Consider the following 50,920-nt stretch of genomic DNA (forward strand, 5'->3'; position numbering starts at 1 on the left):
CAGATTGTCTGATTCAATTGTTAAAGAGCAGTGCGTACTGGCCTTAGCCACTAACGCGAGGTGGCGTATATTACGCTTTCCTCTTTCAGAGTCAAGTGATTATTCCCCGACTCCCCACTCACCTCACAACCGCGCAAGCCGCTGTCGCCGGGTCAGTGGTGGCGCATTACAGGCACTTATCCGCCGCTGACAAGCGCTAAATGCAAAAAAATGATCGAGTGCGTTTTTTTTCGGCAACCCGCTGGTAAAGACGGCGTTATGAGGACTTTTTCGCCGTCAATTGCCCGAACGCCTGCGCGAATCGCGCTACCTGCTGCCAATCTGTATATTCAATTTCTTTACTGCTATCCGTTTCTCCTCCGGTCATCCGCATAATGAGTTGAATCATTACACGATCAAACCAGCGATAACGCGGATAACGCAGCGCTCCCGCAAAAACACCGCACAAGTCCGGCTGCCAGGGAGAGTTCAACAGGAATTTACGCGTATAAGCGTTCGTTTGAATTGAACGTTTCTCTGGTTTGCGGGCAGTAAGATTGACTGAGAAAAAAGCGCTGGGTATGTATTGTAAATATGCAAGGTTATGGAGAATGAACTGATCAACCGCAGGATGAAACCGACCATATCGCACAGAAGCGCCGATCAGAATACGATCGTATTTCGTCAAATCAAGATCATGCGCACTAAGTAAGCTAATGACATCACACTCCAGCCCTTCTTTTAAGATGTTGGCAATATAAGAGGCGATCGCTCTTGTTTGTCCATCTTTACTCGAAAACAAAATCAACGCTTTCATTTCGCTATTCCTTTGCCACTTCATTCACGCCAGAATGTCGGCGTGAATAAAACTAAAAGAGTAAACACTTCCAAACGGCCGAACAGCATGGTCAGGATTAAAATCCACTTCGCGGCATCATTCATGGAAGTGAAGTTGTCCGCGACGACACCCAGACCAGGCCCCAAATTATTTAACGTTGCCGCGACAGCGGTAAACGCGGAAAAATCATCAACACCTGTCGCAATAACAGCCAACATACTGACGATAAAAACCAGCGCATAGGCGGAAAAAAATCCCCATACGGCTTCAAGTATCCGTTCGGGCAAGGCTCGATGGCCCAATTTTATCGTGTAAACCGCATTGGGGTGCACCAGTCGTTTCAATTCACGTGAACCTTGCAGAAAAAGCAGCAGAATACGAATAACCTTCAATCCCCCGCCGGTCGAGCCAGCACAACCACCAATAAAAGCTGAACATAGGAGCAGTACCGGCAAAAATAAAGGCCATGAAGCAACACTGTCGGTCATAAAACCTGCCGTCGTCGCCATAGAGACAACCTGGAAAAACGCCTGATTCAGCGTTTGCATAGTGCTGGCATAGACATTGTGAAACCACAGTACGACAGTACATACCGTCACCAGGGACATCTGGACAAAAATGAACATCCTAAATTCGGGATCGCGCCAATAAACCCGCAGGCTGCGCCCGCTTAATGCGGCAAAGTGCAAACCAAAGTTACAACCAGATATCAATAAGAAGATGACAATAATGGTATTAATCGTCGGACTGTTAAAATAGCCGATGCTCGCGTCATGAGTAGAAAAACCACCTACCGATACCGTTGAGAAGCTGTGACCGATTGCGTCAAAAACCGGCATTCCAGCCAGCCACAGCGCGAGGGCACAGGCAACAGTAAGCAACAAATAGATTAACCATAGCGTTTTCGCCGTATCAGCAATTCTCGGTCGCATCTTGTTGTCTTTCAGCGGCCCCGGCATTTCTGCGCGATAAAGCTGCATACCACCCACGCCCAGAATAGGCAGAATGGCGACCGCCAGGACGATGATCCCCATACCGCCGAACCATTGCAGCATCTGCCGATAGAAGAGTATTGCCTTGGGCAGTGAATCCAACCCCACCAGCGTGGTCGCCCCTGTCGTGGTCAGACCGGAAAAAGACTCGAAAAAAGCATCCGTAAAACCAAGATTCGGATGTTCGGCAAATAGGAAAGGCAATGCCCCGACACTACCGAGCACGGTCCAGAACAGGACCACTATCAGGAATCCTTCCCGCGATTTCAACTCATGGCGTTGCTTGCGGTTAGGCAGCCAAAGCATTATCCCGATAGCCAGTGCGACAAAAAATGTCTGGATGAAAGCCCGACCAGCGCCATCACGGTAGATTAAGGCCACCAGTCCGGGGATAAACATTGTCCCGGAAAAAAGGATAACCAGCAGGCCTACAATTCGGGTTATGGCACGCAAATGCATTGCAAAAATTCCTTAGTGATTCATAAAACTGCGCTGGGATTATTGTGAAATTGGCAATAAATGCAACGAACCACGACTCAGATCGCGCAATCTCACCGCCGCGTCCTCTTCCCCGTGAACAGGAATAGACAAACGCAGTGCCACCTCCGCACCGTATTCACTATGCAGGATTTGTCCGCCGAGTTGATATATCAGCACCTCGACCTGAGCCAGTAGCGCATAGTCACATCGTAAATCATATTCTTTCTGTAACACTTTCTCTTGCTGCGGCATCAACCTCAAAGCCTGTTGAACACCACCGCCATAGGCTTTCACCAGCCCGCCAGTACCCAGTTGTATTCCACCATAGTAACGAACGACGACCGCAGTAATTTCGCCGACACCGCTTCCCATCAGTTGCGCCAGCATCGGCTTGCCCGCGGTTCCTGAAGGTTCGCCATCATCAGAAAAGCCTAGTTGCTGAGAATCATCCGGGGCGCCTGCCACAAATGCCCAGCAATGATGACCCGCTGCGGGATGCCATTCCTTTACCTGCTGAATAAAGGCTTTTGCGGCATCTGTCCCTTGCGTAGGCGCCAGCATGGTAATAAAACGGCTTTTTTTGATTTCCTCCGTGAAACTTACTGTCTCAAGGGGGATCGAATAACACTGCATCAGGCCAGATTCTGATCGCGAGTCATGTTCTCAACACGCTTTTCATGAATGACAATATTATCTTCAATGCGGATGCCGCCAAACGGTTTCAACGCATCGATCCTCTGCCAGTCGAAATGCTGGCTGAATGCGCCGGAACGCCAGGGTTCAAGTAACGACTCGATGAAGTAAATGCCGGGTTCGATAGTCAATACCATGCCCGGTTCAAGAATCCGGGTACAACGCAAATAAGGATGTTGAGAAGGCGCCGCCAGACAAGTGCCGCGATCATCCTGCATAAAACCTGCGACATCATGGACCTGTAGCCCTAATGCATGGCCTAATCCATGTGGAAAGAAAGGCGCGGTCAGTCCGTTTTCCACAATCGCTTCGGCGCTGATCCCCTGAATCAACTGATGTGATTTCAACAAATTCGCAATACGTTGATGCATTTGCAGGTGGTAATCGGTATAGCGAACGCCACCCTGAATGGTATCGATCAGACTGATCTGTTCCTGATTCAGATCTTTGACCAGCGCGGCAAACGCATTATCGCTCAGGGAAGAATACGTGCGCGTCAAATCAGCCGCATAGCCATTATATTCCGCGCCCGCATCAATCAGAAAACTGCGCACTTCCGATGGAACCTGATGCTCCAGTTGGGTGTAATGCAATACTGCGGCATGCTCATTCAACGCGATAATGTTGCTATAAGGCACATCGGTATCGCGATGACCGGTCGCCGTCAGGTAGGCCAAATTGATATCAAATTCGCTCATACCGGACAGAAAGGCTTCATGTGCGGCACGATGCCCGACCACCGCGGTTTTCTGCGCTTCCCGCATGCAGACCAGTTCATAGTCGGTTTTATAAGCGCGGTGATAGTGCAGATAATCCAGCACACCCTGCGGATTGATGTTTTCCGCCTGTATACCTAAATCCAGCGCACGCTGTGGGGTACAGCCAAGATAAGCCACACGCTGGCGCGGCATCGGGAGCAATGTGCCGATATCGTCGGCATGACGTAAAACCGAGATCTCGATGTCGTTGGTCCAGAAACTGTCTGGTATGGGAGCGACGTTATGCCAGTAATCGATCGGCGAATAGAACCACAATTTGGGCGGATTGACCCCATCCACCCATAGCCAGCAATGGGGGACCTGTGTCACCGGAACCCAGGCTTTAAACTGCGGATTGACCTTAAAGGGGTAGTCGTGATCGTCCAGAAATACGGTCAAGCACTCACCAGAATGAATTAACAACGCATCAAGCCGATGCCGTTCCAGAACGGCCTGTGTGCGCTGCTGCAACGTCGCCAGATGATGGTGATATAAAGAAGCCAGTTTTTCCATGTAGATCCCTGTTCGTCACAACACGATCTTTCTATTTTAACACAGCCGCGTCTCAACGACAGTTTCTGCTGCTTTGTGATCTAACCGGCAAAAAATCAATCTCTCGTTTGCAAAAAATTAACATTATAATCACAATTCAATCATCTGGTCGTACCAGAGTTTACCCCTGTCTCTGGAGATGAACATGCTTTATCAAGGTGAAACCCTCTACCTTAATTGGCTTGAAGATGGCATCGCCGAGTTGGTCTTTGCCGCCCCAGGCTCCGTTAATAAGTTAGATACCCGCACCGTTGCCAGCCTGGGCAGAGCGCTTGATGTTCTGGCACAGCAAACATCACTACAAGGATTGTTATTACGTTCAGACATGCCCGCATTTATTGTCGGTGCGGACATTACAGAATTCCTCTCTCTGTTCGCCGCCCCCGCCGATAAACTTCATGAGTGGTTAACCTTCGCGAACCGTATTTTTAATCGTCTGGAAGATTTACCGATACCCACGCTGTCCGCCATTAATGGTTATGCTCTGGGCGGTGGTTGTGAATGTGTACTGGCGACCGATTTTCGCCTTGCCGCCGTCGATTTACGCATCGGTTTGCCCGAAACTCGGTTGGGCATTATGCCGGGTTTCGGCGGCACGGTACGTCTGCCACGCCTGCTGGGAGCGGACAGTGCGCTGGAAATAATCGTCGCAGGCAAAGATATCGGTGCAGATGAGGCGTTAAAGATAGGTTTGGTGCAGGCGGTTGTCGCAGAGGAAAAACTTCACTCGGCCGCAATAAAAATATTGAAGCAGGCAATTAAGGGGGATCTCGACTGGCAAGCCTGTCGACGCCCCAAACTGGAAGCATTGAAGCTGAGTAGGATTGAAGCGAGCATGAGTTTCGCTACTGCGAAGGCCACGGTATTGCAAACCGCTGGCAAACATTACCCCGCCCCCATGACAGCCGTGAAGACCATCGAAGCCGCGGCATCCATGACGCGCGATGCGGCGCTGCGGCTTGAAACGCAAAACTTTGTGCCGTTGGCCCGCTCAGACGCCGCTCGTGCGCTGGTTGGTATTTTCCTTAACGATCAATATGTAAAAGCGAAAGCAAAAAAACTTGTCGGCCATCCGTCGCCGCCGGAGCGGGCCGCTGTACTGGGCGCTGGGATTATGGGCGGTGGAATTGCCTATCAGTCGGCGTACAAAGGCATCCCGATCCGCATGAAAGACATCAATGACAAACCGCTCGCCCTTGGCATGAACGAAGCGGCGAAGCTGCTGAATAAACAATTGGAACGCGGCAAGCTGGATGGGATAAAAATGGCGCAGATACTCGCCAATATTCATCCGACGCTGGATTACGCCGGTTTTGAGCGCATGGATCTAGTGGTTGAAGCCGTTGTCGAAAATCCAACAGTAAAGGCCGGCGTACTGGCCGAAACCGAATCTCACGTCACGCCACATACCGTGCTGGCTTCCAACACATCAACCATTCCCATTGCACTGTTGGCGGCGTCTTTAAAACGGCCGCAAAACTTTTGCGGTATGCACTTCTTTAACCCGGTTCACCGTATGCCGTTGGTGGAGATTATTCGTGGCCCGCAAACCGATGAAAAAACCACTGCCCGTGTGGTGGCTTACGCCAGCAAAATGGGAAAAATCCCCATTGTCGTCAACGATTGTCCCGGCTTCTTTGTTAATCGCGTGCTGTTCCCCTACTTCGCCGCATTCAGTTTGCTGATGCGCGACGGCGCGGATTTTTATGCAATTGATAACGTTATGGAGCAGCAGTTCGGTTGGCCGATGGGTCCGGCCTACCTGTTGGATGTGGTCGGCATTGACACAGCCCATCATGCGCAGGCCGTGATGTCTCAAGGGTTCCCGCAACGCATGGCAAAAGATTATCGGGATGCCATTGACGTGTTGTTCGATAATCAGCGTTTTGGTCAGAAAAACGGTCGGGGTTTCTACCGCTATCAAACCGACCATAAAGGAAAACCACGTAAAGAGCGGGACGATACCACCGAGCATTTACTGTCTTCAGTCAGCCTGCCAGGAAAGAATTTCAGCGCGGAAGCGATTATCGCCCGGATGATGATCCCCATGATTAACGAAGTGGCGCGTTGCCTGGAGGAAGGCATTGTTGCGAGTCCGGCAGAAGCTGATATGGCGCTGGTGTATGGCCTCGGCTTCCCGCGATTCCACGGCGGTGCCTGCCGCTATCTGGATACGCTAGGCAGCGCCCGGTATCTGGAAATGGCACAGCAATTATCATCGCTTGGACCACTCTATCAGGTTCCTGACGGCCTGAGGCAAAAAGCCCACGGTAATGAAAGTTTTTACCCACCCGTCGCACCGCACGCGAACGTTTCTCACGGGCAACCGGCATGAGGGAAAACAATATGGAAAATGTAGTGGTTGTTGATGCCATACGCACCCCGATGGGACGCGCTAAAGGCGGTGCGTTCCGTCAGATACGGGCCGAAGACTTGTCTGCCCATCTGATGCGTAGCCTGCTGAGCCGTAACCCAGCGCTTGAAGCCGCCAGCATTGATGATATTTATTGGGGATGCGTGCAACAAACCCTTGAGCAGGGTTTCAACATTGCCCGTAATGCGGCATTACTGGCGGAAATTCCGACGAGCGTCCCTGCCACTACCGTGAATCGGCTATGTGGCTCATCCATGCAGGCGCTGCATGATGCGGCTCGCGCCATCATGGTCGGCGATGCTCATGCCTGTCTGATTGGCGGTGTTGAACATATGGGACATGTTCCCATGAATCATGGTGTGGATTTCCACCCTGGGCTGGGCCGAACCACCGCCAAAGCCGCCGGCATGATGGGGTTGACCGCCGAAATGCTGGCGCGCATGCACAATATCAGCCGGCAAATGCAAGATCAATTTGCCGCACGCTCCCATCAGAAAGCCGATCACGCGACCAAATCGGGCGCTTTTCACCATGAAATCATACCAACCTCCGGCCATGACGCCGACGGTGTGTTACAGCGTTTCGACTACGACGAAGTCATTCGCCCGGAAACCAGCGTAGCCAGCCTGACCGCCTTAAAACCAGCCTTTGATCACGTCAACGGCACCGTGACCGCCGGTAGTTCGTCCGCCCTTGCCGATGGCGCCTCCGCCATGTTGATCATGAGCGAATCACGCGCCGCTTCCCTGGGGTTAAAGGCGCGAGCACGGATCCGATCAATGGCCGTGGTCGGTTGCGATCCGTCGATTATGGGATATGGTCCCGTCCCCGCCACTCATCTGGCATTGAAGCGCGCAGGACTGAGCCTGTCGGATATTGGGCTTTTTGAGCTTAATGAAGCTTTCGCCGCCCAAACCCTGGCGTGTATCAAAGATCTCGGCCTGCTGGAACGACTGGATGAGAAAGTCAACCTCAACGGCGGCGCCATTGCACTCGGTCACCCGTTGGGTTGTTCAGGCACCCGCATATCGACCACGCTTATCAACCTTATGGAACGCCGGGATGTCCAGTTTGGCGTGGCAACTATGTGCATTGGATTGGGACAAGGCATCGCGACGGTTTTTGAACGCCCCTGAGTTCGTCGACATAAAAACCCCGTTGATGACAAGCAGGGTTTTTATATTCACAGATTATGGTAATAGGTTTAGATAAACGAAAAGGCATCGCTGAACATGTGGGCGGCAAGCGCACCGCGTTCATTGCAGAAACGCTCCCGTGCGATTTTCGCCATTTCAAAACGACCAGCAATATAAATATCCTGATCGGCTAATGAGCCGTAATCCTGCAACACCGCGCTTAACACCGTACCGGTTCGTCCACGCCAACCCTCTTCAGGCTGCTCGACCACCGGAATAACCTGCAAATTAGGATATTGCTGCGTCAGTTTTTCCAGTTCGCCAAGGTCATAGAGATGCTTGCTTTCCCTTCCCCCCCAGTAAATCGAAACAGGGCGTTCAGGCTGCTGCGCCAGTGCCGTCAGCAGAATAGAGCGGGCATATGAAAAACCGGTTCCGCCGGCAATCAACACCAACGGACGCTGGCTGTCTTCCCGTAGCCAGGCTTCACCATGCGGGATATCCACCGTCAGAACTTTCTCTTTAAGAATGCGTTCCATCACCGCCATCGCATACAGATTCAGTTCGGACGCGCCAATGTGTAACTCGATGAAATTCTGATCCATTGGCGTTGACGCCAATGAGAAAGGACGCTTATCGCGATCGTCCATCACCACCACCAGATACTGACCTGCACGAAAAGAAAAAGGCGCCTCAGGTAATAAGCGAACGCGATAAACCGTGTCGGTTATGGCCTCTACCAAGGTAACTTTACAGCTCAATGTTGTCATGCATTCCCTCTGTAGGGTCATAAAAGCAAAACTGAGAACAGAGCAATAACCACTTAACGCCGGGGTTCTCTGTCATTAAAAATAGCAAGCTCGTCCCATATGGCATCAATACGGGCGCATACCTGTGGATCTTTTTTGATCGGATGTCCCCACTCGCGCTGTGTTTCGCCCGGCCATTTATTGGTGGCGTCCAGTCCCATTTTGGAACCTAAACCGGAAACCGGCGAGGCGAAATCCAGATAGTCGATTGGTGTATTTTCCACGATTACGGTGTCGCGTGCCGGATCCATACGTGTGGTGATCGCCCAGATCACATCTTTCCAGTCACGGGCGTTAATGTCATCGTCACAGACAATAACAAACTTCGTGTACATAAACTGCCGTAAAAAAGACCAGACGCCCATCATGACGCGTTTCGCATGACCGGCGTACTGCTTCTTCATGGTAACTACCGCCAGACGATAAGAGCAACCCTCCGGGGGCAAATAAAAATCGACAATTTCAGGAAACTGCTTTTGCAGAATGGGAACAAAGACTTCGTTCAGCGCCACGCCCAATACCGCCGGTTCATCGGGCGGTCGCCCCGTATAAGTGGAATGATAAATCGCGTCACTCCGCTGGGTAATGTGGGTGACCGTAAACACCGGGAAATTATCGACCTCATTGTAGTAACCGGTATGATCGCCATACGGCCCTTCCGGTGCCATTTCACCCGCTTCAATATAGCCTTCCAGAACGATTTCCGTACTGGCGGGCACTTCCAGATCATTAGACAAGCATTGCACGACTTCTGTTTTATGGCCGCGCAATAAACCGGCAAAAGCATACTCGGATAACGTATCCGGGACAGGGGTTACCGCCGCCAAAATTGTCGCTGGATCAGCACCCAACGCGACAGAAACCGGAAAACGCTGTCCGGGATTTTCCTGACACCATTCCTGAAAGTCCAGCGCCCCGCCGCGATGCGATAACCACCGCATAATCAGCTTGTTTTTCCCCAGCAGTTGCTGGCGGTAAATCCCCAGATTCTGGCGCTCTTTATTCGGCCCGCGCGTGACAGTCAGCCCCCAGGTAATGAGCGGCGCCGCATCCTCCGGCCAGCACTGCATTACAGGTATTCGATGCAAATCAACATCATCGCCTTGCCACACTTGTTCCTGACATGGCGCGGACGATAATCGCTTGGTCGGCATGTTCAACACCTGCCGGAACTTCGGCATTTTATCCACCAGATCACGAAATCCTTTTGGTGGCTCGGGCTCTTTCAAAAATGCCAGCAATTTTCCGACTTCGCGCAAGGCATTGACATCTTCCTGCCCCATACCGAGCGCGACACGCTTCGGCGTGCCAAATAAATTGCACAGCACCGGCATGTCATAACCCTTCGGGTTTTCAAACAACAATGCTGGCCCCTCCGCACGCAAGGTACGGTCGGCAATTTCCGTCATTTCAAGATAGGGATCAATGGGCTGGCTAATTCGTTTCAATTCACCCCTCTCTTCCAGCAACGAGAGGAATTCGCGTAAGTCACGGTATTTCATGCTGATCATCGGGGCAGTCTGTCGAGGCGACCATTATAAAGTTTCTTGTTAAGCCTGTCGCTTCTTCGTGCGGCTATTTATAGCGAGTCCCCAGGACATCCCCATCAGGAAGGCAAAACCATGTTAAAAATTTTTTATCCGGCTCCGCTTTTGTTATGCTTGCCTGTCATAATCATGGGTCTGTGAAATTATGGAAGTCTGGTACTTACTATATTGTAAACGTGGTCAACTGCTTCGGGCGAAAAAGCATCTTGAACGCCAGGATGTGGCCTGCATGAGCCCCATGATCACACTGGATAAAATTGTGCGTGGTAAACGTACCGAGGTTTGCGAACCGCTCTTTCCGAACTATCTGTTTGTCGAATTCGATCCTGAGCGAATCCACACCACCACAATCAGCGCCACCCGTGGCGTCAGTAATTTCGTGCGCTTCGGCAATGTGCCAGCCATCATCCCTCAGCAGGTGATAGACGATCTGTTATTACATCCAACGCAAGGAATTACCGATCCTCAGACCCCGCAACCGGGTGATGAAGTGTTGATTACCGACGGCATTTTCAGCGGCCTGCAAGCAATCTATACCGAACCCGATGGTGAAGCCCGTTCGATGCTGTTGTTGAATTTTCTGAACAAACAGGTTCGGCAAAGTATTGATAATCGGCAGTTTCAGAAAATGTAATCTCGTCAGAGCGACAGCAAGCCGCTCTGACATGGCGCCGCCCGATCAGCGCTGTAAATGCTGATCGTGCAGCCACTGTGCGACACGCTTGGCAAAGTAGGTCAAGACCCCATCCGCTCCCGCCCGTTTAAAACACAGCAACGATTCCATAACGACAGGCTGTTCCTGTAGCCAGCCATTCTGGATGGCCGCCATATGCATCGCATACTCGCCGGAAACCTGATAGGCGAACGTCGGCACGCCAAACGACGCCTTCACCCGCGTCACCACATCCAGATAAGGCATACCGGGTTTGACCATCACCATATCCGCCCCTTCCTGAAGATCCAAGGCAATCTCCTGCAAGGCCTCATCACTGTTAGCAGGGTCCATTTGATAGGTTTTTTTATTGCCGCCTTTCAGATGTCCCGCCGAACCAATGGCATCCCGAAACGGACCGTAGTAACAGGAAGCATATTTGGCCGAATACGCCATAATCTGGGTATTGATCAGGTTCTGCGCTTCCAGCGCCTCACGGACTGCGCCGATCCGTCCGTCCATCATATCGCTGGGCGCAACAATTTCAGCCCCGGCCTCTGCATGGGATAACGCTTGTCTGACCAGAATCTCTTTGGTGATATCGTTCGTCACATAACCGGTGTCATCAATGATGCCATCCTGCCCGTGGGTGGTATACGGATCGAGCGCCACATCCGTCAGCAAGCCCAACTCCGGCACTGCGTCCTTAAGTGCGCGAACCGCCCGTTGTACCAGACCATCCGGGTTATAGGCTTCTTCGGCATGTAACGATTTTTTATCCGCCTCAATAACCGGAAACAGCGACAAAACAGGGATCCCCAGTTTAGCAATCGCCTCCGCCTCTTTTTGCAGCACATCCATCGACATTCTGAAAACCCCCGGCATGGAGGATACTTCCTGCCGCTGATTCGTACCCTCCATGACAAACATCGGGTAAATCAGGTCATTGACCGTCAGTTGATGTTCAGCAACAAGGCGACGACTGAAATCATAGCGACGGATACGGCGCATACGCCGACCAGGAAAGGTGCCGGGAAAAACATTGCTCATATAATTATTCTCCTGAATCAAGCCAGCCGGAAAACCCGGCGAGCATTTTCATCTGTTTTCTGGCCCAGCCATATGGCATCTTCTCCGCGCCAACTGGCGACCTGGCGGATAATATGCGGCAGAAAACAGGGCTCGTTACGGCGGGGTGCAGGTTTAGGACTTAAATCCCGGGGTAACAAATAAGGCGCATCGGTTTCCAATAACAACCAATCTTCTGGAATATGTTTTAGCAGCGCACGCAATTCAAGGCCCCGACGCTCATCGCAGACCCAACCGGTAATACCCACCATTAATCCCGCAGCGAGGCATTCATCCAACTCAGCGCGATTGCCGGTAAAACAATGCACGATCGCAGCGGGGAGTTTTTTCAGCCAGGGGGTCAGCAAGGCGATAAAACGGGTATGCGCATCGCGACAATGCAGGAAAACGGGTAAAGCGAGCTCGGCCGCTAACGCTAACTGGTCGCGGAAAGCCTGCTCCTGTTGGGCGGGCGTCGAGAAATTGCGATTGAAATCGAGACCACATTCACCGATGGCGACCACGGCATCCGATTGCGCCAGACGATAAATCTGCTCGGCGGCGGCGCCATCCCAATGGCTGGCATCATGAGGATGGACGCCCGCCGTCGACCAGCAGCAAGCCGGATATTGCTCCGCCAGTATCAATGCCTGATGGCTTTCCGCAATATTTGTTCCGGTAATCAGCATGCCGCCGACGCCAGCCTGCTTTGCGCGAGCGACGACCTGTTCCCGATCTTTCGCAAACTGAGAACTGGTTAAATTGACGCCGATATCAAACATGAACTGGTTATCCGTCTATTGCCGCTACCCTGACAAACAAAGCCTCTCAAAGAGAGGCCATTTTCGTTACCACATCCGCATACAGGAACAATCACGTTACGGCGAAGGTTCTTCGGTTTCCGTCTGACGACCTTTCCCCACATAAAACCGGGCGAAAAATACGCCGATTTCAAACAACAGATACATCGGGATCGCCAATAGCGTCTGAGAAAACACATCCGGCGGCGTCAATAACATGCCGACGACAAACGCTCCGACCAGAATATAAGGGCGTTTCTTTTTCAGATCCTCCGGAGTAATCACTCCGCTCCAGCATAGCAAGACAATGGCGATGGGCACTTCAAACGATACGCCAAAGGCCATAAACAACGCCATGACGAAGTCGAGATAGTTGTTGATGTCTGTCGCAATCAGCACTCCTTCCGGGGCGGTTTTCGCAAAGAAGCCAAACGCCAGCGGGAAAATCACAAAGTAGGCGAACGCCATACCCGCGTAGAACAGCAGACTACTGGAAACCAGCAACGGCATCATCAGACGGCGTTCATGTTTGTATAACGCCGGGGCAACGAATGCCCAGACCTGATACAACACCAGCGGCGCGGAGACAAATACCGATACGATCATCGTCAGTTTGATGGGCGTGAAAAAAGGCGATGCGACATCGGTGGCAATCATGCTAGCCCCGACCGGAAGCTGCTTAATCAGCGGAGCGGAAACCATCTGATAAATGTCGTTAGCGAAATATACCAGGCACAGGAACACTGCCAGTATGCAAATAATACTGTTCAGTAACCGTTTACGCAGTTCGATCAGGTGGCTAATCAGCGGTTGAGTATCTTCAGCAGCCATAAACTAACGATCATCACTTGTTTGGTGGAGAGAAACAGCTGGAGACTGTTCAGATTTGGGTTTGGTCGGTGTAACCAGATCTGCGGCAACCTGGCTGCTGTGCGGAATATGCTCTTCCGACGTTGATGATGGCGTTTTTTCAACCTCAACCACGCCGTCATGAATCGCTTCAGGATCATTCAGCGGCTGATTTGTCGACGGATCCTCATCGGTCGGTGATGTTGAATAACTGCGCTTCATTGTTTCCGCCGCTTCTTTGAGTTCATCCATGGACGCTTTCAATTCCGGCGACAAATTTCGCAGACTAGCTTTTTCCACCTTCTTCAGGCTTTCCTGCAACTCCTGCAATTTCAATTCCTGCGACAACTCATTCTGAACCGTGGACGCCAGCGAACGCAGCGTTCTAATCCAGCTAGCCACCGTTCTTACTGCGACCGGTAATCGTTCAGGCCCAAGCACCACCAGGCCGATCACCATAACCAGCAACAGTTCGCCAAACCCGATATCAAACACCGATTATACCTGCTCTTTATGCTGACTCTTGGCGTCGTCTTGCTTCGTTTCCGGCTGTTCTTCCGCGATAGACTTGGTCGCAAAATCCGCATCTTGCTCCGTCTTATCCGCACTGCCAGACGGCTTATCATCACTCATCGCTTTTTTAAAACCTTTGATTGAGGCGCCCAGATCGGAACCCAGCGTTCTCAACTTGTTGGTGCCAAAAAGCAATACGACGATCACCGCGATAATCAACAAGTTCCAAATACTAATGCCGCCCATATCGTTTACCTCTTGCAAAAAAGGGGGTCATAAAAATTACCATCATTCTATAAGGTAATCCTGCTATGCATCATGATCTGTTTCAACGAGTTCGACGCCAGCCAATAATCCAGGCGACAATTCCCGCAGCCATCAATCCCGAAGGAACGATATTGGCTTCAACATGGCTTACCAGTAACACCGTACCACTGATCAGCAACGTTGCGCCAATACCCAACAGATAACGGGACTGTCCCTGACGAACATGCTGAGCCCGTAATTCGTAGGCAAGCTTATCGACACTCTGTTTCAGCATCTTATGCTGGCGCAAGCCGTCATAAAATAATTCCGGGATTTCGGGAAGTTTCTCCGCCCAAAACGGCGCTTTTTCTTTTAAGGCACGAACCATCGCCGGTAATCCAACCTGCTCTTTCAGCCAGGTTTCCAAAAACGGTTTCGCCGTCTTCCACAGATCAAGCTGGGGATAGAGTTGTCGCCCGATGCCTTCGATATAGAGCAGGGTTTTCTGCAACAGCACCAATTGCGGCTGGACTTCCATGTTAAAACGACGCGCCGTATTAAACAGATTCAATAATACATGTCCGAATGAAATTTCCGCTAACGGCTTTTCAAAAATAGGCTCACAGACAGTGCGAATAGCAAATTCAAAATCTTCAACGTTGGTATCCGCAGGCACCCAGCCGGAATCCACATGCAACTCGGCGACTTTGCGATAATCACGATTGAAGAAGGCGATAAAGTTCTCTGCCAGATAACGCTTATCTTCTTTGTTCAACGAACCGACGATACCGCAGTCAATCCCGATATACTGCGGGTCCTCGGGATGTTGGTGATTGATAAAGATATTGCCGGGGTGCATATCCGCATGAAAGAAACTGTCGCGGAATACCTGGGTGAAGAAAACCTGTACGCCGCGCTCCGCCAGAAGCTGCATATTCGTTCCGTTGGCTTGCAGCGCAGCAATATCCGAAACCGGAATACCATAAATACGCTCCATGACCAACACGCTCTCGCTGCAATAATCCGAGTATACTTCTGGAATATATAGCATCGGGCTTGCTTCAAAATTGCGTCTCAGTTGAATCGCATTCGCCGCTTCACGCAGCAGATTCAACTCATCAAGCAGGGATTTTTCATATTCCTGCACCACTTCCCGCGGGCGAAGACGTCGTCCGTCGGGCATAAGCCTTGGCAACCAGCCCGCCAGCCTCTTCATAAGACACATATCGGCCTTGATGATCGGTAAAATATCGGGACGAATCACCTTGATGACAATGTCTTTTCCCGTACTTTTCAGACGTGCGGTATGCACTTGGGCAATTGAGGCCGAGGCCAGCGGTTTGATGTCAAAATCATCGAACCAACCTTCCAGCCGCCCCCCTAACGAAAGCTCAATTTGCTGGCGCGCCAGTTTGCCGTCAAAGGGCTCGACACGATCTTGCAGCATAGCCAGTTGATCAGCGATGGCAGGCGGAAACAGATCGCGTCGCGTCGACATCATCTGACCGAATTTGATCCAGACCGGGCCCAGTTCCTGCAACGCCAACCGCAGGCGTTCTCCCAATGGCATGTTGCGATGTTGGTTCGGCAACCAGAACAACATACGGCGTCCCAAACGCAGGGGGATCGTCAAACGCATTTTGGGGATCAGTTCATCCAGACCGTAGCTCAGCAAAACGCGAACGATGCTGTAAAGGCGAATCAGCTCACCAGGCATCATCGTAGGGTCTCCAACTTCGCCAGCCGTTCGGACAACCGTTCGGCTGATTTCTCCAGAACGGCAATTTCATCATGAAGCCAGGCATTTTCAAGTTTACCCGGCGCTAAACGCCACTCTTCCGTGAGCGTCTCTGATAATGCCCGTTGCGTTCGGCACAGGGTTTGGCCGAATAAACGCAGTGTCTTTTGCGCCGTCTGGCTCAGGCCCTGAGCGACAATGTCGCCAAGATAGGGAGCAAGCCATTCCGCGGGATCAAACTCGGCTAAATCAAGCAGGCCGATAAACTGCTGCGCCACCTGAATATCGCCTTCGATCACCAGATCGCCGCTGCGCATCAGAGCGGACAGATGCTGGCGATCACGCAGTTTCATCAGGACGGATAAACGGGTCTTAAGCTGGCAGTCAGCCGGTTCTCCCCATTGACTTATCACATCAAGATGCTGCTCATTGAAGATCAGCACCAAAGGCGCATCCAGTTCAGCCAACTCGATTTGCAGGTTTTTTCCCTGTAGACGCTGACGCGCCGCTTTCATGCTGCGATCGCGAAACAGCAACTGATTCAGCGCCGTTTCCAGCGAGGCGGTCAAGACAGACGTTATCAGCATTGGCGTTTCCAATCAGAATTTAAAGCCACGGTGTAGCGCAACAATCCCGCCGGTAAGATTGTAATAATTCACATTGTCAAAACCGGCGTCGTTCATCATTCCCTTCAGCGTTTCCTGATCGGGATGCATACGAATGGATTCCGCCAGATAACGGTAGCTACCGGCATCGCTGGCCACCATTTCACCGATCCGCGGCAGAACATGGAACGAATAGAGGTCGTAGACCTTGCTTAGCGGCTTCAGCGTTGGTTTAGAGAACTCCAGCACCAGCAGACGTCCTCCCGGCTTCAGTACGCGGTACATGGAACGCAGCGCTTTGTTTTTGTCTGTTACGTTACGTAAGCCAAAAGAGATGGTGATGCAGTCGAAGAAATCGTCAGGGAAAGGCAACTCTTCCGCATTGGCCTGTACATAGCTGATATTATTTATAATACCTTTGTTGCGTAGTTTCTCGCGCCCCACTTTCAACATTGACGCATTAATATCGGCCAACACCACTTCACCTTCATCGCCGACAAGACGGGAGAATTTCGCCGTCAGATCGCCCGTTCCGCCAGCGACGTCCAATACACGCTGACCGCGCCGCACGCCGCTGCACTCGATAGTGAAACGTTTCCAGATACGATGAATACCGAAAGACATCAGGTCATTCATCAGATCGTATTTTGCTGCTACAGAATGAAAAACGTCAGCCACCATGACCTCTTTTTCATCCCTGGCGACAGTACGAAAACCAAAGTCTGTTGTTTTCTCCTGCTCATTAGCCATTTTATCCGCCTACTATTCAGTCAAATGTCGGGTCTACCTGATTGATGGGAAGAGTGTAACAGACCCGTATAAAAAGCCTACCGCCTAATGCTTATCGGTGAGGGATGATCAAGACGACAGATCAAAAACCCGCACGCGCTCTGTTCAATCGCACCGTTCAGTCTTCTTTCATATCGACTTTTGCAGGCAGATCCTCTACGTCCGTCCCGCCGGAAAGCGCCGCGCCGTTGCCTGTTCCGCCAGGGAAGGGCTGATGGAACGTTTGATCTCCACGCCCAGATGACGGAAACCTTCCGCCTGACCAATGAGATTACCACGCCCGGACGAAAGTTTATTCATTGCCTGACGATAACTGCCTTGCGCTTTATCGAGGCTTTGCCCCAATGTTTCCATATCACCCACAAATAAACGCAGTTTATCGTACAACCGCGACGCCCGTTCCGCGATCTGCTGCGCATTACGGCTCTGCTGCTCATAACGCCACAGGTTATTGATGGTGCGCAGCGCGACCAGCAATGTCGTCGGGCTTACCAGCATAATATTGTGCTTTAGCGCTTCGCTGATCAACTCAGGCTGCCTGTCGATCGCCACCAGAAAAGCCGGTTCAACGGGAATAAACATCAGGACATAGTCCAGCGAGCGCAGCCCCGGCAATTGCTGATAATCTTTACTGCCCAACATGCGGATGTGATTGCGAACGGAAAGCAGATGCTCATTTAGCGCCGCCTGACGCGCCATCTCATCCTCGCTGTTGAAGTAGCGCTCATAGGCCACCAGCGACATTTTGGCGTCGATGACCACATCTTTGCCCTGAGGCAAACGCACGATAACGTCCGGCTGCATACGGCTGTTGGTACCGGTCTGTACACTGACCTGAGTCTGATATTCATACCCTTCGCGCAGGCCAGAGGCTTCCAGCACGCGGCTCAATACCACCTCGCCCCAATTGCCCTGCGTTTTATTGTCCCCTTTCAGCGCTTTGGTCAGGTTGATGGCCTCACGCGCCATCTGAGCATTCAACTGTTGCAGATTGCGGATCTCATGCGCCAGCGTATGCCGCTCACGGGCTTCCGCGCCAAAACTGTCCTGAACCTGACGGCGAAAACCATCAAGCTGCTCGCGCAATGGCATAAGCAGGCGATCCAGACTCTGTTTGTTCTGCTCGTCCACTCTGCGCCCGCTGTGTTCGAAAATCCGGTTAGCCAGATTCTCAAACTGGGTCGTCAGGCGCTGTTCGCTATTCACCAACAACCGCTGCTTTTCTTCCGCCGCCATGCGGGTTTCTTCAAGCCGGATGGTGACTTCCCGTAGTTCGGCTTCCTGGGCGCGGTTAATCTCCCGCAGCGTGCGCAGTTCCTGATTTAACTGGCTGCATTCGTCACGCAGTTGTCCCAACTGCTGCAACCTTTCATGGCTGGCCGACAACTGGGCGTGGACGTTGCGTAATTCCAGCTCATTTTGCCGCAGACGTTGTTCATCCTGTTGCAAAGCCAGTTGGCTTTCCGCCAGCAATGTCTGCGTCTGCTGTAGCGTCTGCTCCAGCAGACGTTGTTCGGTATCATGACGGGACAATCGCTGTTGCTGCATCAGGCTGGCAATCAGCCACCCCGCCAGCAAGCCTATGCCGCCGCCGCCCAGCCCATAAAGTATATTGATATCCACCATGCCTCCGCTGCGCCTGTCACTATGCGTCAAAGTAAAATGATACTGTATGGATGTCCAGAGGCAATTCGGGCTACGGGGCGCTTTGGCATGAAATTCGATGAAAAAAGCGGAAAAAATGCGAGCAGCATTCAAGGTAATCATGAAACTTCTCAGGCCGGTACATTACCGGCCTGAGAGTAGGGATCGACGGTCTAATGAAGGTCGGTATTAATCAGCCCAGACGCTGTTGCGCATCACTGATCGCTTTCGCCACCTGCTGCGGTGAAACACCGCCCTGCGCGGCACGTTTGTCCAGACAGGATTGCAGCGACAGGATCGGATAGACATCATCCGCGATAACCGCACTGAATTTCTGCAAGTCAGCCAGCGGCAACGCTTCCAACGCTTTGCCCTGACGAATGGCGTCGACCACCGCCTCGCCGACAATATGGTGCGCTTCGCGGAACGGCACGCCTTTTGCGACCAGATAGTCAGCCAGTTCCGTGGCATTGGCGTAACCCTGCTGCGCCGCTTCCTGACAGCGCGGACGTTTCACCTGAATCCCTTCCAACACCAGCGCCGCCATCATCAGGCAGTCATGCCAGGTATCCAACGCATCGAACAGGCCTTCCTTGTCTTCCTGCATGTCCTTGTTATAAGCCAGCGGCAAGCCTTTCAGCGTCATCATCATCCCGGTTAACGCGCCCTGAACACGGCCGCATTTGCCGCGGATCAACTCCAGCGCATCCGGGTTTTTCTTCTGCGGCATCAGCGATGAACCGGACGTCACACGGTCTGAAAGCTCAATGAACGCCGCTTCGCCGCTGTTGAAGAAAATCAGATCTTCGGCGAAACGCGATAAATGCACCATGCCGATTGACGCGTCAGACAGAAGTTCCAGCACATGATCACGATCGGATACCGTATCCAGACTGTTGCGGGTCGCCGAGGCAAATCCCAGCCAACCCGCCAGTTGTTCGCGATCAATCGGATAGGCGGTGCCGGCCAACGCGCCGCAACCCAGCGGACTGACGTCCAGACGCTTCAACGTATCTTCCAGACGGCTTTCATCGCGCACCAGCATTTCGTGGTAAGCCAGACACCAGTGGGCAAACGTCACCGGTTGGGCGCGTTGCAGATGGGTATAACCCGGCATCACCGCATCCTGATTGTCTTGCGCCGTGGCGACCAGCGCCTGACGCAACTGACGCGCCGCCGACAGCAGTTCGGCGACCTGCGTTTTACACCACAACTTCAGATCCGTTGCGACCTGATCGTTACGGCTGCGTCCCGTGTGCAGCTTCTTGCCCAGATCGCCGACTTTTTCAATCAGACGCTGTTCAACCCAGCTATGGATATCTTCCGCTTCGCTTTGCAGGATCATTTCCGGGTCCGCCCGCACCTCAACCAACAGCACATTCAATGCCTGCTCCAGTTGCTGTTGCTCCTGCCCGCTGAGCACATTGACCGTCACCAACGCTTTCGACCAGCCAATCGAGCCGATGATGTCCTGCTCCGCCAGACGGTAATCAAACCGCAGTGAGTCATTGAACTGTTTAAACCGTTGATCTGCCGCCTGACTGAACCGCCCGCCCCACAAAGCCATAACCATTACTCCCGGAATTCAAATAAATGCAGGTATGGCATCATGCCATACCCAGAAACAGCTTACGCTAAAATACGCGTACCGATGGCAACGCCGTTGAACAGCGCCGGTAGTTGCTCCGCATGACGCCAACTGGCGATATCCACCGGACGCCCCAGCGTCCGCGCGGCGTCCAGCGCGGCGTTGACCTTCACAATCATGCCATCGGTGATGATGCCTTGCGCGATCAGTTGTTCCGCTTTTTGCGCAGTCATTTCGGCAATGCGCTGGCCTTTTCCATCCAGAATGCCGCTGACATCAGACAGCAGGATTAAATCCGCCCCCAGCGTCGCCGCCAGCGCGGTTGCGGCCTGATCCGCATTCACATTCATCAGGTCACCTTCCTCGGTGATCCCAATCGAACTGACGATCGGCAAATAACCCGCGGACAGCAGGGTATTCAACAGCGCCGGAGAACCCGCCTGCGCTTTGCCGACAAAACCCAGCGCCTCATCCAACTGCGTGACGCGGGTGCTGCCGCCGTCCGCCAGGCATAAGCCGACCGCGTTAATAGCGTGTTTTTTCGCCCAGGACAAGAGCGTTTTATTGGCGGAACCGGCCAGCGCGCCGGTAATGATATCAATCTGATCGGCGGGTGTGACACGCAGGCCGTTCTTCTTCACGACAGGCAACGACAGTTTTTTCATCAGATCGTCAACCAGACATCCACCGCCATGCACAATTAACAAGGGCCGCTGGTGCGCCTGACGATAGGTAACCAATGCGGTGAACAGGCGTTCCAGCGCCTCTTCGCTATCCAGTAAAACGCCACCGAGTTTGATAATTAACGGATTCATTATGCTTTCACGCCTCAGAGTGATGAATGTTTAATCAGAGTAAAGACTGGGTTTCCGGGAAACCAAAACGAATATTCAGGCATTGCACCGCCTGAGCAGCCGCGCCTTTCAGTAGGTTATCCTCCGTGGCGACGATGATCAGATGTTCGCCATCCACAGAAAAACCAATGTCGCAGAATGGCAGACCGACGACGGATTTCAATGCCGGAACACCTTTATCATAAAGCCGCACCAGCGGTTTATCGTGATAGGCGTTATGATAAGCCTCGGCGATATCCTGCCGCGTCACTCCCGGCTGCAAGCGACAGGTGATGGTTTCCAGTATTCCGCGAGCGAAATTACCGAGATGTGGCGTAAAAATGACCGACGTGCCCAGGTGGGTTGAAATCTCAGGCGCATGGCGGTGGTTGAAAATGCCGTAAGGTTGCAGGCTGACCTCGCAGAAACTGCTGGTGAGGGAGGCTTTACGCCCCGCGCCGCTCACGCCGCTGACTGCGTTGATCACCGGCCATTGCGCCGGATTCAGCAACTGTCCCTCCACCAACGGTTTCAATGCCAACTGCGCGGCGGTTGGATAGCAGCCCGGCACAGCAATCAGTTGCGCGTGTTTAATGCTTTCGGCTCGCCATTCGGCCAAACCGTAGACGGCCTGCGCCAGCCAGTCCGCATGTTGATGCTCAAATCCATAGTAGCGGGTATAGAAATCGGCATCCTGAACGCGGTAGGCGCCGGATAAATCAAAAACAGCGCAGCCAGCCGCCAGAAATTCAGGCGCTAAATCATGACTGACTTTATGATCCGTCGCCAGAAACACTACATCAACGCCTTTGGCGGCTTCGGCAACATTGGTCAACGGTTGTACCGGTAAATCGATAATGCCTTTCAGCTGTGGATGCAAATCGGAAATTAATTTTCCGGCATCAACACTTTGCGCTGAAACCGCCAAAGCGGTTATGTTCATCTGTGGGTGACGGTTCAGGTAAAGTGCAAGTTCAGCGCCGGTGTAACCACTGGCGCCGACAATCAACGTATTCAGCATGAGATCCGTATACCTTCTTAATTTATCTATGGAACAGGTAACCGGGCTCACCAACGTAAACACGCTGTTGAGCCGAGAAGCTAAGCAAAGCGATGAATTCCTCGCCACCGGTGTCTTAGGGTTTCCTTTCACTTAGCATTATTGTATTTTTATTCAAAATAAATGCATGAATATTGATACTATCCTAACCAGAGGCTGTCAACAGTGAAAATGAATTTACCCCCTTTTATTGAGCTATACCGGGCGTTGATCGCGACTCCGTCCATCAGCGCCACCGACAGCGCGCTCGATCAAAGTAATCAGGCATTAATCAACCTGTTGGCGGGCTGGTTTGGCGATTTAGGCTTTCACGTCGAGGTGCAACCCGTCCCCGGCACACAGCATAAATTTAATATGCTGGCGCGAATTGGTGAAGGTAAAGGCGGTTTGCTGCTGGCCGGACATACGGATACGGTGCCTTTTGATGACGGACGCTGGACGCGCGATCCCTTCACGCTGACCGAACAGGATAATAAGCTTTACGGCTTGGGCGCCGCTGATATGAAAGGGTTTTTCGCCTTCATTCTCGACACGCTGCGCGACATTGATGCGACAAAACTGACCAGACCGCTGTATATTCTTGCCACCGCCGATGAAGAAACTACGATGGCGGGCGCCAAATACTTCTCTCAATCCACACACATCCGCCCGGACTGCGCCATTATTGGCGAGCCGACCTCGTTACAGCCGGTGCGCGCCCACAAGGGCCACATGTCCAGCGCGATCCGTATTCAAGGGCAGTCCGGCCATTCCAGCGATCCATCGCGCGGCGTCAACGCCATTGAACTGATGCATGAAGCGATCGCACATCTGCTAGTGCTGCGCAACACGCTACAGGATCGCTACCACAACGCAGCGTTCAATATTCCTTATCCCACCATGAATCTGGGGCATATTCATGGCGGAGATGCCGCCAACCGTATCTGCGCCTGCTGTGAACTGCATATGGATATTCGCCCGCTGCCGGGGCTGAAGCTTAATGATCTTAACGGCCTGCTGGCGGAAACGCTGGTGCCGGTAAGCCAGCGTTGGCCTGGCCGTTTGACCATCAGTGAACTGCATCCGCCTATCCCCGGTTATGAATGCCCAATCGACCATCGCTTAGTATCGGTGGTGGAAAAATTGCTGGGAATAAAAACCGAGGTGGTGAATTACTGTACCGAAGCGCCTTTTCTTCAGGAACTGTGCCCAACGCTGGTGCTGGGGCCAGGCTCTATCGATCAGGCGCACCAGCCGGACGAATATATCGATACCGCCTTTATTACGCCGACCCGCAATCTGATCGCCCAGTTGGTCCGGCATTTCTGCCGCTAAGGTTGGCGAAAACGCCGGTCAGTTTCCGCTTAGTTATCGGCATAATGCTTAAATGCCGTCAATTTTTCGATACCGTCCGGCAACGGGACGCCAGCCGCGATCTGGCGCATTTTTCTCAACTGATTTTCCCGTTTCTCCTCTATATCCGACCACATTTCATCTGTATCGGTGGCCGACCGGTTTTCCGGCAGCTTCCGGTGAGCTTCATAATCTCTGTGCGTATCAATTTTAGCTCTCAGGCTTTCACGGGTATGAAACTGCACCTCAAAATAGCCCTCTCCCGGCGGCGCTTTAGTATCGCGCAATTTGACGTTAACGCCCGCGTAAGTGGTATCCGCCTCCAGAAAACCGTTGCGCACCGCCGCCATTTCGAGGCCACTACGTCTGAGTCCATCGACGATGGCTTTCGCTTTGTCGGCGAATTTTTCCGGCGCCAGAATTACCTCGTACCTGAGCGCGTCGCGCACCATGTCAGGGCGCACGGAATCACCTTGCTGGCGGTCGGCTAATTTGCGGGCGATAGAGCCAGGTTTCTTGAAAATAAAATGGCGCCAGTTGCCCTGCCTGTCCTGACGCAACTGCCCATCATGTTCTTGTAATAGCTGTTGTAGTCTGGGGGATATGTGGCGTTCGAGCTCTCGCGCCTGCTCCAGCACCACTTCGGCCTGACGCAGCAAGGGCATGGACACGCCGGAAAACGAACGCGGCGCTGGCGTCCTGACGCTCTCCGCGCCGCCGGCCTGCTGCAAGTCGTCAATGTCCAGACATCCGGGCGGAACCTGCACCTGGCGAAACGCTTGCCGGGCCTCTTGCAACCCGCCGGGCAACATGCCTTCACGTTTAAGCCGTTGTTCATCCTTGTAGCTGTCGTGGTAGCGCTCCTTAAGCATGAAGGTTTCTTCCGTATGAAACTGAATTTCCCAACTCGGTTCGCCGGCGCCGCCTCGCAGGATCGCATTAATCGAGCGGAACGGAATATACGGTTTCGTAAAATAATTCGTCCGCTGGAGCAGCGTATGACCTTCGGCGTCCAATGCCGCAAGCAGCTTGAGGTATGACTCGGTAAAAGATTCACACGGCATCACCACACTGTAACGCAGCGCATCGTTGAATTGGGAAACCGCCTGCGGCAAATCCAGTTGCTTTTTACCGACCAGATACCTGAGTTTTTCCTCTATCGATCCCACGGATTTTATGCTGTGGTTGAGCCCTGCCAACTGCGCCTGAGCGGGCAGTAGCCGCTGCAACAGATTGGTGATGCGCTGCTGCGCCTGCCGTGCCTGGCTGTTTAATGCCTGGGCCGCCTCTTTCAACGCCTGCGGCGACAGTGACTGGGTACGCTCCATCAACGTGGGCGGAGCGTGGAGCAACCCCACTTTCTGTAATGAGTCCACGGCATCTTCCATTACCGCCGCCGCCAGCGTGGGCATCCCGACCAGCGCGGTTTTGGCCTGTTCAGGATTAAAACGCCCTTCCTGCATCATTCGCGCCGTCTGCTTGGTATAAGGAACCTCGCGTATCCTCTCGGGAAAGTGGCGTTCCGTTTGAACGCAATTATCCAGAATCTTACTGAACAGCGCCGTACCGGTATCTGATTTCAGCGCATCGGTGCCGACTTTCACCGCCAGCGTAAACAGGTTACGGATGGTCAGTTCCGGTTCGCCCGGCACCAGCCCCGGCTGACCGTCGGGAAACTGTTCGTGAGACAGCCGACAAACCGGATAGTTATCCAACACGGCGTGGATGCGTCCTGCGGTATCCGGCGCTTTCGCATAAGCAGCCGCCAGTTTGGGATTCGCCTCAGCGACGGCATCGGACATCATGGGCGCTGTCGTCTGTGCGTCAGGCGACGCCAGTTGTTGAGTCAGATGATGCAACAGCGCGGCGACCTCCCGCGCCTCCGACTGATGCGCCCGGCCAATCGCCGCGTCGCTCTGCGTACACAACGCCGCCAGCGGCGGCGCGTCAGGGTCGCCGTCCAGCCATTGGCGCAAACCGTTGCGCAGGCTGCGCTCTACGCCGTCATAGATGCCGAACATCATTTTGCGCGCCATTTTTTCACGTAGTTCATCCGGCTGCGCCAGAAAGCGGTTGGCCGCTTGGCTGGCCGCGCCAATCAATTTGCCGCCGCGTTGATCATTGAGGATCTCCAGGGCGCGACCGGTATGATAGCGCCCCTGTTCATCAATCGCCGCAGTCGCGGTTTTGGGCGGCTTAAAGGATTTTTCCACCCCGCGCCGCCGCGCCCGGTCGTCCATCACCTCCCGGATATGCGCGGCCAGTTGCGGATACCCGGCATAGATAAAGGCATCATCGCCATCGGTGTCCATATTACGCTTGCGCAGTTCCGCTATCGGCAAACCCGCCAATCGGCCCGGCACCAGAACATCCTTGACTCTCAGGCTGCCCGTGCTGAGCATCTGTTCCGGCAGCTTATTGCGATCGCGTCCGTGCTTCCAGCGCGACCATATCTTCAGGTCTTCCCGCGAACAGACCATATCCTGATCGGCATGCGCGGGCGACCAGTGGCCTGGCGGGGGAATAATCAGCATGCCTTTACTGTGCAGCATATCGGCATCCTCGCCGGAATACTCGTCGACGCCGCTGTAGCTGTACTGGATGGCAAAGCACTGATCCAGAAAACGGGCGGTTGGGTCTTCGCTCGCGGGCGTGGCCACCTTTTCGGCAGCGAACGGCAACAGGTATTCCTTGTCATAAGGCGGCTTGCCCAGCAACAGGTCGCCCTCTGGACGCTGAAACCCCGGCAGCGGCACTGTCGGCAGGTAGAGCCGGTCATCGGCCGACGGTACGGCGCGCAGCCGTCGGCCCTGATAGCCGCCGCTGATGGTCATCCGATAAAGGGTCAGACGATCCACGCTGTCCGGGGAGACCGCGCCTTGTGATTTCGCCTCGTCTGAATCCGGGCCCGCTTTTATCGCCCGTAATTCGGCCAGCCGCCGCTGTAACACCGTATGCGCCTCGGCCTGCACGCTTTCGCTGCGCGGGTAGTGCATCAGCGCCTGGGGCGGGATGCTGTTTTGTCCCGCATCCTGCCCTTTTAACAGCCCGATTTGCTCCTCACTGGCATGCCCGGCGCGCGATGCTTCCCAGGCGTCGATATACGCGCTGACCACCGGGATCCGCCGCGCCACCTCCCAGCGCAAAAACCCGCAACCGTCATTCGGACACAAAGCCAGCCGCTCGCCAGAGGGACTGGTCAACTTAAAAGGATGCTGCGGCCCCGGTACGTCCGCGCACCATCCAAGACGCAGCGTGCCTTCGACGACATGATCCGGCGGCACCATCTCCAACAGGGCGCGCTGTATGCGCGACCAGTCCTCGCGCTGCGGGGAGATCTTTTCAATAAAGCGCATAAAATCGCTGTTCGGCACGGTATCGGCGTATCGGATCGCGGGCAATAATGATTTTCCAGCATGCGATCCGGCAAGGATATCCTTGACCGTATTCTGACGCCCTTTCTTCAATCTGCTACCGCCGAAGATATCAAAACGCCAGAGGTCATCCTGATATTGAAAGGTACGCGCCAGCATGAAACTACTGAGCTCGCCGGGCAGTTGAACCTCCACCAGCGGCTGTCCGGTCAGGCGCGTATAAAAAGAGTAGTTGTCCGGCGGGTCATCATCCGGTTGCGGCGCTTTGACCTCCTTTCCCCGGATATCGACGATAAAGTGTTTCGTGGCGCCTGCGCCGGACGGGGGCGGCTTGATCTGACCGGGCGGCGTGCGCATCTGGCTCATGGTCTGCGGCAGGTCGAAGGTGATGGGCGGATGACGCGCCACGATGGTCGCCGCATCCTTGAGCAGACGCAAATCCAGCGCCTCATAGATTTCATCGTTCGCTTCGATCTGGGCGATAAGGTTCCAGCTATTCTCCTGCAGATCCGCATTGATCACCTGTTGCGTCCGTTCCAGCAGGTCTTTTACCCAATGTTTTAGCTCCGCCTGCCGTGTCTTGATGTCGCTACGCTCGCCTTCGATATTGCGCATATTCCACTGCCGGGCCACCACATTGTAGGTTTTGAGCACCTGATAAAAGCTGAGCGCCGGGGAGCGGGTGCCGCACGCTTCCCCGTTATCCCGCAAATCCAGGCCGCCAAGATCCGATTGCGTATTCTCCAGGCGCAGATAGGCGTCAACTTTGCGCGCAACGATGGGCTGCATCATTTCCAGCATCTTCACCGCCTGAACGCGATGGCGCTGCAATTCCGGGCTGCGGGCCACAGGCAACAGCCCCAGAGAAAGCGTCGCCACGGTTTCAAGCGGGTTATCGCGCAGTTGATCCTGGTGGATTAGAGCCTGTACCCGCTCCAGTGCGGGTCCGGCAAGAGGTCGGAGAGCTCGCGGTATATGCATCTTGCCGTAGGCTTTGAACAAAATGCCGACGCCAGGTAAATCAGCATCGGCGAAACATTCAGGATGCAGTTCCAGATAGGCGGAAAGCCCCTCCAGCAATATTCTGCCCTCCGCGATATCTTGTTCATCGTTACCGGACAAACGAGCCACAGCATTAGCGATCTGGCACATCCCTCTGAGATCATAATCCCGCCAGGCATAACCCCGCGTTCCCAGTTGTCCCATCAACATCGCGCCCGCTTCCCTGGCCAGACTATGCTGATTGCATTTGCTCAAAGCGCTCAATGTGGTGCAAAGGCCAATAGGCGTCAGGGAATGCCTTAACGTCTCATCCGTCACCAGCCTTTCCATCAGGGCAAGGCTGGCGCGCTCAGCCAACGGTTCTTCCTGCCATTTGCTCAACGCGTTGAATAAATTACTCATTCCCAGGGAGCTTAATGACTGTCGCAACGCCTCATCCTCCACCACCTGTTGCGCTATCACGAGCATGGCGTCTTTGAGCTTCTTATTGCCAGGCCATTTACTGAACGCATTCAAGATATTGGATATATGCTCGACGTCAGCGTCCTGTAGTAGTTTCTTGTCCGCTATCACACGTTCCGCCAGCACAAAAACCGCCTTTTGCACCTGTCGATTTTCGGGCCATTTACTGAATGCGTTCAGACAATTAGACACCCCTTGCGAGCTCATCTGCCAACACAGTTGATGATCTACAGACACTTTTTCCGCCAAAGCCTCAACGGCCTTGCCGAGCGATTTTTCCTTAGGCCACTTGCTGAACGCATTCAGAATAATGGCTAAGCTCCGGGCATCCATCTGCTGTTGTAACCGGCGATCCGAGGCGACTCTGTCCGCCATCGCCACCGCCGCTTCACGCATCTGCCGTTTTTCCGGCCATTTGCTCAAGGCGTTCAGGGTGCTGCCCACCTCGATAAACCGCATCTTAAACCGCAACGTCTGATCCGAGGCGACCTTGTCAGCCAATAAGCACGCGGCGTCCCATACTCGCGGCGATTCACTCCACTTAGAAAAACCGTTCAGCGCATTCGCCACCGACACCGCATCGATTCTCAACCGCAGCCCTTCATCCTCCGCTATTTTGTCCGCCAGAATGAAAACGACGTCCCCGGCCAGCGATTTCCCGACCCATTTGCTCATGGCGTTCAAAATATCGCTTACGTTTCCGGCATCCAGATCCTCCCGCAGCCGGCGATCGGCAACAATCCTGTCCGCAAAAACGAAAGCCATTTCCCAGGCGCGTTCCTTATTGAGACATTTGCTCAACGCATTCAGGAATATTGCCACCCCCAGCGCATCCATTTCCATTTGCAGCCGATGATCCTTAGCCGCCCTATCCGCCAGGGCAAATACCGCTTCCTGGAGCAATGGCTCTTGCGGCCACTTGCTGAGCGCATTCAACGACATTGCCACCTGGTTGGTATCCATTTTCTGGCGCAGGACCTGATCAGAAACCACCCGGTCCGCCAGAACAAGCGCCACCTGAACCGCCCATGACTTCTCATGCCACTTGCTGGCGGCATTCAGGATAATGGCGACGGCCTGACTATTCATTTCGCCGCATAATCGCCGCTCCCGGGCAATTCTGTCCGCCAGTGCGTGCGCCGTCTTCTCCGCCAGTGGTTCATCGGCATATTTACTTAAGGCATTCAGGGAATTGCTCATATCCTGCGCGTTCATCCGTCGCTGCAATACGCGATTTGAGACGATGTCTCCCGCCAGAGCGAGCGTCGCGTCTTTCGCCCATCGCTCCCCGGCCCACTTGCTCAACGCAACCAGAGACTTGCTCACCCCGACGGCATCCATTTTCAGTCGGCGCGCGGGATTAGTGGTGATCACTTCGCTCAGATCGATGGCCGCCTCTTTCATTATGCTACGCTGCGGCCATTTGCTGAAAGACAGCAAATAGCTGGGTATCTCAAAGGCATCTATTCTCTGCTTTAACTGCAAACGCGGATCTCTCAGCATCTTTTCAGTGAGGGCGCAGGCGACATCTTCCACTTGTTGGTTTTTTGTCCATTTACTAAGCGAATTCAATAACATGGAAACATTCTTAATGGTAAATATGGATGGAAAACGCGCCAGCAAATGCCGGGCGATCCTTAACACGCCCTCACAGCAAAAGTCGCTTCTGTCGCATTTGGCAAACGCGCCGGCAAGCAATATCCCTGTTTTCATATCGACGCCGTGAAGATTATGGCCGTGCACTGTATCGATCGCGATACGCTCTATTGCCGCCAGACAAGCCCCATTATCGCGAAATTTGCTGAGGCGGTTAGCTATCGCGGCATAACTTTGCATCGTAGCCTCTTTAAACCAACCGTGATGCACCACGAAATAGTGCGCAGCCAGTCCTGCACAATCCTGGATCCGTTTTTGAACGACACGATCCTGGGCGTCTGCGGGAGAAAGCGCCAGTTTGAGCAAATAACGCGTAAGCCAGTGAACGTTGGTCGGGCCATCGAACGACGCTTGCAGAAAGATCAGCGCCTTATCAGCACCATTGTGCAAGGCGAGCACATTATTCCTTGCCATCTCAAGACAACGCTCAGGGAAACCGCCGTCTGAGCGCTGTTCCAGCGCGAGATATTGCGCATTGCGCTGAGCCTGAAGCGTTTTCCTCTCCTCGGGCCGTAGCCGGTTTTCTCTGTACAGCAGCGCCTGACGCAATTTTTCATCCACTCTCGCTCCTGCTGAGCGCGGTTGCGAACGATAGCGTTTGTTGACGTTGACCTCGTCCGACCGCCTGGACGAGGTTTCCGCCCTATGCATGCGGGAAGGGCGTCCGACGTCGCGCGAGGATGACGCAGCAGGGTGATATGACTGTTCAACGATATGCGACCAGAGAGAAGGACGGTGGGTGGGGCGGGGAAGCGTCCCCGCCTTGTCACGCACGTCAGACGTGGAGGCTTTCTCCGCATCGCTTCGTTTTGTCTCCTTACCTGCCCGGCTCTCCGGGGCCGGTTCGGGAAGGGTCGAAGGATTAAACGTGGTGTTGGAATCACGAATTTTCATTATCAATTGCCTGCTATTCTCAACTCAAAACCTGTACTGCCCTAGTGAGTAAAGCAAGCTTTGCCGTAGTTCCTGAAAAACCATGAAACTCATTAGGAATTGGCGAATGACGCCGTATACGCTCATTTTTAAATACGGTTTAAACCTTAATGATAAGCCTTGCGAAAGCTACACGCATCATTCGATTCGAGACGTTTTATCTTCCCATTTTGATAAGCAAAGATAATCTCTTTCCGTTTGTAATTAAATTTCACAAATTATCGTTTCCATCTCAATGCAGATAGAAAGAATAACGAGAACAAAGAATCGTCAATTGACGAATCAGGCTGGTCGTGGCTAGATGAAAGGAGCGCAGAATATCTGTCAAGTGAAACAAACTTACAAAAGTAGAAGGATGGGCCAGGGTAAAATGAACGAAAAATATTCCGCAATGCGAAGTAACGTCAGTATGCTCGGCAAGCTGCTTGGCGATACCATCAAAGAGGCGTTGGGCGAAAACATTCTTGATAAAGTAGAAACAATCCGCAAGTTGTCAAAATCCTCCAGAGCAGGCAGCGAGAAACATCGTCAGGCACTGCTGGACACACTACAGAATCTGTCCAACGATGAACTGTTGCCGGTTGCCCGTGCATTTAGCCAGTTTCTTAATCTGACTAATACCGCTGAGCAATATCATACGATTTCCCCTCATGGCGAGGCAGCCAGTAACCCGGAATTACTTGGCAAAGCCTTTGAGCGTTTAAAAGCAAATGAAAATCTCACAGAACAGGCTATTCGTGATGCCGTCGAATCGCTTTCCATCGAGTTGGTGCTGACGGCGCACCCCACCGAGATCACCCGCCGGACGTTGATCCACAAACTGGTTGAAGTGAATACCTGCCTTAAACAGCTTGATCATGACGATCTGGCCGGTTACGAGCGTGACCGGATCATGCGTCGTCTGCGGCAGTTGATTGCCCAGTCCTGGCACACCGACGAAATTCGCAAAATACGGCCTACCCCGGTAGAAGAAGCGAAGTGGGGCTTTGCCGTGGTTGAAAACAGTTTGTGGGAAGGGGTGACGGCTTTTCTGCGCGAACTGGACGAGTTGCTGGAGAAATCCTTCGGTTATCGCCTGCCTGTTGAAGCGGTGCCGGTGCGTTTCACCTCCTGGATGGGGGGCGACCGCGACGGTAATCCGAACGTTACCGCCGAAGTCACCCGGCATGTGTTATTGCTCAGCCGCTGGAAAGCCGCCGACCTGTTTCTGCAAGATATCCAGTTCCTGGTATCGGAACTGTCGATGTCCGAATGTACGCCGGAATTGCGCAAGCTGGCTGGCGGCGATGCGGTGCAGGAAACGTACCGCGCCATCATGAAATCACTGCGTGCCCAACTCAATAATACGCTGAGCTATCTGGAATCCCGTCTTAAAGGCGAACAGTTGCTGGCGCCGAAAGATCTGCTGGTCAGCAACGAGCAACTCTGGGAACCGCTGCATGCTTGCTATCAATCGCTGCATGCCTGCGGCATGGGCATCATCGCCGACGGCCAGTTGCTGGACACATTGCGTCGAGTGCGCTGTTTCGGCGTGCCGCTGGTGCGCATTGATGTCCGTCAGGAAAGTACCCGCCACACCGACGCGCTGGCCGAAGTGACCCGTTATCTGGGTCTCGGCGACTACGAAAGCTGGTCTGAATCCGATAAGCAAGCCTTCCTGATCCGCGAATTAAGCTCCAAGCGTCCATTATTTCCCCGCGACTGGGAACCCAGCGCGGATACCAAAGAAGTGCTCGATACCTGCCGCGTTATCGCCAAAGCCCCGCAGGGATCGATTGCGGCTTATGTGATCTCGATGGCGCGCACCCCGTCTGACGTGCTGGCGGTTCATCTGCTGCTCAAAGAAGCCAGATGTCCGTTTGCTTTGCCGGTTGCGCCGCTGTTTGAAACCCTGGATGACCTGAACAACGCGGATGAGGTCATGACCCAGTTGCTGAACATCGACTGGTATCGCGGTTTTATCCAGGGCAAACAGATGGTCATGATTGGCTATTCCGACTCGGCGAAAGACGCCGGCGTGATGGCGGCGTCATGGGCGCAATACCGCGCGCAGGACGCGCTGATCAAAACCTGTGAGAAAGCGGGCATTGCGTTGACGTTGTTCCACGGCCGCGGAGGTTCTATAGGCCGCGGTGGTGCGCCCGCGCACGCCGCCTTGCTGTCTCAACCGCCGGGAAGTCTGAAAGGCGGTCTGCGCGTTACCGAACAGGGTGAAATGATCCGCTTCAAATATGGTCTGCCCGAAGTCACAATCAGCAGCCTGGCGTTGTACACCGGCGCCATTCTGGAAGCCAATCTGTTACCGCCGCCTGAACCCAGGCAGGAATGGCGGGCGTTGATGGATGAGCTCTCTCGCGTGTCCTGCGATATGTATCGCGGCTATGTGCGTGAGAACCCGGATTTCGTGCCTTATTTCCGCTCCGCCACCCCGGAGTTGGAATTGGGTAAATTGCCGCTGGGTTCCCGTCCGGCGAAACGCCGCCCCAGCGGAGGGGTGGAAAGCCTGCGCGCCATTCCGTGGATCTTTGCCTGGACGCAGAACCGTTTGATGCTACCCGCGTGGCTTGGCGCGGGCGCCGCGTTGCAAAAAGTGGTGGACGATGGCCAGCAGGAGCAACTGGAATCCATGTGCCGCGACTGGCCGTTCTTCTCCACCCGTATCGGAATGTTGGAGATGGTGTTTGCCAAAGCCGACCTGTGGCTGGCGGAATACTATGATCAACGTCTTGTTGACAAAAAGCTGTGGCCGTTGGGCAAACAATTGCGCGAGCAACTGGCCGCCGATATCAACGTAGTGCTGACGATAGCCAATGACGATCACCTGATGGAAGACTTGCCGTGGATTGCGGAATCCATCGCCTTGCGTAACGTCTATACCGATCCGCTGAACGTGCTGCAGGCCGAACTGCTGCATCGTTCGCGCCAGCAGGAACAACCAAGTCCTGAGGTGGAACTGGCGTTGATGGTCACCATTGCGGGCGTCGCCGCCGGTATGCGCAATACCGGCTAACCACCGCCTGTGGCGCTGACATTACCGATACATCACTGACAAAGGCCGGTCCATGCGACCGGCCTTTTAATGCGTAAGTTTGGCGGGAATCAAACCAGATATTTATCCTGCAAGCGCTGACGAGTCTGGTCATCCAGCCCGTACTCGGCTTCAAGCCAGACATTGACGGAACCATGACGCTCCTTGATGGCCTGCAACGCCGTCACGATAAACTCTTCCTGCACCGACAGCACATAAGAGAACTGCCGCAGCGCTTTTTCATTCAGCGTCTGCGCCAGGTGTGTCATCAGTTGCTGACGGAACGACGCCAGCGTGGTATCGGTTAACAGATAGTCTTCCACCACCGTTTGCTCATCCGCGCCCAGCGCGAACATTACCAGCGCAGAACCTATTCCGGTGCGATCTTTACCCACGGCGCAATGCTGCACCAGCGCGCCCTCATCCGGCTGCAACAGCAACGCCGCCAATTGGCGGTAAGCTGAATTATTAAACGGCAAACGGCGGTAGAGCTCCAGCATAAATGCCCGTGAATCAAACGCCGCCAGCACATCCGATCCCAATGAGTCCAGATTCGCCGTGACTTCATGACGCAGTGGATTGGCCGGGAACGCATGGTAGTTCGCGCCAGACCACAATACATCGGGTTTGACGGCGATTTCTTCCTCATCCCGATAATCAATAACGTGATAAACCGGTACGCTGGCAAGGTATTCGCAATCGGCAGGACTCAGCAAATCCAGCGAGCCTGCGCGAAACAGTTTACCGTGGCGGATAAGCCGCCCGTCGGCAGCGCGGTTCCCGCCCATATCGCGGAAATTGATGCCGCCGTCCAGCGGTAATAAGGAAGGATGAAGCAACGTTGGTTCGGTCATATATCTCCTTAAGCGTTTACCCGGCGGCGAGCAATCGGCGGGTGGCATCCAGCAACACCTGGATAACGGTGGACTCGGCCTGTTTCATTGTCGCCACATCAGGAATTTCCTGCTGGGTGCGGTTAACAATCACACCCGCGATCATCCCGGCTTTCAGCCCCTGACTGGCGCACATGGTCAGCAACGTGGCGGACTCCATTTCATAGTTCAGTACGCCCATGCTTTGCCACTCTTCCATCGAACCGCGAAAACGGCGCACGACGCGGCCAGAGAACGTATCATAGCGCTCTTGACCCGGATAGAATGTATCGGATGATGCGGTCACGCCAATGTGCAGCGTGACGTTCGCCGCCTTCGCCGCCTCGACCAGCGCCGTCGTACAGGTAAAATCAGCGACCGCCGGGAACGCCATCGGCGCGAAATGCAGACTGGCGCCGTCGAGACGCACAGCCGCGGTGGTCACCAGTACATCGCCCACATTAATGCCCTCCTGAATCGCGCCGGTGGTGCCGACGCGCAGGAACGTCCGAATTCCAAGCTGAGCCAGTTCTTCCACCGCGATCGACGTTGACGGGCCGCCAATACCGGTCGAGCAGATAATCACCCGCTTCCCATCCAACTCTGCGCGCCAGGTGGTGAATTCACGGTGTGATGCCAGATATACCGGGTTATCCATCAGGCGGGCTATATTTTCAACACGTTCAGGATCGCCGGGAACAATCGCCAGCGTAGCGCCTTGTAAATCATTTTTTGTTAAACCGAGATGGAAAACATCAGATTTAGACATAACCGCCTCCAGGCAATTAGTTGAGTGGTCAGAAGCGACAAATCGCTTTTCAACATTGCGTTTTCATGCAAAACATTGGCTGTGAAAATTTTTAATTATGCAATAGGGTGGCACATCAGAACGGCAGGCAGAAAAAGATCTGCGATAAGCAAGACTCTAGCGCATCATCAATGCGTTTTTAGTGACAACCATCACCCATAAAAAAGAAACAAGAAACAGAATACATAAAAAACGCGATAGAGATCACAATTAAACACGCATAAAAACGGTTAACCCCATCATGCCGAAGCCACGCAAGACGGCTGGCGAGCGAAGGCTGGCGTGGTTTAGACAGGCTGAATAGCAACAGGGAGGCGCTCGCCTCCCTTACCTATGACTTTTACTTCACCACTTCACCGCCCATCATGAAGCCTGTGCCGCACGCAAACGCTGCGCCGCCTGCACCATGTTCGCCAGCGCCTGCCGCGTTTCCGGCCAGCCACGGGTTTTCAGACCACAATCCGGGTTAACCCACAGACGTTCGGCGGGAATGCGTTGCGCGGCTTTCAGCAACAATGCCTCCATCCACTCCACGCTCGGTACGTTCGGCGAATGGATATCGTACACGCCTGGGCCGATTTCGTTTGGATATTCAAACTCTTCAAACGATTCCAGCAACTCCATATCGGAACGAGAGGTTTCGATGGTAATCACATCCGCATCCAACGCCGCAACGGAATCCATGATGTCATTGAACTCGCAATAACACATGTGAGTATGAATCTGAGTAGCGTCCCGCGCCACCGCCGCATTGAGGCGGAACGCGTCCACCGCCCACGTCAGATACGCATCCCAGTCGGAGCGATGCAGCGGCAGACCTTCACGCAGCGCCGGTTCATCGATCTGAATAATACCGATACCCGCGTTTTCCAGATCGGCCACTTCATCCCGTAATGCCAGCGCGATTTGCCTGGCGATGGTTTCACGCGTCACATCTTCGCGCGGGAAAGACCAACAGAGGATCGTCACCGGGCCGGTCAGCATGCCTTTCATCGGCTTATCCGTCAGCGACTGCGCATACTTAGCCCATTCAACCGTGATGGCTTGCGGACGGCTGACATCGCCAATAATCACCGGTGGTTTCACGCAACGAGAGCCATAACTCTGTACCCAGCCGTTCTGGGTAAAGATAAAACCATCCAGATGTTCGCCGAAGTATTCCACCATGTCATTACGCTCGGCTTCACCATGCACCAGTACGTCCAGCCCCAGGCGTTCCTGCTCCGCCACCGCCTGCTTAATGTGTTCGGCGATACCGGTACGGTAATTGTTGCCGTCCAGCCGACCTTGTTTGAAGTCCAGACGCAGGCCGCGAATTTCCGTGGTTTGCGGGAAAGAGCCGATGGTGGTGGTTGGCCACGCGGGTAGATTGAAGCGCTCACGCTGGGCTTTGGCACGCAGCGGATACGGCTGCTGACGCTGACTGTCCTGCGGGGTAATGGCCGCCAGACGCTGTGCAACAGCGGCATTGTTAACCCGCGTGGAGGTGCGACGAGCACGAATCGGCGCACTGTACGCTTCCAGCGCCTGCCCGTTACCGTTATTCAGCGCCTGAGACAACAGCGACAATTCCGCACATTTCTGGACAGCAAACGCAAACCAGCTTTTCACTTCATCATCCAGACGCGTTTCCACACTGAGATCAATCGGGCTATGCAGCAGCGAACATGAACTGCCCAGCCACAACTTACGCTTGTCCGCCAGCGGTTGCAGCCGCTCAAACCAGCTACTCAGATCGGCGCGCCAGACATTGCGCCCGTTGATCACCCCCAGCGACAGAAGCCAGTCGGCGGGCAATTGCGCATGTAATTGCGCCGCATCATCTTTACCGTGAACCAGATCGACATGCAGCCCCTGAACCGGCAGCGTCTTGATGGTATCCAGATTCTGCCCGATGCTGTCGAAATAGGTGGTCAGCAGCAGTTTTGTCCGTCCCTGCAACGCCTCATACGCCGGCTTGAACGCAGCCAGCCATTCTGACGGCAACTCCAGCACCAGCGCAGGCTCATCAATCTGTACCCACTCGATATCGCGTTTAGCCAGTTCGTCCAGCACCTGCTGATACACCGGCAGGATGTCCCGCAGCAATGACAGGCGATCGAACTGCTCGCCTTTTACTTTCCCCAGCCACAGATAGGTGACCGGCCCCAGTAAAACGGGTTTCACTTTATGCCCCAGCGCCAGCGCCTCGTCTACTTCGGCCAGCAACTGGGTCCAGGTCAGCGTAAAGCGCTGCCCTTTGGTAAACTCAGGCACCATGTAGTGGTAGTTGGTATTGAACCACTTGGTCATCTCCGCCGCCGCCGCAGGCTCCCCCGTTGGCGCACGTCCGCGGGCAATACGGAATAGCGTATCCAGATCGACGGAACCATCGGCATTCTGGTGACGCGCAGGCACGTTACCCAACAACAGGCTGGTGGTCAGCACATGATCGTACCAGGCAAAATCACCCACCGGCAGCAGATCAACGCCCGCATCCTTCTGTTGTTGCCAATGACGCGCACGTAATTCGCGTCCAACCGTCAGCAATTCTTGTTGTGTGGCGTTGCCTGCCCAGTAGCTTTCCTGCGCTTTTTTCAATTCACGTCGTAATCCTACACGCGGAAAACCCAGTGTGTGATTCAAAATCGCCATCATTAAATCCTCATTTAGCCATCCAGATGTTTACACATCCATAATCTGCAGGTAGTGTATTGAGCACAAGCGCAATTTATTCACCGTCACTGTGAAGGACTCTCATGATCGAATTTAAACACCTGCGAACACTGCAAGCGCTGCGCAATACGGGATCGTTAGCCGCCGCCGCCGCCTCACTCCATCAGACTCAGTCGGCGCTGTCCCACCAGTTCAGCGATCTGGAACAACGTCTTGGATTCAGGCTATTTGTTCGAAAAAGTCAGCCGCTGCGCTTTACGCCACAGGGTGAGATTCTGTTGCAGTTGGCTGAACAGGTGTTGCCGCAAATCCAGCAGGCATTGCAGGCCTGCCATGAGCCGCACCAGACCACGCTGCGCCTGGCGATTGAGTGTCATAGCTGTATTCAGTGGCTGACGCCGGCGCTGGATGCGTTCCAGCAAAGCTGGCCGCAGGTGGTCATGGACTTCAAATCCGGCGTGACGTTTGATCCTCAGCCCGCGTTGCAGCAGGGCGAACTGGATCTGGTCATGACTTCGGACATCATGCCTCGCAGCGGATTGCATTACTCGCCGTTGTTTGATTTTGAGGTACGGCTGGTGCTGGCGCCCGATCACCCGCTGGTGGAAAAAACAAAAATCGAACCTGACGATCTTAGCGCTGAAACGCTGATGATTTACCCGGTACAACGCCAACGGCTGGATGTGTGGCGTCATTTTTTACAACCGGCGGCTATCAGCCCAACCTTAAAAAGCGTGGACAACACGTTACTGTTGATTCAAATGGTAGCTGCGCGGATGGGCATCGCCGCACTACCGCACTGGGTGGTGGAAAGTTTTGAACGTCAGGGATTGATTGTCACCAAAACGTTGGGCGAAGGACTCTGGAGCCGGCTGTACGCCGCCGTCAGGGACGGAGAACAGCGCCAGCCGGTGCTTGAAGCCTTTATTCGTTTGGCACGTCAGCACGCTTGCGAACACTTGCCGTTTGTACGGAACGCGTCAAGACCCAACGCCGGTGCACCCATAGCGAGGACATAATAATCAGTGCGCCAATGATAAAACTCGGCCAATGGGGTTTTTCCTGCCAGATAGCCAGATTGACGAGGAGCGCCGCGGGCACATGGAAATTATTCATGATCCCCAGCGTTCCGGCATCAACCTGGGTGGCGCCGTAGTTCCACATGAAATATCCCAGCCCTGAGGCCGCGACGCCCAACCAGACCAAAACCCCCCATTGCAATGATGTCGTGGGGAGTTTATCGGGGTTACCGAACAGCAACCAGGCGATGACTGAAACCGCCAACGCGCCCAAATAAAACCAGGAAAACGCAGTATGTTGCGGCATCGGATGTACTTCCATCAGGCGCTTGTAACCCACCTGTCCGATCGCAAAAAAGATATTCGCCGCCTGCACCAGAATCAGGCCCCAGACAAAATGAGGACTAATCTCGTCATAGCGGATCACGGCCGCCCCCAGCACCGCCAATAACGCGCTAAAGACATATCCCCAACGTAGCCGCTCACGTCGCAGCAGATCGTAAATCAACGTGACATACAGTGGCGTCATGACCGTAAAAAGCAAAAACTCAGGCACAGTCAAATACAGATAAGCCTGGAAAACAAACAGATACATGATCCCTAACTGACACGCGCCCACCAGCAGATACAGGAAAAGGACACGCGGCGAATAGCTGCGCCAGCGTAGGAATGGCAAGAAAACCAACGCCGCCAGCCCAACACGCATCAATACCGAAAACCAGCTATCCACCTGACCGGCAAGATATTCCCCAATCAGACTGAATGAAAAAGCCCATAAGATGGTGGTAATAACAAGTAATGTCACAGTGAAATCCGCTCAATAAAAAAGTGCCTTTATTGTAATGGAGAATAGTGAGTAGATTTCAAACAAATAAGTTTACATCCGTATAAATAACAAACGAACAGTAACACCGAGGATAGCTGGCAGAAGGCGTAAATAGCCGACGAATAACCGTTCAAGTGGTACACCACATCAAAAATAAAACCCCTGCCAGATAATTCTGGCAGGGGTTTTATCGAATCACTCTTCAAAAGATCGGTATATATGTCGATTAAATTTGCCATCTGAACCAGGCAAAAAAGACGTTACCATTATTATAGGTGCCGGGAATATAAGTGGCCTGGAAAGATAAATTTTTATAACTAACTGATGCTAAAGGTAATAAAACCGGGATAGGAATATAATTCCAGTTATCGCGCATCGTCACGCCAGCGGTGAACCCTAATCCCAATTGGAAATCCTGATCGCGGGCAGGCCGCCAGCGTTTCTCAAAACCATAGCCGCCAATAGGCTCCCATTTATTATGGGAATCCTTAAACGCCATAATATAGAGTGAATGCCAGTCGCGGTCTTCATCCTGACGAGAAACGCCGTAACCCGCTCCCCACGGACGTTCATTATACTCATCCGTCTTTTCTTTATCGTAAGTCCAGCGATTATGCCAGGTGATCGCGGGAATGTAGATATCATGATTGGGCGATGCCGACCACGTTTTAGATAAGTTATTTTTACTCCTCTGCCACCAGCTTTCATCATGGCTCGTCGCAGCGGTATTATCGGTGTTCGCCGCACTGCCATTGTTATCCAGATCTGAGGAATTCCCCGCAGCATGAACGGCTAACGGCATGCCAGATAACGCCGCCAAATGCAAGGTAATTAAAAGACGTTTTAAATACATATAAGACTCTCTGCCACTAATATCATTATCGATTCAGGCTTTCAAATTGCCGCGATGTCAGCCATTTTCTCTCGAATAATTTACTAATCTAATCATCCCATCGGGATTCATCCGTTTACCACTTTCCTGCTTCTTTAAATTGCTGGATAACTTACAAACACCAGAATTATATAGCTCAAATTTTTCGGCCTGCACAGATGAGACGACCATAAAGCCGTTATTATGTATCTGCTATTGACAACAGGTGTTAAATAAATTTAAGCCAGAAGGGAGGTTTCAGAAATTTCTCATCTGAAATAACAAAAAACCATCTGAAAGTCAGATGGTTGGATAAATAAAAAGCCGAAATGAATAGCAACTAAATACCATCACCGTATTCAAAACCGCGATTAACGCCATTGAAATACTGATCCATATCCATCGCGGGTTTTTCGGTTTCTGGCCGCCCCACAATTCGGGCAGGCACACCAGCAGCCGTGGTATGTGGCGGCACCGATTGCAACACCACCGACCCCGCGCCAATCTTGGCGCCGCACCCTACTTCAATATTTCCCAAAATCTTGGCGCCAGCGCCGATCATCACGCCTTCACGAATCTTAGGATGACGATCGCCGCTGGTTTTGCCCGTACCGCCCAGGGTAACGGACTGGAGGATGGAAACATCATTCTCAACGACCGCCGTTTCCCCGATCACGATGCCAGTGGCATGATCGAGCATGATCCCATAACCAATGGTGGCGGCAGGGTGGATATCAACGCCAAAAGAGACTGAAATCTGATTCTGAAAATAGATTGCTAACGCTTTGCGATCCTGTAACCAGAGCCAGTGTCCGATACGATAAGCCTGTAACGCATGAAATCCTTTCAGATACAGCAATGGAGTAGAGTATTTATCCACCGCCGGATCGCGCAGGCATACCGCACGGATATCACGGGCGGCGGAAATAATCATCTGTGGATCGGCATGGTAAGCCTCTTCGACAACCTCACGAATGGCTATCGCCGGCATAATCGGGTTCGCCAGTTTGTTAGCCAGCATATAGCTTAACGCGCTGCCCAGATTCTCATGCTTTAGCAATGTGGCATGAAAAAAACTGGCCAGCATAGGTTCGCAGTCCGCCAGACTACGCGCTTCAGCCTTGATATTTTTCCAGACCAGTTCCAGTTCTTCTGTCGACATTGCCTTACTCTCCGCAGTACCACGCATCGCAACACTATTTTCGCTATTACAAAATGATTATCGCCAATACCATTCGTATACAAAAAATAAAAGATACGATGAAGCCCCCTGAATCAGGAAGCCCGGTAGAAAACGAGATGCTTATAATCGGGCGCTTTCATCTTTACGCGTGCGTCCCAACAGACTTAACGCGGCTTCACGCGCATCCTTGCCGCAATACAGCACTTGCCAAAGCTGTTCGGTAATCGGCATTTCAACGCCATTACGCTGCGCTAACGCCAGCACTTCCTTGGTGTTACGGTATCCTTCCACAACCTGACCAATCTTATCCTGCGCCGCCTGCACATCCATGCCCTGCCCCAACATCATGCCGAACCGCCGGTTGCGAGACTGATTATCCGTACAAGTCAGGACCAGATCGCCCAGTCCCGCCATCCCCATGAAGGTGGCAGCTTCGGCGCCCAGAGCAACGCCCAGCCGGGTCATCTCCGCCAGGCCGCGCGTGATCAATGCAGTGCGCGCATTAGCGCCAAACCCCATGCCGTCAGACATGCCCGCACCAATAGCAATCACGTTTTTCACCGCGCCGCCAAGCTGTACGCCGATAAAATCAGGGTTGCTATATACGCGGAAACTTTTACCACAGTGCAGCAGGTGCTGGAGATCGTCGGCAAAATCACTGTCCGTTGCCGCCAGAGCAATCGCCGTTGGTAAACCTGCCGCCAGTTCTTTGGCAAACGTCGGGCCGGATACCACTGCCAGAGGAATTTGCTCGCCTAATGCTTCACGCGCCACATCCTGGAGCAAACGTCCGGTTTCCGCCTCCAGCCCTTTGGTCGCCCAGACGATTCGGGCATCCGCACGCAAATGAGGTTTGATCTGACGCAACACGTCGCCAAACACATGACTGGGCACCACCACCAGCACATTTCTGCTTGCGGTCAAAGCGTGCGCCAGATCGGTTTCCAGTTCCAGCGAATGGGGAAAAGAGACATCTGGCAGGAATGCCTGATTGCAGCGAGCGGCTTGCAACGCCTGAACGTGCCTGGGGTCGTGTCCCCAGAGCACCACGCGATGACCGTTGCGCGCCAGCGTAATGGCCAGCGCGGTGCCGTAGGAACCGGCGCCGATGACTGTCATGGAAGCGTCAGACACGTTCATCAGGCATCCTGATGCGTTGCAGCGCCTTCGCCGTCGGCCTGCTGCTGCAAATAGTTCATGAACAGCGCATCAAAGTTTACCGGCGCCAGGTTCAGTTGCGGGAATGTACCGCGGGATACCAGACTGGTAATACACTCACGCGCATAAGGAAACAGGATATTCGGGCAATATGCGCCCAGGCAGTGCGCCAGTTGAGTACCTTCGATACCGCCAACGGTAAAAATACCTCCCTGCTGAACTTCGCACAGAAACGCCGTTTCCTCACCCAGAGAAGCCGTTACCGTCACGCGCAACACCACTTCATAGATATCTTCCGCCAGTTGGCTGGAAGCGGTATCCAAATCCAGTTTAACTTCAGGTTGCCACTCTTGCTGGAACACCTGAGGCGCGTTCGGCGCTTCAAAAGAAATATCCTTGGTATAAATACGTTGGATTTGGAAAGACATTTCAGTGTTGTTTTGTTCAGACATGTTAACTCATACCTTTTGTTAGATTTCCCTGACGTGTTCCATCGTCACTGGAGGAACAGACGCCCGCACATTACATTATCTTAGCGCGACAGCCAGCCCAAAGGATCATGCGGCGAAAATTTACGGCGCATGCGGTTTCGCCGCTGGCCTTTTACTTACTTTCCACGAACTAAAGGCAGGTTTTCGCCGCTCCAGCCCGCCAGACCGTCTTTCAGTACCACGACCCGTTCAAACCCGGCTTTCAACAGATTGTTCGCCGCGTCGCGCGAGGATAACCCGTTGGCGCAAACCACGATAACCGGCTGGGATTTGTGTTTATCCAACTCGCCTACGCCGCCATTTTTAATGTCGTTAGGTAACAGGTTAAACGCGTTGGCGATATGACCACGGCGATAGTCGTCACGATTGCGGATATCAACAACCACGGCGTCTTCTTTATTGATCAATTGGATCGCTTCACTGCGAACCACATCTTTCACCTTAGACAGTTTACTCTTCACAGTAAGCACAATAACGGCAATCAGCAGAGCAACCCAGGCCACGCTCAATATAGGGTTCCTGCTGATAAATGACATAATCTCTTGCATGGGGTGTAACGACTCCCAAATCAGTTAAGCGATAAAATATAAGGTTCCTGAGTATACCTGCGTGATACGGCAATTACAGCCAGTAAGCCAAGATAGCGTACTGAATCTGCGGCGCAATACGTAAAAATCACTGCGCCAATGATGTAATTCAACCATTCTATGCGTATCCGTTCCCATTTATCTATTATTGATGCACCTGTCGCGCCAATTCCGTGCCACCATAGTCACGCTTGGAAATAGAAATCCGGCAAGAGACAACTGGCAAGCCGCTGTTCATCGTGGAATAATCCGTCGTTATGAGTAAAAAAGCGTTATCCGTTCAGTCAAGAGTGGCATGTAACGCCCGTCGCCGTTCACCGGAGTTACATAAGCTGTTCACCCGATGCGCCTGCGCCCTTTGCGTCGGCGTTTTGTTATTGCCCGGCGTCAGCCAGGGTGCGGATAATCAGCAACAGTTGAAAACGTTGCAGCAGGATATCGCCGAGAAGGAAAAACGCGTTCAAGTACAACAAAAACAGCGCGGCGCCTTGCTTCAGCAGTTGAAAAAACAGGAACAGTCCATCGCGCAATCCAGCCGCCAATTGCATGAAACGCGCAATACCCTGTCCGCATTAGACAAAGAACTGAGCGCACTAAACACCTCCATATCCCGATTACTGACGCAGCAGAACGAACAACAGCGCACCCTTTCCCGCCAGCTTGACGCGGCGTTCCGTCAGGGGCAACACAGCGCCTTGCAACTGATTCTGAGCAGCGAGGAAAGCCAACGCAGCGAGCGCATTCTGGCCTATTTCGGCTATCTGAACGAGGCGCGCCAGAAATCCATCGCCGAGTTGCAGCAAACGAGCGCCGAGCTTGCCAGTCAACGCACGCTGCTGGAACAAAAACAGACGCAACAAAAAACGCTGTTGAACGATCGGCAACAACAGCAACAGGCGCTGGAACAAGCCCGTTCCGAACGGAAGAAAACCCTCTCAACGCTCGAAAGCTCGCTGGAAAAAGATCAGCAACAACTGACGGAACTGCGTCAGAATGAAGCGCGTCTGCGCAATCAAATCGCCCGCGCGGAACGCGAAGCGAAAGCGCGAGCCGAACGCGAAGCCCGCGAAGCCGCAAAAGTGCGGGAGAAAGCGGAGCAAGCCAAACGCAGCGGCGGCAGCTACAAACCCACGGAAAATGAGCGCTCGCTGATGGCGCGCACCGGCGGTCTTGGTCGTCCGTCAGGACAGGCCGTCTGGCCGGTGCGCGGCGGTATCGAACATCGCTTTGGCGAACCGCTGCAAGGCGAACTACGCTGGAAAGGGCTGGTGATCACCGCGCCGGAAGGCACGGAAGTCAAAGCCATCGCCGACGGCACCGTCCTGATGGCCGACTGGCTGCAAGGCTATGGTCTGGTGGTGGTCGTCCAGCATGGTAAAGGCGATATGAGCTTATACGGTTACAATCAAAGCGCACTGGTCTCCGTTGGCGCCCAGGTGAAAGCCGGTCAGCCCATTGCCCTCGTCGGCACCAGTGGCGGGCAAAGCCAGCCCGCGCTTTACTTTGAAATTCGCCGCCAGGGTCAGGCGGTTAATCCACAACCTTGGCTGGGAAGGTAGTCTTGTCTTATTCAATATCTAAATATCTTTACGCGCTTGGCCTGCTGATATTCGCGCCCTTCGCACTCGCCGGGAAGCTCGCTATCGTTATCGATGACTTCGGTTATCGTCCCCATAATGAAAATCAGGTTCTGGCGATGCCGACAGCCATTTCGATCGCCGTCTTGCCCAATGCGCCCTATGCCAGGGAAATGGCCGCCAAAGCGCACAATCAGGGGCGCGAAGTTCTGATCCATCTGCCTATGGCGCCCATGAGCAAACAGCCGCTGGAGCGCGACACGCTGCGCCCGGATATGAGCAGCGAAGAGATCCGGCGCATTATCCGCCAGTCGGTCAACAATGTGCCTCACGCGGTAGGGTTGAATAACCATATGGGCAGCGCGATGACCGCCAGCCTGCCGGGTATGCAGAAAGTGATGCAGGCGCTGAGCGCCTATGAGCTCTATTTTCTCGACAGCATGACGATCGGCAGCAGCAAAGCCAGTCAAGCTGCCGCCGGAACCGGCGTCAAAGTCATCAAGCGCAGAGTGTTTCTGGATGACACGCAAAATGAAGCTGATATTCGCAACCAGTTCAACCGCGCCGTGCAGATGGCCAGGCGCAGCGGTTCCGCCATCGCCATTGGCCACCCGCATCCCGCCACTATCAAGGTGTTGCAACAGATGCTGCCGACGCTGGCGTCAGATATCGTTTTGGTGCGCCCCAGCCAGTTGCTGAACGAACCAACCCAATATTATGCGCCGGTGCCTCCGTCAGAGACGCCGAAGCCGGTTAAACCGCGTAAACCGTTCCGGGGCGTACCACAATGTCTGGCGAAACAACCGCCGGAGCCGGTGAAGAATGATGTCATTTTCAAACTGGTCAGCAGCAGTATCCGCGAAAGCGCCGCGGTGACGTTCATCAAACGTCGTTGGCAGACCTGGGTGACGCCGGACGCGCCTGAAACCGAGCGGTAAAACGGTGCAAAAAGAGGTGTCATGGTTCGCCGAACAGTGTCTGATGCGAGCGCAGACACAGAATGCGGGGATAACGCAACACCAGGCTGCTTGCCGCAAAATGAAATGCTATTATAGCGGTCATAGACATGAGTGGGGCGTGGTGCCTCACCAGCAAGATTAACAAGGGTAGATCCCATGATTATCGTTACTGGCGGTGCCGGTTTCATCGGCAGCAATATCGTAAAAACGCTGAATGACCTTGGCCATCGGGATATTTTGGTGGTGGATAACCTGAAAGACGGCACGAAATTCATCAATCTGGCGGATCTGGACATCGCCGATTACATGGATAAAGAAGATTTTATCGCCAGTATCGTCGCAGGCGATGATCTGGGGGATATCGATGCCGTGTTCCATGAAGGCGCCTGTTCCTCCACCACCGAGTGGGATGGCAAGTATATGATGGACAACAACTATCAATACTCGAAAGATGTCCTGCACTACTGCCTCGATCGCAGCATTCCCTTCCTGTACGCCTCTTCCGCCGCGACCTATGGCGGCCGTAACAACAACTTTATCGAAGCGCGTCAGTACGAGCAGCCGCTGAACGTCTATGGCTATTCCAAGTTCCTGTTCGATCAATATGTGCGTGAACTTCTGCCGCATGCGGAATCACAAATCTGCGGCTTCCGTTACTTCAACGTTTACGGCCCGCGCGAAGGTCATAAAGGCAGTATGGCGAGCGTCGCGTTTCATCTGAATAAGCAGATTAATCAAGGTGAAAATCCCAAATTGTTCTCCGGCAGCGAAAACTTCAAACGTGATTTTATCTATGTCGGCGATGTCGCCGCGGTCAATCTGTGGTTCTGGCAAAACGGCGTCTCTGGTATTTTCAACTGCGGTACTGGCCGCGCGGAATCTTTCCAGGCCGTTGCCGATGCGACCTTGGCCTTTCATAAAAAAGGCAGTGTGGAATACATCGAATTCCCGGAAAAACTGAAAGGACGCTATCAGGCTTATACTCAGGCAGACCTGACCAATCTCCGTGCAGCAGGCTATGACAAGCCGTTTAAAACCGTTGCCGAAGGTGTTGCTGAATATATGGCCTGGTTGAACCGCACCGTTTAATCGGACAAGGAACAGATAAGCGGTATGAAAATTTTGGTCATCGGCCCTTCATGGGTAGGCGATATGATGATGTCGCACAGCTTTTATCGCACGCTAAAGGCTGAACATCCAGAAGCGGTCATTGATGTAATGGCGCCGGCCTGGTGTCGTCCGCTGCTGGCCCGCATGCCGGAAGTCAATCAGGCGCTGGCAATGCCGCTGGGACACGGCACGCTGGCGCTAGGCGAACGCCGCCGCCTTGGTCTCTCGCTGCGTGATGCGCACTACGATCGCGCTTATGTATTGCCCAACTCGTTTAAATCCGCGCTGGTGCCTTTTTTCGCCCATATCCCGCATCGTGTCGGGTGGCGCGGCGAAATGCGTTACGGTCTGCTCAATGATCTGCGGGTACTCGACAAAACCGCGTTCCCGCTGATGGTGCAACGTTATGTCGCTCTGGCCTATGACCGCCGCCGTATCCATAGCGCGCAGGATTTGCCGCAACCTTTATTATGGCCGCAACTACAGGTGAATCAGGCGGAAATCAGCAACATGACGTCAACTTTCCACCTGTCTGATGTCCGCCCGCTGATTGGCTTTTGCCCTGGCGCGGAATTCGGCCCTGCCAAACGCTGGCCGCATTATCACTATGCCGCACTCGCGCAATCGCTGATCGAAAGAGGTTATCAGGTCGCCTTGTTCGGCTCAGCCAAAGATCGTCCCGCGGGTGACGATATCCTTCAGGCGCTGACGGAAGAGGCGCGGCAATATTGCGCTAATCTGGCCGGACAAACCTCACTGGAACAGGCGGTCGTACTCATTGCCGCCTGCCACGCGGTGGTCAGCAATGATTCAGGATTGATGCATGTCGCCGCCGCGCTCCATCGTCCATTAGTTGTGCTTTACGGACCAAGCAGCCCGGACTTTACCCCTCCTTTATCGGATCAGGCGCAAGTTATTCGCCTGATTAGCGGTTATCACCGCGTGCGCAAGGGAGATGCGGAACAGGGATACCATCAAAGCCTTATCGATATTCAGCCCGAACGCGTTCTCACCGCGCTGGAAACATACCTGCCGACGCCGGGAGAACGTGCATGAGGGTGTTGATCGTCAAAACATCTTCCATGGGAGACGTGCTTCATACATTACCGGCCTTGACGGACGCGATGCTCACCATTCCCGGCATCCAGTTTGACTGGGTGGTGGAAGAAGGGTTTGCCCAGATCCCCGGTTGGCACCCGGCGGTGTCTCGTGTCATCCCGGTTGCTATCCGGCGCTGGCGAAAAAGCTGGTTTAGCCCGTCAACACGTCGTGAACGCGCGCATTTCAAACAACAACTACGTGAATATAGCTATGATGCGGTAATCGACGCTCAAGGGCTGATTAAAAGCGCCGCCCTGATAAAGCGACTTGCTCGCGGGAAAAAGCACGGTCTGGACTACAAAAGCGCCCGTGAACCCCTGGCAAGCTGGTTCTATAACTATCGTCACAACGTCAGCCGCCAGCTGCACGCGGTCGAACGGGTGCGGGAACTCTTCGCCGCCAGCCTGCATTATAAAAAACCGACCGAACGTGGCGATTACGCGATTGCGGCGCGTTTTCTTTCCCAGTTACCTGCGGACGCCAATCAATATCTGGTTTTTCTGCACGCCACCACCCGCAATGAAAAGCATTGGCCGGAATCACACTGGCGCGAACTGATTTCTCTGTTGCAGCCCAGCGGACTCAAGATCAAACTTCCGTGGGGAGCAGCGCACGAACATCAGCGGGCGTTGCGTCTGGCGGAAGGTTTTTCCCATGTCGAGGTATTGCCGCGCCTGACCCTGCAACAGGTCGCGGATGTGCTGGCCGGCGCGAAAGCCGTCGTATCCGTCGATACGGGTCTGAGCCACTTAACCGCGGCGCTGGATCGTCCGAACCTCACCTTGTACGGCCCAACCGATCCGGGATTAATTGGGGGATACGGATTAAATCAGGTGGCGGAACTGTCCGAAAATCAGCAAATGGCGACGATTACCACCGGGGAAGTCCGGCGGAAATTGGCGCAGATGGTAGAATTAAGGGCATAAGTGAGTCGCTCACTTCCCTGACTTTATTGAATGCTTAATTGTGTCCATTATGGCCTGGAAAAATCATCGGAAGCAGCGCTCTTTTGTACTCAAGAAGCACGTTAATCGTCAGACTATTGACGTTTCGCCTCAGCGCAACATTAGCAGACCTGTGGCTAAAACAAATACGATAAATACCACAGTAATCATGGGTTATTATCACTGTGAGCGGAGGCCGGGTTCTAAATAACTGATCCTAATATCGCTACATTTTTACCAACCCATGATTCCCACCGGGGAATGGGCTGACAGTATTCATAAAGTGACGCCCTTTTTTCAGTAACTGCCACATTGAGCGGCACTGGTGGTTTCCGGTTATCGTTTCGTGCAGCGCCTGCCACAGCCGTTCAACATGATTTACCCAGGGCGAGTAAACCGGCTGATAAATAACACGAAACTTCGGATTCT

General features: G+C 53.5%; 39 protein-coding genes and 1 pseudogene. 11 read left to right on the forward strand and 29 right to left on the reverse strand.

Features of this window, described 5'->3' with window-relative positions; translation table 11 throughout:
* Positions 1–256: 256 nt before the first annotated feature.
* From hemG to pepQ, 4 genes are read right to left on the reverse strand one after another with little or no spacing between them, the layout of a single operon-like run.
* Complete coding sequence (gene hemG, locus DES54_RS12655) at positions 257–796, reverse strand: menaquinone-dependent protoporphyrinogen IX dehydrogenase (protein ID WP_113867909.1); 540 nt, start codon at positions 794–796, stop codon at positions 257–259.
* Positions 797–816: 20 nt separating this feature from the next.
* Positions 817–2,268 carry a Trk system potassium transporter TrkH gene (gene trkH, locus DES54_RS12660; protein ID WP_113867911.1) on the reverse strand — a complete coding sequence of 484 codons (1,452 nt, stop codon included), beginning with the start codon at positions 2,266–2,268 and terminating at the stop codon, positions 817–819.
* Positions 2,269–2,307: 39 nt separating this feature from the next.
* A complete protein-coding gene (locus DES54_RS12665; RefSeq protein ID WP_113867913.1) occupies positions 2,308–2,922 on the reverse strand; it encodes an IMPACT family protein in 615 nt (204 codons plus the stop codon).
* The gene (pepQ, locus tag DES54_RS12670) at positions 2,922–4,253 is read right to left on the reverse strand and encodes a Xaa-Pro dipeptidase (protein ID WP_113867915.1); all 1,332 of its coding nucleotides are present in this window, start codon (positions 4,251–4,253) and stop codon (positions 2,922–2,924) included. The genes DES54_RS12665 and pepQ overlap by 1 nt, the downstream gene beginning before the upstream one ends.
* 184 nt (positions 4,254–4,437) lie before the next feature.
* On the opposite strand from pepQ, the gene fadB reads away from it, so the two are divergent.
* Both fadB and fadA read left to right on the forward strand, forming a co-directional pair.
* Positions 4,438–6,627: a fatty acid oxidation complex subunit alpha FadB gene (gene fadB / locus DES54_RS12675; protein WP_113867917.1), complete on the forward strand. Its 2,190-nt coding sequence runs from the start codon at positions 4,438–4,440 to the stop codon at positions 6,625–6,627.
* 11 nt (positions 6,628–6,638) lie between these two features.
* Positions 6,639–7,802, forward strand: coding sequence for an acetyl-CoA C-acyltransferase FadA (gene fadA / locus DES54_RS12680; protein ID WP_113867919.1), 1,164 nt, complete (start codon positions 6,639–6,641; stop codon positions 7,800–7,802).
* Between the two features lie 68 nt (positions 7,803–7,870).
* Here fadA and fre read toward each other — a convergent pair whose 3' ends face one another.
* Positions 7,871–8,572, reverse strand: a complete 702-nt coding sequence (gene fre, locus DES54_RS12685; protein ID WP_113867921.1) for an NAD(P)H-flavin reductase — start codon at positions 8,570–8,572, stop codon at positions 7,871–7,873.
* A gap of 53 nt (positions 8,573–8,625) precedes the next feature.
* Positions 8,626–10,122: a 4-hydroxy-3-polyprenylbenzoate decarboxylase gene (ubiD, locus tag DES54_RS12690; RefSeq protein WP_113867923.1), complete on the reverse strand. Its 1,497-nt coding sequence runs from the start codon at positions 10,120–10,122 to the stop codon at positions 8,626–8,628.
* A 181-nt stretch (positions 10,123–10,303) separates the two neighbouring features.
* On the opposite strand from ubiD, the gene rfaH reads away from it, so the two are divergent.
* Positions 10,304–10,792, forward strand: coding sequence for a transcription/translation regulatory transformer protein RfaH (gene rfaH, locus DES54_RS12695; protein WP_113867925.1), 489 nt, complete (start codon positions 10,304–10,306; stop codon positions 10,790–10,792).
* 45 nt (positions 10,793–10,837) lie between these two features.
* On the opposite strand, the gene hemB is transcribed toward rfaH, so the two are convergent.
* The 12 genes from hemB to argC form a co-directional block, all read right to left on the reverse strand.
* Entirely contained in the window at positions 10,838–11,860 is a 1,023-nt protein-coding gene (hemB, locus tag DES54_RS12700; protein ID WP_113867928.1) for a porphobilinogen synthase, read from the reverse strand.
* 17 nt (positions 11,861–11,877) lie between these two features.
* Positions 11,878–12,660: a 3'-5' ssDNA/RNA exonuclease TatD gene (gene tatD / locus DES54_RS12705; RefSeq protein ID WP_113867930.1), complete on the reverse strand. Its 783-nt coding sequence runs from the start codon at positions 12,658–12,660 to the stop codon at positions 11,878–11,880.
* Positions 12,661–12,756: 96 nt separating this feature from the next.
* Positions 12,757–13,509, reverse strand: coding sequence for a Sec-independent protein translocase subunit TatC (tatC, locus tag DES54_RS12710; RefSeq protein ID WP_113867932.1), 753 nt, complete (start codon positions 13,507–13,509; stop codon positions 12,757–12,759).
* 3 nt (positions 13,510–13,512) lie between these two features.
* Positions 13,513–14,022 (reverse strand): Sec-independent protein translocase protein TatB, encoded by a 510-nt coding sequence (gene tatB, locus DES54_RS12715; RefSeq protein WP_113867934.1) that lies wholly within the window; start codon positions 14,020–14,022, stop codon positions 13,513–13,515.
* A 3-nt stretch (positions 14,023–14,025) separates the two neighbouring features.
* Positions 14,026–14,286 carry a Sec-independent protein translocase subunit TatA gene (tatA, locus tag DES54_RS12720; RefSeq protein ID WP_113867935.1) on the reverse strand — a complete coding sequence of 87 codons (261 nt, stop codon included), beginning with the start codon at positions 14,284–14,286 and terminating at the stop codon, positions 14,026–14,028.
* A gap of 82 nt (positions 14,287–14,368) precedes the next feature.
* On the reverse strand, positions 14,369–16,006 hold the full coding sequence (gene ubiB / locus DES54_RS12725) for a ubiquinone biosynthesis regulatory protein kinase UbiB (protein WP_113867937.1): 1,638 nt from the start codon (positions 16,004–16,006) through the stop codon (positions 14,369–14,371).
* Positions 16,003–16,611, reverse strand: a complete 609-nt coding sequence (gene ubiJ / locus DES54_RS12730; RefSeq protein ID WP_113867939.1) for a ubiquinone biosynthesis protein UbiJ — start codon at positions 16,609–16,611, stop codon at positions 16,003–16,005. Before ubiJ ends, ubiB begins: the two co-directional genes overlap by 4 nt.
* A 12-nt stretch (positions 16,612–16,623) precedes the next feature.
* Positions 16,624–17,379: a bifunctional demethylmenaquinone methyltransferase/2-methoxy-6-polyprenyl-1,4-benzoquinol methylase UbiE gene (gene ubiE / locus DES54_RS12735; protein WP_113867941.1), complete on the reverse strand. Its 756-nt coding sequence runs from the start codon at positions 17,377–17,379 to the stop codon at positions 16,624–16,626.
* A 195-nt stretch (positions 17,380–17,574) separates the two neighbouring features.
* Positions 17,575–19,044, reverse strand: a complete 1,470-nt coding sequence (gene rmuC / locus DES54_RS12740; protein WP_211185849.1) for a DNA recombination protein RmuC — start codon at positions 19,042–19,044, stop codon at positions 17,575–17,577.
* A gap of 211 nt (positions 19,045–19,255) precedes the next feature.
* The gene (gene argH, locus DES54_RS12745; protein WP_113867943.1) at positions 19,256–20,629 is read right to left on the reverse strand and encodes an argininosuccinate lyase; all 1,374 of its coding nucleotides are present in this window, start codon (positions 20,627–20,629) and stop codon (positions 19,256–19,258) included.
* A 62-nt stretch (positions 20,630–20,691) separates the two neighbouring features.
* Positions 20,692–21,465: an acetylglutamate kinase gene (argB, locus tag DES54_RS12750; RefSeq protein WP_113867945.1), complete on the reverse strand. Its 774-nt coding sequence runs from the start codon at positions 21,463–21,465 to the stop codon at positions 20,692–20,694.
* A 34-nt stretch (positions 21,466–21,499) separates the two neighbouring features.
* Entirely contained in the window at positions 21,500–22,504 is a 1,005-nt protein-coding gene (gene argC / locus DES54_RS12755) for an N-acetyl-gamma-glutamyl-phosphate reductase (protein ID WP_113867947.1), read from the reverse strand.
* Between the two features lie 204 nt (positions 22,505–22,708).
* Between argC and argE the strand changes: the two genes are divergently transcribed.
* Positions 22,709–23,857: an acetylornithine deacetylase gene (gene argE / locus DES54_RS12760; protein ID WP_113867949.1), complete on the forward strand. Its 1,149-nt coding sequence runs from the start codon at positions 22,709–22,711 to the stop codon at positions 23,855–23,857.
* Positions 23,858–23,886: 29 nt separating this feature from the next.
* On the opposite strand, the gene xopAD is transcribed toward argE, so the two are convergent.
* A complete protein-coding gene (xopAD, locus tag DES54_RS12765; protein ID WP_113867951.1) occupies positions 23,887–31,263 on the reverse strand; it encodes a XopAD/skwp family type III secretion system effector in 7,377 nt (2,458 codons plus the stop codon).
* A gap of 409 nt (positions 31,264–31,672) precedes the next feature.
* Here xopAD and ppc point away from each other — a divergent pair, with 409 nt between their 5' ends.
* On the forward strand, positions 31,673–34,312 hold the full coding sequence (gene ppc, locus DES54_RS12770; RefSeq protein WP_113867953.1) for a phosphoenolpyruvate carboxylase: 2,640 nt from the start codon (positions 31,673–31,675) through the stop codon (positions 34,310–34,312).
* Between the two features lie 89 nt (positions 34,313–34,401).
* Here ppc and DES54_RS12775 read toward each other — a convergent pair whose 3' ends face one another.
* The 3 genes from DES54_RS12775 to metE all read right to left on the reverse strand — a co-directional run bounded on the left by DES54_RS12775 (position 34,402) and on the right by metE (position 38,644).
* Positions 34,402–35,184, reverse strand: coding sequence for a tyrosine-protein phosphatase (locus tag DES54_RS12775; RefSeq protein ID WP_113867955.1), 783 nt, complete (start codon positions 35,182–35,184; stop codon positions 34,402–34,404).
* A 16-nt stretch (positions 35,185–35,200) separates the two neighbouring features.
* Positions 35,201–35,971, reverse strand: a complete 771-nt coding sequence (udp, locus tag DES54_RS12780; protein ID WP_113867957.1) for a uridine phosphorylase — start codon at positions 35,969–35,971, stop codon at positions 35,201–35,203.
* Between the two features lie 402 nt (positions 35,972–36,373).
* Positions 36,374–38,644, reverse strand: a complete 2,271-nt coding sequence (gene metE, locus DES54_RS12785) for a 5-methyltetrahydropteroyltriglutamate--homocysteine S-methyltransferase (protein ID WP_113867959.1) — start codon at positions 38,642–38,644, stop codon at positions 36,374–36,376.
* Between the two features lie 104 nt (positions 38,645–38,748).
* On the opposite strand from metE, the gene metR reads away from it, so the two are divergent.
* The gene (gene metR, locus DES54_RS12790) at positions 38,749–39,684 is read left to right on the forward strand and encodes an HTH-type transcriptional regulator MetR (protein ID WP_113867961.1); all 936 of its coding nucleotides are present in this window, start codon (positions 38,749–38,751) and stop codon (positions 39,682–39,684) included.
* Here metR and DES54_RS12795 read toward each other — a convergent pair.
* From DES54_RS12795 to DES54_RS12820, 6 genes are all read right to left on the reverse strand, one after another.
* The gene (locus tag DES54_RS12795) at positions 39,590–40,489 is read right to left on the reverse strand and encodes a carboxylate/amino acid/amine transporter (protein WP_113867963.1); all 900 of its coding nucleotides are present in this window, start codon (positions 40,487–40,489) and stop codon (positions 39,590–39,592) included. The genes metR and DES54_RS12795 overlap by 95 nt on opposite strands.
* Before the next feature lie 247 nt (positions 40,490–40,736).
* A complete protein-coding gene (gene pagP, locus DES54_RS12800) occupies positions 40,737–41,363 on the reverse strand; it encodes a lipid IV(A) palmitoyltransferase PagP (protein ID WP_113867965.1) in 627 nt (208 codons plus the stop codon).
* A gap of 358 nt (positions 41,364–41,721) precedes the next feature.
* Positions 41,722–42,543, reverse strand: coding sequence for a serine O-acetyltransferase (cysE, locus tag DES54_RS12805; RefSeq protein WP_113867967.1), 822 nt, complete (start codon positions 42,541–42,543; stop codon positions 41,722–41,724).
* A gap of 141 nt (positions 42,544–42,684) precedes the next feature.
* The gene (gene gpsA / locus DES54_RS12810; RefSeq protein ID WP_113867969.1) at positions 42,685–43,704 is read right to left on the reverse strand and encodes an NAD(P)H-dependent glycerol-3-phosphate dehydrogenase; all 1,020 of its coding nucleotides are present in this window, start codon (positions 43,702–43,704) and stop codon (positions 42,685–42,687) included.
* Complete coding sequence (secB, locus tag DES54_RS12815) at positions 43,704–44,174, reverse strand: protein-export chaperone SecB (RefSeq protein WP_113867971.1); 471 nt, start codon at positions 44,172–44,174, stop codon at positions 43,704–43,706. Before secB ends, gpsA begins: the two co-directional genes overlap by 1 nt.
* Before the next feature lie 155 nt (positions 44,175–44,329).
* Entirely contained in the window at positions 44,330–44,761 is a 432-nt protein-coding gene (locus DES54_RS12820; RefSeq protein WP_113867973.1) for a rhodanese-like domain-containing protein, read from the reverse strand.
* Between the two features lie 296 nt (positions 44,762–45,057).
* On the opposite strand from DES54_RS12820, the gene envC reads away from it, so the two are divergent.
* From envC to rfaC, 5 genes are all read left to right on the forward strand, one after another.
* Positions 45,058–46,359 carry a murein hydrolase activator EnvC gene (gene envC, locus DES54_RS12825; protein ID WP_113867975.1) on the forward strand — a complete coding sequence of 434 codons (1,302 nt, stop codon included), beginning with the start codon at positions 45,058–45,060 and terminating at the stop codon, positions 46,357–46,359.
* Positions 46,360–46,361: 2 nt separating this feature from the next.
* A complete protein-coding gene (locus DES54_RS12830) occupies positions 46,362–47,315 on the forward strand; it encodes a divergent polysaccharide deacetylase family protein (RefSeq protein ID WP_427846304.1) in 954 nt (317 codons plus the stop codon).
* A gap of 177 nt (positions 47,316–47,492) precedes the next feature.
* Positions 47,493–48,425, forward strand: a complete 933-nt coding sequence (rfaD, locus tag DES54_RS12835; RefSeq protein WP_113867980.1) for an ADP-glyceromanno-heptose 6-epimerase — start codon at positions 47,493–47,495, stop codon at positions 48,423–48,425.
* A 24-nt stretch (positions 48,426–48,449) separates the two neighbouring features.
* The gene (gene rfaF, locus DES54_RS12840) at positions 48,450–49,502 is read left to right on the forward strand and encodes an ADP-heptose--LPS heptosyltransferase RfaF (RefSeq protein ID WP_113867982.1); all 1,053 of its coding nucleotides are present in this window, start codon (positions 48,450–48,452) and stop codon (positions 49,500–49,502) included.
* Positions 49,499–50,473: a lipopolysaccharide heptosyltransferase RfaC gene (gene rfaC / locus DES54_RS12845; protein ID WP_113867984.1), complete on the forward strand. Its 975-nt coding sequence runs from the start codon at positions 49,499–49,501 to the stop codon at positions 50,471–50,473. The genes rfaF and rfaC overlap by 4 nt, the downstream gene beginning before the upstream one ends.
* A 244-nt stretch (positions 50,474–50,717) precedes the next feature.
* Here the strand turns inward: rfaC and DES54_RS12850 are convergent.
* Positions 50,718–50,920 (reverse strand): annotated as a pseudogene (locus DES54_RS12850) (IS630 family transposase); the annotation flags it as partial.

The sequence above is a fragment of the Brenneria salicis ATCC 15712 = DSM 30166 genome (assembly GCF_003315515.1).
In the GTDB taxonomy this organism is placed as follows: Bacteria; Pseudomonadota; Gammaproteobacteria; order Enterobacterales; family Enterobacteriaceae; genus Brenneria; species Brenneria salicis.

Excerpts from the sequence above, each read along its gene's own strand:
- hemG (WP_113867909.1), bottom strand. The coding sequence starts at position 796 with ATGAAAGCGTTGATTTTGTTTTCGAGTAAAGATGGACAAACAAGAGCG.
- trkH (WP_113867911.1), bottom strand. The coding sequence starts at position 2,268 with ATGCATTTGCGTGCCATAACCCGAATTGTAGGCCTGCTGGTTATCCTT.
- DES54_RS12665 (WP_113867913.1), bottom strand. The coding sequence starts at position 2,922 with ATGCAGTGTTATTCGATCCCCCTTGAGACAGTAAGTTTCACGGAGGAA.
- pepQ (WP_113867915.1), bottom strand. The coding sequence starts at position 4,253 with ATGGAAAAACTGGCTTCTTTATATCACCATCATCTGGCGACGTTGCAG.
- fadB (WP_113867917.1), top strand. The coding sequence starts at position 4,438 with ATGCTTTATCAAGGTGAAACCCTCTACCTTAATTGGCTTGAAGATGGC.
- fadA (WP_113867919.1), top strand. The coding sequence starts at position 6,639 with ATGGAAAATGTAGTGGTTGTTGATGCCATACGCACCCCGATGGGACGC.
- fre (WP_113867921.1), bottom strand. The coding sequence starts at position 8,572 with ATGACAACATTGAGCTGTAAAGTTACCTTGGTAGAGGCCATAACCGAC.
- ubiD (WP_113867923.1), bottom strand. The coding sequence starts at position 10,122 with ATGATCAGCATGAAATACCGTGACTTACGCGAATTCCTCTCGTTGCTG.
- rfaH (WP_113867925.1), top strand. The coding sequence starts at position 10,304 with ATGGAAGTCTGGTACTTACTATATTGTAAACGTGGTCAACTGCTTCGG.
- hemB (WP_113867928.1), bottom strand. The coding sequence starts at position 11,860 with ATGAGCAATGTTTTTCCCGGCACCTTTCCTGGTCGGCGTATGCGCCGT.
- tatD (WP_113867930.1), bottom strand. The coding sequence starts at position 12,660 with ATGTTTGATATCGGCGTCAATTTAACCAGTTCTCAGTTTGCGAAAGAT.
- tatC (WP_113867932.1), bottom strand. The coding sequence starts at position 13,509 with ATGGCTGCTGAAGATACTCAACCGCTGATTAGCCACCTGATCGAACTG.
- tatA (WP_113867935.1), bottom strand. The coding sequence starts at position 14,286 with ATGGGCGGCATTAGTATTTGGAACTTGTTGATTATCGCGGTGATCGTC.
- ubiB (WP_113867937.1), bottom strand. The coding sequence starts at position 16,006 with ATGATGCCTGGTGAGCTGATTCGCCTTTACAGCATCGTTCGCGTTTTG.
- ubiJ (WP_113867939.1), bottom strand. The coding sequence starts at position 16,611 with ATGCTGATAACGTCTGTCTTGACCGCCTCGCTGGAAACGGCGCTGAAT.
- ubiE (WP_113867941.1), bottom strand. The coding sequence starts at position 17,379 with ATGGCTAATGAGCAGGAGAAAACAACAGACTTTGGTTTTCGTACTGTC.
- rmuC (WP_211185849.1), bottom strand. The coding sequence starts at position 19,044 with ATGGTGGATATCAATATACTTTATGGGCTGGGCGGCGGCGGCATAGGC.
- argH (WP_113867943.1), bottom strand. The coding sequence starts at position 20,629 with ATGGCTTTGTGGGGCGGGCGGTTCAGTCAGGCGGCAGATCAACGGTTT.
- argB (WP_113867945.1), bottom strand. The coding sequence starts at position 21,465 with ATGAATCCGTTAATTATCAAACTCGGTGGCGTTTTACTGGATAGCGAA.
- argC (WP_113867947.1), bottom strand. The coding sequence starts at position 22,504 with ATGCTGAATACGTTGATTGTCGGCGCCAGTGGTTACACCGGCGCTGAA.
- xopAD (WP_113867951.1), bottom strand. The coding sequence starts at position 31,263 with ATGAAAATTCGTGATTCCAACACCACGTTTAATCCTTCGACCCTTCCC.
- ppc (WP_113867953.1), top strand. The coding sequence starts at position 31,673 with ATGAACGAAAAATATTCCGCAATGCGAAGTAACGTCAGTATGCTCGGC.
- DES54_RS12775 (WP_113867955.1), bottom strand. The coding sequence starts at position 35,184 with ATGACCGAACCAACGTTGCTTCATCCTTCCTTATTACCGCTGGACGGC.
- udp (WP_113867957.1), bottom strand. The coding sequence starts at position 35,971 with ATGTCTAAATCTGATGTTTTCCATCTCGGTTTAACAAAAAATGATTTA.
- metE (WP_113867959.1), bottom strand. The coding sequence starts at position 38,644 with ATGGCGATTTTGAATCACACACTGGGTTTTCCGCGTGTAGGATTACGA.
- metR (WP_113867961.1), top strand. The coding sequence starts at position 38,749 with ATGATCGAATTTAAACACCTGCGAACACTGCAAGCGCTGCGCAATACG.
- pagP (WP_113867965.1), bottom strand. The coding sequence starts at position 41,363 with ATGTATTTAAAACGTCTTTTAATTACCTTGCATTTGGCGGCGTTATCT.
- cysE (WP_113867967.1), bottom strand. The coding sequence starts at position 42,543 with ATGTCGACAGAAGAACTGGAACTGGTCTGGAAAAATATCAAGGCTGAA.
- gpsA (WP_113867969.1), bottom strand. The coding sequence starts at position 43,704 with ATGAACGTGTCTGACGCTTCCATGACAGTCATCGGCGCCGGTTCCTAC.
- secB (WP_113867971.1), bottom strand. The coding sequence starts at position 44,174 with ATGTCTGAACAAAACAACACTGAAATGTCTTTCCAAATCCAACGTATT.
- DES54_RS12820 (WP_113867973.1), bottom strand. The coding sequence starts at position 44,761 with ATGCAAGAGATTATGTCATTTATCAGCAGGAACCCTATATTGAGCGTG.
- envC (WP_113867975.1), top strand. The coding sequence starts at position 45,058 with ATGAGTAAAAAAGCGTTATCCGTTCAGTCAAGAGTGGCATGTAACGCC.
- rfaD (WP_113867980.1), top strand. The coding sequence starts at position 47,493 with ATGATTATCGTTACTGGCGGTGCCGGTTTCATCGGCAGCAATATCGTA.
- rfaF (WP_113867982.1), top strand. The coding sequence starts at position 48,450 with ATGAAAATTTTGGTCATCGGCCCTTCATGGGTAGGCGATATGATGATG.
- rfaC (WP_113867984.1), top strand. The coding sequence starts at position 49,499 with ATGAGGGTGTTGATCGTCAAAACATCTTCCATGGGAGACGTGCTTCAT.